This window comes from Streptomyces sp. NPDC058469, from assembly GCF_042721125.1.
In the GTDB taxonomy this organism is placed as follows: domain Bacteria; phylum Actinomycetota; class Actinomycetes; order Streptomycetales; family Streptomycetaceae; genus Streptomyces.
In genome coordinates this window covers 1-57,671 of record NZ_JBHXME010000031.1, presented here as the reverse complement: position 1 = coordinate 57,671, position 57,671 = coordinate 1, and the positions used below count along the sequence as shown (strand labels likewise).

Here is a 57,671-nt window from a genome sequence, read left to right as displayed (position 1 = left end):
GACCAGGACCTTATCCACCAAGAATGGACGGCAAAGCAGGAACAGGGCTCCGCCGGTGAGTGGCCGGACGCCTATTCCAGGCTGAAGCCGGAGGAGTTCTGGGCGCAGCTCTCGCTGGCGTACTTCAACGCCAACGCCGGCCGGGACCCCTTCAGCGGGAAGCGGCGGCGCAACGGTCCTGCGGCCGCGCTCACCCTCTCCTCGCCCGCGATGCAGGACTTGCTGCGCCGCGTCTACGGACCGCCGAACCTCGCGCCGCTCATCGGTCCCGACACGCCCAACCCGGTGCAGGACTACCGGCGTTCGGAACTCGCCCTGCGGGCGATGCGGGAGTTCACCGCAGGGGTGGACGAGAGGGGCGCCGATGTTCCGGTGCCCGCACGGCCCCCGGTCTCGTCGGTGCCGACGATCGTCGTCTCCGAGCACACCGTCTCCGGCGAGCCCGGGACCGCGACGTATCCCCGCCGGATCCAGATCGTCGGCAAGGATTCCGCGACGCCGCCGCGTCCGAAGCGTTCACTGCTGCGACCGGTCGTGGCCCCGGCCCCGGATCCCGTGCCGTTGTCGAGGGACAGTGACACCGAGTCGACGTACTCCCAGGACGAGGACGGCCCGGCGAGCCGGCACCGCTACGGTCACCCGTGGCTGGTGCCCGGTGCCCTGGGCGACATGGTGGTGGCCGCGACGAGCCCGCTCCCCGCCGAGAAGGCCCGCCTCCATGCGAGCCGGGCGGCCGACACTCTGCGGCTGCCGGCCGCCGTGGACGGCGCTCCGGCCCGGGCGGCCATGCACCAGGACATCCGGGTCGAACTCGCCCGGATGCTGAGCCAGGAGACCACGGACGGGCTCTCCGAGGTGGAGGCCGCGACGGGCGACACGGCGTACGCACGCGCCTGGGAGGACCTGCTGCTGCACGGGCACACCTTCGCGTCGCAGGGCAGACTGGTGTGGATCAAGCCGGTTCTCACCAACGTGCGCCGCGACTTCCCCGGTGTGAACAGCGAGGCGGAGCTGCACCGCGTCGGCTTCCCTAACACCGTCGGCGAGGGCGTGGGTTCGAAGGAGACGTCGGTCGACTCCGACATGACCCTGATGAACGTCGCGCTCTCGAAGGTGAGCCGGATCGGATCCTTCGTCCTCCCCGTACCCAGGGTGAGGGTCGGCGCGGAACACCAGCGCCGGAGCAAGTGGAGCCAGCTCGTCTTCGGCAGCAGCAAGCTGTACGAGGGCGACCGTGAGCCCTTCTCCTGCGAGGTGGCTTTCCGGGTCTTCGTGGACGGTGAGGAGGCTCTCTACGAGCTCCCGGCGGACCGTTCTCCCACGGGCGTACGGCAGTTGAGCAGTCGGCCGCTGGACCGCACGCCGCACGACATCAGGGTGGCGTTCCCGAGCCAGTTCGTGGACCCCGCGAGCATGACGCCGGTGGACCGCGCCGCTCCCGGCCCGGTCGCGCGCCGCCGCGCGGCCGAACTGCCGGTCGTGCTGAACGCGGTGGACATCACGGCGGCCGTGGCACGGCTGCACGCCAACCTGCGGGCCGTCCGGCTGTCGCCGCGGGCCGTCCAGGAGATCCTCGGCGAGGTCAGGGAGCAGCTGACCGAGCGCGCGGTCCGCTACCGCAGCCGGGTGATGCTGGGCGGCGGCGACGTCTCCGGCGCCATCCAGGTGCGCGGCGGGCGTACGGCGGAGGTCGAGTTCTCCGGGAACATCCACTTCCGGTTGAAGCCGGTGCCGGGAGGAACTCGTGCGGTCGACGTCGTCAAGGAGGTCAGGGTCCGGGATGACATCGGTTCCGCGCTGTCCTCCTCGACGGAGACCAAGTTCTCCGACTCGGCCCGCTTCGGCGCTGGGTTCGACCTGGCGGGCGTCAACCACGGCGAGACCGTCGCCGACGAGGACGGCCACGTCAGGTTCGTGACGACGGGGCGTCTGCCTCTGCTCGCCGTCAGCGCCCGGGCCAAGCGGACCAACGCCAAGTCGGTGCTCGCGGAGACCCACACGCACACCGTGGTGAACTCGACCGACCGGCAGGTGCGCGGCACCTCGCAGCTGGAGTTCGAGATCGCGGTCGCCTCCGCCACGCACCCCGGTATCGCCGTGGTCAAGGTCGCGGTCCCGGCCGAGGTCGGCGTCCCCGAGCGCGGCGGGCGCGGCGTGGACTTCCTGGAGTCTTGGGCGCCGCCCGCGGCCCCGATCATCGACGGAGAGCGTCCGTCGTGGGTGGCGGACACCGACGACGACGCCCGTACGCTCGCCGTCGAGACCCGGGCGCGCCAGGAGAACCCCGATGCGCCGGTGCTGCCGCCCCGGTGCGGCCGGGACCCGGAGTTCGCGGTCGCCACGGCGATGCCGGGCAGCGGTGGTGTCATCGACGGGCTGCGGCGCTCGCTGCGCCGACGCGACCAGGAGCTGCGCGCCGGTCTGGTCGAAGGCGTACGGGCGAGGATCGCCGCCACCGACTGGACGGCCGTGGAGAACGAGCTCAACTCGTTCTATTCGCGGGGTGCGTTGGAGGCGGACCTCTCCGAGGCCATGCACGGCATCGTCCGTACGGTGACGGTGGCCGGGAAGCGCTACCGGCTCGGCGCGAAGCTCTTCGTCGGGGAGACCCCCGTCGACACACAGGACTTCGACGCCACCGTCAGCCAACGCCAGCAGGCCACCCATCAGGCGTCCGGTACCGCCTCGACGGAGAACCGCGGCACGATCGGCACCGCCTTCGGACCGCGCACCGACTTCGACGACAGCCAGGGCCGGCTGCGGTTCTCCGCCCGTCTGCCCGAGTACACCCGCACCGGCAAGGCCGACGAGACCTTCGCACGGGCCGGGATCTCCTACCGTCGTACCGAGGCCGCGGGGCGGAACTCGGAGGAGTCCTACGACGCGGCCTGGCGACTCACGATCACTCCCGTCGCGGCGGACCCCACCGGCGCCGAGACCCTCTGGGTCCACGGCAACGGCGCCGTGTCCGTCCAACTGCTCACGGGCCTGGACACGCGCCCCAAGACCGGGGAGCCGGAGGTCGTGACGCGGGCGCGGGCTCTGCGGCTGCGTCGCGAGCTGAACCTGCGGCCCGGCTCGACCGGCGGTCTCTACCCCAAGTTCGCGCTCATGCCGCTGCTCGTCCACGACGTGGCGGCGGCCTTCGGCCGGCTGAACCACATGCCGGTGAACTGGCATGAGAACGAGGCTAATTGGCCCGAAGAGCTGACGGCCGCGCTCTCCCCGCGCGCTCTGGGCTCGCACTTCGGACAGCTCACCGGCACCTGGGGCAGGCTGGTCCAGCTCGCCCCCGTCGGCGAGTTCAAGCAGGCCATGCGGATCCGCGCGCGCGTCGTCGAGCGCGTCGAGGACCGTCTGGAGACCCGCAACCCCCGCGAGATCGAGCAGTACCAGTCCGGACGCACCTCGTACAACCACGTCACCGGGACGGTCGACGAGCTGGAGGGCTCGCTGACGGTCACCGGCCAGGCCCGCTCCGGGCAGGACCCCCAGGTCGACATGAAGCGCGCCGACGGCCCGCCCGACGGCGAGTCCGTCGCGAACCCCGCCACGACCACCGATTCCACCGCCGTCGGCGAGGGCGCCGACGAGGTGTGGCGTGCCGCGTTCGCCGTCCGCGGCGGCGTCGAAGTCGCCCAGGGGCAGACCGAGTCCAGGACGTCCGGCGACATCCACACCAGCCGGCTCATCCACCTCTCCGAGGCCACCGGGGCCGACGGTACCAGGACCCCCGTGCACCCCACGGTCATGCGCGGCGACGTGGTCCTCGACGTCGAGCTGATCCGCTGGACCGGCACCACCGACCCCGTCGTCGAACCCGTCACGCTCGCCTACGACAACGCCGTCGGCCTGCTCGTCCCCGACCGGGCCCTGGAGGACCTCGACGCCTCCCTGGCCCAGGAGGTCGACCACGCCGCGGCCATGGCGGCCCACGAGAACGGCGACGGCCCGCACCCCGGCACCCCGCCCGTGCCCGCGGTACCGGCCGGGTCGCGGGTACTCACCCGCGCCTACGCCGGGAGCGTCCCGCTCACGGCCCTGCACCCCGAGGCCATGGACACCGACGCCGTGTTCACCGCCCTCGTGGACCGCGCCGTACAGCTCGGCATGCTGCGTCGCGCCACCGACGGCGAGGTCGTCCCCGACGCCATGTACCAGGCGTTCCTCGCGACTTGGGGCTCGGACGCGCTGCGCGACCAGTTCCACACCGTCGTCGGCACCGGCGTCAGCGGCCTCTTTCCCGCCCCGAGCCGCTTCGGGCGCGGCCGCCGTATCCGCGTCAAGGTGCGAGCGACCAGGCTCGGCGTCCCGGTCGGGCACCGGGTGCGGCGCGACGTCAAGCTGAAGCTGCGCAGCCAGTCCGTCGACATCTTCCGGAAGGCCAAAGAGAGCCTGCGCGGTCTGTCCGGCGCGGTGAGCGCACGCGGCTACTTCGGCCTGCACCACACCCTGTACGGCGGGGGCGGCGCACAGGCTTCCGCCGAGGCACTCGACGGCTCCTCCACAGGCGTGGAGACGAAGTCGACGGACGACCACGGCGTCGAGTTCAAGGGCACGATCGAGGAGTTCGACCACCCGATCGACTACCGGATCACCTTCGCCGTGGCCGGTTTCCTGCCGGCGTTCCTCACCGCCCCGGTCGACGCGCTGCGTTCTGCGGCGGCCACCGCCGGCGGCTGGATACCCGTGCGGTGGAAGCGCACCGCCGCCCACCTCACGTACCAGGCCGCGACCTACGTCGCCGCGCTGACCTCCGCCGCCGCCCCAACCCCGACGACGCCCCCGGTGGCCGAGCCCGACCCGCTGCTCCGGCCCATCGAGGTCCGGGGCGGCCGGGTCCGGCTGCTCGTGCCCTCGCTTTTCACCGTCCCCGCCGGCGACCCGACGGCCGTGACCACCTGGGCCACCTCGGACCCGAGAACCCTGCGCGGCACGTGGACCCCGGCGACCGCGCCGCAGGAGCCCAGCGCGGAGCTGCGTGCCACCGTCGCCGAGCTGCATCCCTGGGACGTGCGGGCGGCCGCCGCGCTGAACGAGTGGGCGAAGGTCGCCGCGCTCCAGACCGCCGCGGAGCCGGACCTCACCGACGAGGCCACTCTGCGCCGCGCCGACCTGACGCCCGCCTCCGTCGAGGAGGCCGTCTACGACCACTACACGAGCCTCGGCCAGGTCCGCCCCGGCATCGAGCGGCTGCTGCTCGGCACCTACCAGGTCCCGGTGGGGGACAGGACCGTCACCGCGCGTCTGCGACTGACCAGCGCCCACCGGCATCTCCCCGACGCCGCCCCGCTCAAGACCCGTCGCTACAAGCCCACCCTGACCGCGCCGAAGAACGACACGGTCCGCGAGCGCGGCGCCGACTGGGGCCTCAGCTGGGAGATGGGCGGCAGGCACGAGACCGGCCGCACCCTGTTCGACAACCCCTGGAAGCGGGGGCGCCTGTGGAAGTCCAGGCACGCCCACGAGGTCGGCACCAACGACAAGCCGTACCGCGTCAAGAACCAGGACTACGTCACCCACCGCTTCGACGGCGTCCTGGAACTGACCCCCGACGGCGACCCCCGTCGCACCTTGTGGGTCGAGGTCCCGGACGCGCTGCTCGGCTCCCTGCCCGACAGCGGTGTCGAACGGCATTTCACCGACTTCGCTCTGTACCCCGATTTCACGGCGCCCTCTGCCGAACAGGCCTCGGAGAAGGAGGAGAAGGAGCCGTTCGACGCCGACCGGGAGTGGGACGAGACCCACCCGGTGCCCGGCGCCTTCGGTACCCCCGGCACCGACGCGGAGGTGCTGCCCACCACCGCACCGCACCTCGCGGAGGAACGTTCACCCCAGGCCCTCCCGACCCCTGCCTGGCAATGGCTCGACGGACTCCTGACCGGTTCGCCCTTCGGGACGAACAGCGCCGACGCTCGCGGCGGTGTGCTGCCGGCCCCTGTCTCCGTGCCGTTGATGGCACCCCCGGTGGCCGCCGGCGACTCCGAGTCCGCCACCCCGCGGACGAGTCCCGAGCGGCGGCGTGAGGGGGAGCAGTCGGCGCAGATGTACGACGGCCTGATCGGCGGGCTGATGGACGAGCGCCTTGAGCTGCTGACCGAACTCGCGGAACTGGACCGCACGGAAGAGGAACTGAGGGACGCCGGCCTGGCGTTGGAGTCCCTCACCGCGGCCGAGCGCAGTCGGCTCGCCGCCGCGACGGAGACGGCGAGCGGTTCCCGCGGCCCGCTGCCCGTGCCTCTCACCTTGGAGAGCGTGGCCTCCCGACGGGCCGACGCCCGCTCCCGGCTCGCCGTGGTCACGCGGGACCTCGCGGACATCGGCATCCCCGCGGCCGTCCTCAATCCGAACCCTAACGCCGCGGCGAAGTTGCCCGGCGGGGCGAAGAAAAAGAAGAAGGCCGCCAACACCCCGGTCGATCCCTCGGGTACCCCCGCCAACCTCTCCGACATTCCCGCCGGTCCCTCGGACACCACCGTCGGCCAGAGCCCGGCCGCTGCCGCCTCGGTGCCGACCGATCAAGACTTGATGGACCAGGCATGGCAGGACCTGCCCGGCTGGATCCTGAACGAGGCATCGGTCCAGGATTTCAAGCCGCTCAACGATGCTGCGGTCAGGGTGATCCTCCGGCGGCTCGACAACGCTCAGCTCCACCTGGTCGGCGAATCCCGGGAACACGTGGTGCGTGTCCTGGTGAACAACCCAGCCCAGCACGAGGAGTGGAAGGCGAACCAGGATGTCCTACGGCGCCTCGTCGAGCACCCCGAGGCTCTCGCCTCCCTGGCGAACCAGCTCTACGTCGGAGGGCTGCTGACCTCCCACCCGAAGATCATCGACCTGCTCGCCGAAGACGAGCCGTTGCGCGAGTACTTGGCCATGTACACGCGAGGAGATCAGGTCTCCACCCCGAAGTCCGCCTACACTCTGCTGTCCCGGCTCAACGAGGACGTCCCGCAGAAGGACGGCTACGCCGAGGGCCTGCGGATGCTGCTCGATCTGCCGGACTTCAACAGCGCCAGTCATTTCCCCGTGGTCAGCATCAGCCTGGTCAACACCCTCGCTCACCTGGATGCCCTCCCCGTGCTGGGGGACAGTTGGATCGAGCGTCGAGACGTCCTCCAACATGAGGTGCTGCTGCGCGCGGCCGTCGCCAGCCCGGCCTTCGGGCGACTTTTGAGGGACAGGGCGGAACTCGGACTCCATCTCACGCTCGACCGGACCATAGCCCTGGCCCTGATCGAGAAACGGGGGGCGGACCCGAATCCTCAGGATCTCGGAGCGGTGCTGGGCGACCGCGAGCGCATCACGGAACTCCAGGCGCACCCGCGATCCGTCCGTCTGCTGCTCACCACTCCGCCCCTCCTCCGTCGCTTCGCACAGGGCGACGCCGCCAAACGTGGCGAACTGCTGCGGCTCCTCGACTCCGACCCCCTGCTCACCGAGGTTCTGACCGGTGCCTTCCCGAAACTTGCCAACAATCTCGCCGTGAGCGAGAAGACGTTCGCCGCCGCCTACGGCAGGGGTGGCCTCGGGGCCGCTCTCTCTGAGGACCCCACCCTCCTGAACGACCTCATGAAGCAGGGCCTTTCGGCCCTGGACGCCGTTCTCAGGAGTACGGAGGAACTGCCTGGGCGCAAGCGCAGGACACTCGGCGAGCTGTCGCCGGAGCGGGCCGCGGCGCTCGAAGTGGCCCGGCACCTGCTCGTCCACCCGCATGAGAAGACCAGGCTTGTCAAGGACCACCCCGAATTTCTCGACGCGCTCGGCCCGGGCATGCCCTTGCGTGCCCCGGGCGTGCTGCGGGCCGTCCTCGCCAACCCCGAACTGTCCCGTACGATCCTCACCCATACCGATGCGTTGGACTTCCTGGCCCGTGACCCGGAGCTCGCCGAACTGGCGCGTGTCACACCGGCCGTGGCCGACCAGCTCCTCCACCAGCTCGACTCCCTCCAGCGCAGCCTGTCCATCCCCGGTGTGCGGGACAGCATCCGCCGTGACGAGCGCTTGCTGAACGCGCTCGTGTTTCAGTCAGTGCTGGACCTCGTGGAGAGTCACCCCCCGCTGATCCCCCTACTCCACACTGACGACAACGCGCTGCTCGACTTCTTGGTGCGCACCAATTGGATTGGTAACGCGGTGGCGCAGGACCCCGGCCGCCTCGCCCGGCTGGCCCAGCACCCCGGCTTGGTGCGCGGCCTCGCCACCGGTGACCAGGTGCACGGCCTGGTGGTTCACTGGGGTCGGTTGATCGAGAACTCGGCGCTGATGACCGCGCTCGAGAACGATGTCCCGTTGCTGGACGCCCTGGTGAAGTTCCAGCTCCTTCACAGCGTCCTCACATCACCCAAGGTCACCCGGCTCATCATTGAGGAGCCGGGCCACTTCGGCGACGTTCTGCACGACCCCGACACTCTGTGGGCCGCGATCGAGGCCGTGGGTGGTGCCACTCTCGACGGCGAGGGCTACGAGATCGATCTTCTCGGCGGAGAGGCGGCCGCCGCCGTCGCCGCCTTCATGAAGTCTCCTGGCCAAGCCGGAGTCCGGTCCCAAGAGGGCGGCCTCGCCTGGCAAAGTGCCTACCTTGCAGCCCGTGGCCTGGAAACGGGCAGTCCCGAGGCGGGCGAGGTCTCCGAACGGCTCCAGGGAATCGCGGAAGGCTTCCTGGGCAGTGACGGTCTGCGGGAGGCTTTCGAGGACGACCAGTCGCTCGTCGGGAAGATGCTCAGTAATCCAGAACTGCTGCCGGCCTTTCTCGAACGCCCCTCCCTGCTGTCCGTGCCCCTGGACTTCAACGGTCGGTATCTGTTCACCTCCGACCCCGAGCTCTGTGCCCTCCTACGTGCCGACGGCGCTTTCCTGCTGACCTTCGTTGCGAACGCGTGGATGCGCGGCTTCATACGGACCTTCCCGTATTTCCGTCGGGACGTGCTCGCGAATCCCGTACTCGGCCGCCTCCTCGTCTCCGACCCCGGCGTCGACGCGATCTACTTCCGTGTGCCGCCGATGCGACACATGCTGCACCGTTCCCACGCCGCGGTACGCTTCGCCCTCGACGACCCGACGATCCTTACGATCGCGATCCGCGGCCACCAGCGCCTCTTCGACGCGCTGGTGGCAGCTCACACCGCCACCCCCGAGGACGCCGTCGCCGCCGACCCGTCCGGGCCGGATCCCTCAGCGGCCTTCGCCGCGATCGTCGCCAACAGCGCGGTCCGCGACGCGGCCAAGGCACGGCCCGCGCTGGTGGCCCGCCTCACGGCGCACCCCGCCGTCGCCCGCGCCCTGACCGCCCACCGTGACTCCGGGGTGGACGGCGAACTGCTCGACCGGCTCCTCGACGACGAGACCCTGCTCGGTGTCCTCTCGGCCCACCCGGATCAGGCCGGGTTCTTCGTCGGGAACCGGGACCGCCTCGGCGCCGCGTTCTCGGCCTCGTCGCTCGTCCGCGCAGCGGCCGAATCGCTTCCCCTGCGGCGGCTGCTGACCCGGGTGCCCGACGTCACCCGGGTACTCGCCACGAGCCCCCGCCTTGCCGCCGCCCTGGCCGCCGACCCGGCGCTGGCACCGCTGTTGGAGCAGAACCCCGAGATCGCGTACGCGCTCGCGAGTGACCGCGGTACCCTCGTCGCCGACCCGAGCCTCACAGCAGCCCTGCGTCATCACCGGCGGCTGCGTCGGCAGCTGTTCTCCGACAGCACGATCGGCCGCGCTGTACGGTCCCGGCCCCACCTCCTCGCGTACCTGGCGGAACCGCGATCCCAGGGCGTCCTGCGCGACAGCGATGAGACCGAGGTCCTGCTCACCGCCCTCAGCCGGCACCCGGCTGCGGTCAGGTTTGACCCCGATGTCCTGCACCAGCTCTTCACCACACCTGTGCCTGTTGCCCAACTTGCCGACCGTGGGCGGCTGTTGTACCAGGCCTTCGGTGCGTCCGCGCTGCTCACCGTCCTGCTGAGTCCCGGGGGCGGGGCCGCCATCGCGGAGGCGCTGCGCCGGAACGGGTCGCTGCTGGACGGCTCCGCCTCCGCGATCGCCACGGCTGCTACCGCTCTGCTGCTTGAACAAGGGGCCCCGGCCGCCGAAACACCGGGGCACACTGAGGATTTCGAGGGGAAAATCCTGGCCCTCCTGCCCTGGCCCCGGCGGCATTCCGAACTCGCCCAGGCGATCGAGGCCGACCCCGAGGCAGCCACTGCGGTTCTCGAGCTCCGTGCCACCCCTGAACTCGCCGTGATCCTGGCCGCCGACGTGGAGACCCGCGGGGAGGTGACCCGCGAGCCCGCCCTGGCCGAGAGCCTGCATCTGGCGGACTACCTGCGTACGGAAGGACCTTTCACGGACGCGGCGTCCGCGCTCACCGCCTTCGTGGAGAGCCGTGCCCTCCGTGTCGACGGTCAGTACTACCGCTGGCTCGACGAGATGGCCCGGACGACCTTCGCCGAGCACCAGGACCGGCTGAGCGAAGAACTCGTCCGGCGCGACGAGGCGGACGCGGCCTGGTTCCGGGCCTTCAAGCCCAATGAGCCGAACACCTGGGACTTCAGCGGCACGCTGCTGCTCAGTGAGGCGTTGAGCAACGGCAGCGGCCTTCCGGACGAGGCGATGGTGGTGCTGGAGAGGCTCGCGAACGGCACCGCGCGTCCCCGCGAGACATGGGAACGCGTGCGCCCGTTCGTCGGCTACCACGCCCACGCGGGCAACGGCGGGGTCACCTTGACGTACCTGCCGAGCGCGGCAGGCATGGTCGTGTACGCCTACGCGTACAGCAGGGCCCGTCCCGACAACCAGTACCGCTGGGTCGGCTTCGGGGCGGTCCCCTTCTCCGGCGCGCTGCCCATCGAGGCGGCCGAGAAGGACGCTCCCTTCGTCAGTGCGCGCGAGCTGTTCGCGCGGCGCGGGACGGCGCTGCCGTTGGCCTCGCCGCCCACCGGTGACACCGTCGCGACGGCGTGCGCGCTCTCCGTCAGCAGTCCCGTACCCGACCGACCGCCGTCCCCCGCGCCCCAGTACACCGCCCTCCCGGAGCCGCAGGACTGGCTGCTGGACAAGGACACACTGCTCGGGATGTCCCCGCAGGAGCGCCTGGACACCTTCGGCTCCCTCACCCCGGCACAGCGGCGCTGGCGTACGACGCCGGAGGGCGAAGCCCTGCTCAGCGCACTCGCGCCGGCCGGCATCGCCGACGGCTCCGTTACGATCGCTGACCGCCCCACCCCGACCGCCCTGTCGGCGGCGGAGTTCGCGAGCGTGGTCGCGGTCCTGATCACCGAGACCTCGCCGCTGTCCGAGACGCCGGCGAGCAGCCGTGAGGCCGCCCGGGTGCTGACGGCGCGGGTGCTCGCGCATCCGGCGGCGGCGCTGCGTGTGGCGACCTCGGGTGTGGATGTACGCATCCTGGCCCCCGCCGAGCCGCTGACGGCGCTGCCCGCCTTCGCGCACCTGCGGGGTGTTCCGCTGAGCGACGGCCGGACCTGGGACACCGTGCGCGGTGCCTCCTCCGGCCCGGCCCGGCTGGTCGCCCTGGCCGAGGAGAACCTCACCGGGGGGCAGCCCGATCCAGGGACGACCGGTCAGGCACCGGCGCACGACGAGAACTACTCCTCGTCGGTGCACGAACTCCTGCACCTGCTGTACGAGTTCGGCTTCACGCCGGAGCGGCGCGCTTTCTTCGTCAGTGCCCATGCCGCCAAGCGCCGCGCCGAGGCGGACGGGACTCCTGTGGAGTGGCCGGACGGCCCGCGGATGAGCACCGACGGCGTGGAGATGGAGAACTACTCCTCGCAGCCCGACGAGTACTTCCCCCAGCTCGGCGCCGCCCAGCTCGGCGTCAACGCGGGCACGGACCGTTTCACCGGCCGGCCGCGCAACAACGGTGCCGACGCGGTCGCCCGGCACGAGACCCCCGCTGTCGCGGACGTCCTCGCCCAGTTCCTCGGTACCGACCCGCTCGTCGGCACGAACCCCCTCACCGCCACCGCGGCCTCCGAGGAAGTCCTCGCCGCCGGGCGCGACTTCGACACCCTCGTCGAGCAGGCACGGGAACTCACGGAACAGGCAGACACACAGGCAGCGTTGACGCCGAGTCGAATCTCGGCGCCTACTGCCGGCCCTTCGACCGAGACCTCCGGGCCCGCCGACGGGGCGGCACTCCTCGACGACACCAAGCTGACGGGGCAGGACGCGCGGGCCATCGCCTGGAGCGCGGTGCTCGACGTGCTCACAGCCGAAGCAGCCCAGGCCGCCGAGCGCGCCGGACTGCCCGCCGCTCCGGCTGCCGAGGCCGTACGTGACATATGGCGGGCTCGTGAGCAGACAGTACGCGAGTACACCGAGGCGACGGTCGACGCCAAGCGAGTCCGGGGGCGAGACGACATCACCGACGAGCTACGGCGGTCGCTCACCGGCACGGCTGAGCGGAAAGCGGAGGAAGCCGCCGCGGCCGTACACGAGGCCGATCGGCGGCTCGCCGGACTCGGCCTGGACCTGGGTCTCGTTGAGGAGTTGCGCGCCGAGGTCGATGCCGACCTGGCCCGGGCGTCGAGGGACGGGGGCGAGCTGCACCACCTGCCGGAGGCGGCGGGCGGGGACACGGGGACGGCCATCGCCTGGCCGGCGACGTGGCAGGCGCCGTTGGGCGCGACCATGCGGGCCAAGGTGTGGGCGTGGGGCCGCGAGCTGGACCGGGTCGCCGGGGAGCGCGGGGCCCCGGGCCGCCCGACGACTGAGCACGAGGGCACCGACTCGCCCGAAGAGGCGTGGACGCGATGGCTCGACGCCAAACGCGCGGTGCACAGCGCCCGGCAGGCGAACCAGAACCTGCGCCGGCCCGCCGCCGCGACCGGGCTGCCGGCTGTCGAGCAGCAGCAGGTCGATGCGCTGGCCGACATCGCGGAGGCGAACAGCACGCTGACGCGTGCCGAGCGGGAACTCGCGGACTGGGGCCTCGACGCGGCCGAACTGCCCGGCATTCGGGCCTCGTTCGAGTCCCGCTGGGTCCGCGGCGAGATCCAGCGCGAGGAGCTGGCGCTGACCGAGCCCGGCGAGGCACCCCCGGCGCCGCTGCCGGACGCCGGGGTGTTCATGGCGGACCTCGCACCGGTGACCGTGCGCGTCACCCCGCGCGGCGTCGTGGCCGGCGAGGCGGCGGAGACCGAACTCACCTATGCGGCACGGCAGTTCACGAACGCGATCGCCAACTGGCGCGGTCAGGGCGCGGAGGTCCTGCCGACGATCCGCGTCTTTGGCGACGGCCGCGGCGGGCGTGACCGTGCGGAGGCGATCGCCAAGCAACTGCGCCGCCGCGTACGGGCCCGGCTGGACCGGCTGTGGGGCGAGGGCGTCGAGGCCGACGCTCTCGTGGTCGTCGACGACCAGGTGCCGACGCCTGCTGTCGCCACGCCGGTCCGTCCGGCGGGCAGCAGCGTCACCCTCGTCCTCGATGAGCGCGCCGCTCTCGATGCCGCCCGCGCCGATCTCCCCGCCCTGCGCGCCCGCGCGATGACGTATCCGATGGTCGCGCCGCAGAACCCGGCGGCGCTGCGGGACGAGCTTCTGCCGCTGTCCGCCGGGCAGTTGGCACGGGCGCTGGCCGAACTGCCCGCGCCACAGCGCAGATGGCTGGCCCAGAACCCCGACTTCACGGGCCGCCTCGCCGTACGGCTGAGCCCCGCCGAGTTCGCCGGCATCGCCGCCGTACTCCTCGTCGACGTTCCCCGGGGCGTCCAGGCCCCGGTCAGCGCGCGCCACGAGGCGGAGCGGATCACCGCCGCGATGCTGCACAACATGGCGATGACACTCGAACTGCTGGCCAGCGGTACCCGGTTGGTCGTCGTTCCGGCGGAGATGGACGATTCGAGCGGGATGCGCCCGATGAGGCGGGCGTCCAAGGACAGGCCCATGCGTGCGGCCGCCCACCTTCCCCATCCGACCGCGGCGGTGTTCGGTGAGGACAACCTGCGGGGGACACCGGGCCCCGGCAGCAGCCAAGCCTTGTACGCGGACGGAGCGTCCGTCCCGGTGCACGAGATCACGCACGTGGTCCACCAGAAGATGCGCGAACAGCACCGGAACGCCATCAACCTCGCGTACCTCAAGAACCTTGTCGCGGACCGCGTCGAGGAGAAGTTCAAGGGAACCCCGCTCACGTCCCGTTGGCCCAATGGCCCCCGCTACGGGCAGCGCCACGGGGTGCGCACCAAGGAGAACTACTCCGCCGCCAACGTGCAGGAGTTCCTTGGCGAGCTTGTCCGCGCCTGGGAGGGCGTCAACGTCGGTTTCGACGGGATCACCGGGCTTTCGCGCAACAACGGCAACGTCTGGGTGCGTGCCCAGTACCCCGACCTCGTGCCGATCCTGGAGGAGTACTTCGGTCCCGGTCACCCGGACGCGTCGGCGCTCGCCGCCAACCCGGTGCGGGCGGCCGAGGCCGAGGAGCAGGTCTTCGTCGGTCTCCGTGCGCTCTTCGTCACGGCCGAGACCGAGCATCGGTCCGCCGAGGGCCGGGGGATGGACCCCGACGTCGAGCAACTGTGGCGCTCGCGGCTGACCGGACTCGCCACCGCCGTACCGCCGGTCGCGCGGCTCCAGAAGGAGGGCTTCCCCCGCACGCTGTGGAACGCGTGGACGCTCGCGGAGGCCTCGCACTCCGAGGTGCTCGACGCGCGGGCGAAGCTGGGCGACTTCGACCGCCGGACGGTCCTCCACGACGACCCGGTGTCGCGCGCCCTGCTCGTGGACCGGCTGCGCGACGCCGAACTCGCGCTCGCCGAGGCGGCGGTCCCCCTCTCCGCGTGGGGCGTCGACGTGGAGACGGCGGCGGCCGGGTTCGCCCGGACCCGCGAGGAGGTGACGGCGACCCGCCGCGCCGCCCGTCGCGCCCGTACGGCGACCGCTCCCACCACCGGTGCCGTGGAGACGGCGCGGCGGGGCTCCGTGGACACCCCGCCCGTCGACGTCCTCGTGGGTTCCCCGGAGCAGGAGAGCGCCGTCACGCGGGCACTGGAGGCGCTGGCTCCCGCCCCCGGGACGGCTCCCAGCCGCCCGGTGACCATGCCGCCCCGGGCCGACGGGCTGCTGAACACCTTGGTGGGCCAGCCCGCTGCCGAGCGCGAGTCGCAGATCGCCACACTCGCGGCCCAACACCGGCGTTGGCTCGCCCAGGACGCGCCGTTCGTCGAGCGGCTCGCCGGGAAGCTCCCCGCCGAGGACTTCGCCCGTACGGCGGCCCGCCTGCTGGTGGACACCGAGGGCGACTGGAGTACGGCGGCTGCGCCGGTCCGGGGCCGCGAGGTACTGGAGAGCGCGGTGACGACCGCCGCGACCGAACTGACCGATCCCGCGCTGACGACCCGTCTGCTCCTCAGCGGCGCACGGCTCACCGTGGTCCCCGACGCCGGGCGGCACGGCTGGACGGTCGAGGCCGACGCGGTCGTCGAGGTCGTACGCGCCCGGCAGGACGGCGCCGAGGGGATGCCGGAGGTGAGCGGGCCGACCGCCGTGTCCATCGCGCTCGCCGCGCTCACCCGGCAGCACACCGGGGCCGCGGGCTCCCGTGCCCTTCCGCGGACCATGGACGGCGCCGGGCCCGACGGACGGCTGCGCAGGCCTGGTGCGACGGAGAAGCACGAGGCGTGGCTGTCGGCGCTGGCGGCACTCGGCGCCTCCGACCGTATGTCCGAGGGTGCCGATGAGGAACAGGTAGTCGCCTCCGACCAGGCGTGGAACGCGCTGCTGAAGGCCGAATCGGACGTGGCCCGGGCGCGTTCCGCCATCACCGCCGGGACGGGCGAGGACGGCGCCGGCGTATCGCGCGGTGCGGGCACCATGGTCGGACCGGCCCGCGACCTGGAGGCGGCGCACCGGAACCGTCAGCTGGCACAGGACTCCCTGCGGCGCCTCGGTCATGACCCGGCGCTCGTGGCCGAACTCGGCGCGGCGTTCGAGAAGAACTGGGCGCAGCGCAACGGCGGTGTCCCGGCCGGTATGCCCCAGGCGGCCGGATCCGAGTCCGAGAACATCGGCATGTCCGGTACGCCCGCTGACCCTGGGTCCCAGGACGCGCGGCGGCGTCGCGGTCCGGCCGGCACCTACACGGCGGCCATGCTGCCCCTGCCGCTGCGTTTCTCCGCCGGCTCCGCGAAGCTGAGGCCTGCCGCGCATGACGCGATCCAGCCCTTCGCGGAGCGGTTGGCCTCGGCCGTCGCCAACTGGCGTGCCCAGGGCGCGAGCACTCTGCCGTCGATCACCGTCGAGGCCTGGGGCGATGCGAGAACGGCCGGGCGGCGCGCGGCGGCTGTCGCCGGGTACCTGCGGGCGACGCTGGCCGAGTCGTTCGGGCGCAAGCGCATCGACGACGTGGAGACCGACGCGCTGGTCGTGGAACGAGTCCCCTCGTCGCCCCCGCCGTGGGGACTGATGCCCGGGGAGCAGCAGGACACCGGCGGTCTCCTCGTGGTCTCCCTGGACGAGAGCGCCTCGGTCCAGGAGGCGCTCACCGACCCGGAGGGCGTCCACGAGCGTTCACATACCTATCCGGCACGCATGCCCGCGGATGTACGACACCTGCGCGAGACTCTGCCGTCCGCCGATGGGGCCGTACGCCTCCAGACCCTGCACATGCTGCCTCCCGAGCACCGTCGTTGGCTCGCCACCGACCCCGACTTCGTCGGCGCGCTCGCCGCGGAACTGTCCGAGGCCGACTTCGCCGCGACAGCCGCCGTGCTGCTCGTCGACGTTCCGAGGGGGGCCGAGGCGCCGCTGAGCGCCCGCTACGAGATGGAGCGTCTCACCGCGCTCGTCCTGCGCCGGACCCCGATGGCGATGGAGGCACTTCTCTCGGGCACCCGGATCGTCGTCGTCCCGCGTTTCCGCGAGACGCGCAGCCTGCGGCACGCGGCAGGCAAGCACGTTGCCGAGGCCGCCCTGCGTGACGCCTTCGCAGGCGACCATCCCGCAGTCCTGTGGACAGGCGAGGAGGGACTGCTCGGCGAGCAGTCCGGACCTCCAGGGTTCCTCGTGCACGGGGACAACCGCTCCACGGCCGTGCACGAACTCTTCCATCTCGCCCACCGGTTCATGACCGTCGAGCAGAACGCGCAGATTTACGCCGCCTTCGCACAGGCGTTGGCGGCGGACAGTTCCTATATGGCCAGGCGGAACGCCCGGAACCTGAGTGAGGGGTTCCTTCCTTCGGTCGCCGACATGGAGTCGCGCTGGCCCGGCGGTCCCCGCTACGCGGATGCCCCGAGGCCGGACGGTCTGTCCGACGAGAACTACTCGTCCTCCAAGTTCCCGGAGTTCTTCGCCGAGGCGGGGTCCGCCCATTTCGGCACCCATGCCGGCATCGACTACCTCACTTCCCTTCCGGTCAACAACGGCCCCGCATGGATGTGGGCGTACTTCCCCATGCTCATGCCGCTGATGGAGTCGCAGTTCGGCCCTGGTCACCAGCCCGGTGAGATCGGCGCGAACCCACGGAACAAGCAGGCGCAGTACTCCTACCTCACCGACTTCACCAACCTGGTGGAGCGTCGGCGCCACACTGAGGAGGCTCTGGTCGAAGCGGCCCGCAAGCCGGCCGTGATCGACGCCCCCCGCCTCGACGTGATCGGCGAGGAGGACGAGGACGAGGTCGTCGCCCTGCCGTCGCGTGGCCCGGGCCGCTTCGGGGCCATCGGTCGGCCCTCGCCGTGGACGAGCGGCTCGCGCACGGGCGTGCCGTTGGCGGCCCCGCCCGCCGACGGACCCGTGGGGGACCAGTTCCACGCGTCGGCCCCGCTCGTCCCCACCGTGACGGACCCGCACCAGCCGACGGCCGTCTCACGGCTGCTGGCCGCCGTGGCGGACTTCTCGGCGGTGCCGCTGACCGAGACCCAGCGCGCACACCTCACCGTGCTGGCCGGCGTCAACACGGCCTACGTGGACGATCTCGCACAACGCCCGCAGCTGATGCTCCGCCTGCTCGGGGACCTCTCCCTGGTACGGGACCTGTCGGTGCACGTGGACGCCGCCCGCCTGCTGGTCTCCCACCCGTCTCTCGGCGACGCCCTGTTGGAGCACCCGGTGTTCCGCGCGACAGTGCTGCACGGCCCGGACGGCGACGGCACGTTCCCCGAGTTCACGCTTACGGTTCTCGCCGGCCGTATCGCCGACGGGCACGACACGGCGAACGCGGCAGTGAGTTCCGGTTTCGCCCGGCTCCTCGACGACCGCGACCCCGGCACCGGACGACGCGTCCTCGACGACTGGGAGCGGTCGCCCGCGCTGCTCCAACAGGTCCTGGCCAGGCCGCAGTTGCTGGAGCACTTCCGCAACCGGGTGTCCGAGCTGACCTCGCTCCTGGAGCACGGCGCGCTCGCCCGCGCGGCCTCCGTGTCACCGGCGCTCGCCCGCGCCCTGCACGCTTCACCTGGTGCGATCCACCGGCTCGCTCTCGACTACGGTCTCGCCACGACCGCGTACGACCACCCCGGCGCCCTCACCGACGAGGCGGACCTGGCCCGCCTGCTCGCCTCGCCGGAACTCCTCGCGGTCCTGGCGCAGGACCCGGCGGTCACCGCGACGATCCTGCGCAGCCCCGCCCTGCTCCGCGGAATCCTCGAAGACCCGGCGAGGGCAGGCGAGTTGGTCGCCCTGCTGGCCACCGACCCCCTGCTCACCGAGGTCCTGCCGCACAGTCCCCGTCTCCTCGAAACCCTGGCCGCCGACCCGGAGCTGCTCGCCGTCGCCTTCGCGAACACGGGCGTCGCCCCGACCCTCTCGGAGGACCCGGCCGCGTTCGACGAGCACCTCGATGACCGGACGCGCCTCGACGAGGTACTCCGTGGGCAGACCGCCCCGGTGGCGCGCCCTCTGCGGACCGCGGGGGCGACCGCGGAGCCGTTCGCCAGGCTGCTCGGTCACCCCGTCGCCGGTCCCGCCGTGGCCGGTGAGCAGGGGCTGTGGAACCAGACCGACCGGATGCGTCTCCTCGCCGACGCGCTCGCGGCGGGCCCCGACCTGTTCAGCCACCCGCACGAGGCCCGCGTCCTGCTGCGCGACCGGCCGAACCTGCTGGCCCGCTTGCGGCCCGGTTCACCGCTGACGCAACCCGGCGTGCTGAGGTCCCTGATCCCACACCCCGGTATCGAAGAGCAGCTCGGTTCGCCCGCCGGTGACCAGCTGCTCGCCACCGTGACCGAGGCGATCGCGTACGACCCGACGCTCGCGGACTCGCTGCGCCGGCATCCGCAACTCGCGATGGTGCTGGTGACGGAGCCCGGCCGGTTCTCCCGAGCGGTACGGGTGCCGGGGCTGCTGGAGACCCTGGAGCGTGACGGCCGGCTGCTCGCCGCCGTCGGACGCAGTGACGCGGTCCTGGACGCACTGGACTCCGCCGACGTCTCCACCGTCTCCATGGACGAACTCCTGCGCGGCGACGCGGCGTTGCTGCGCCTCCTCGTCACCGACACGCAGGCGGCGACGGCGCTGGTCGGCAGCCCGGACCTGCTGCGAGCCGCCACCACTCGGCCGGCGCTGGTGACCGAACTCGCCGTACGGGAACGCAACGGCCTGGGCCCGGCATACTTGCGGGCGCTGCTCGGCGACGACTCGCTGAGCGCCCGTTTCGAGACGCGGGAGGGCCTGACGGTCCTGCGTGCACTGCTGGACCAGAACCTGCTCGTCGCCGCCCTCGCCCGCCCCGGTTTCGTCGAGGCCTTCCGGACCGACCCCGCCCCCTTCCTGCGGGCCGCCGAGTCCGGCGAGGCCGCCCTGGCGGAGGCGCTTGCCCAGTCCGGCCCGCCCACGATGGACGCCACGGGCCGCCCGGTCGGCCCGGACGACGGCCCGCTCGCGAACGTGCTGCTCGACGCCCTGGACAGCGGCGCCCTGGACCATCACTCGGCACGTGACGCACAGCCCGTCGGCGAGTACGCGGCCTGGCTCACCCCGCTGCGCACTGCACCGAGCGGCACGGGCGCGGACCCGCGCACCGGCCATCTGCTCGATGCCGCGACCGAGATCGCCGAGCTGCTGGGCGACGGCTTCGAACTCCGTACCGCGCTGCGCGATGCCCCCGAGCTGGTGGCCTCCACCCTGCTGCACGGCCGGGAACTGCGCACCACCCTGCGCACTCGCCCCGAACTCGGCGCCCTGCTGACCCGGCCGGGCGTCGCGGAACTCCTCGTCAACCAGCCCGCTCTCACCGTCGCGCTGCGCGAACACGGCGGATTCCACCTGGAGTTCATGGGCAACCCGAGGCTGCGCGCCGAACTGCGTGATCACCCGGGCTTCGCGCAGCGCGTCGCGGCCGACCCGGACCTGGCCCGCGCCGTCGGCAGCGACGACCGCGTCCACGAGGGCTATTGGCTGGAGCCGGCCCTGCGCCGCGTCCTGCACACCGTGCCGGGAGCCGTCGCGGCCGCTGCTCGCCACACGGCCGGCTTCGCCGATCTGCGACAGCGCCGACCCCTGCTGGACGCCTTGGACCGGGCTGCGGCGGACATCCAGGCGTATGCCGGGGGCGGGGATCGTGCGGCCCGCCTCAACGCCCACGCCGCGCTGTTCGAGGCCGTACTTGCCCACACCGAGGTCCGCGACACCTTCGCCGCCCAACCCGCCCTCCTCGCCGGGCTGTTGCTGGCTCCGGCCGCCGCGTCGGCGGTCGCCGGACACGTGTCCCGGCTGCTGGGTGGTGGACGCCTGCGCAAGCTGCTGCGCGATCAGGAGCTGATCGAGGCGCTGGAGCGGTACCCGGCGCAGGCGTCCCTGTTCCTCGGGGAGCCGGTCAGGCTGCGTGCCGCTCTGGCCGCACCCGCCCTCGTGGAAGCGGCGGATGCGGACCCGAGCCTGCATCGGCTGCTGGCCGGCAGTCCCGGCACCGCCTTCGCCATCGGCGTGGAGCCCGCCGCCGGGCGCGCCCTGGCCGCCACTCCCGGACTCGCGGTCCTGCTCTCGGCCCAACCCGCGCTCCAGCGGGCCGCGCAGCGCGACCGCGTCCTGATCGCGACCCTCGCCCGGCGTCCCGGCCTGGTCTCGGCGCTGCGTCAGGACCGCGGGCTCGCGGCGGAACTGGCCAAGGACAGCACGCTCGGGCGCGCGCTGCTCACCGTGCCGGGGCTCGACGCGGCCCTGTCGGGACCGGACCGTCGCGGTGTCGCCGCCACCCTCCGCGGTAGCACCGCGATCGCCGACACCCTGGCGGACACCCTCGCACCGGATCTCACCGCCGAAGAGTGGACGGCGCTGCTCACCTCCCCGGAATTCGCACCGCTCGCCGCGTCCCACCCGGCGCTGCTGCGCGGGGTGCTGACCGATCCCGCCCTGCGTGAGGCCGCGCTGTCCCCGCACTTCGAGGCGGCGGCCACCCGTGTACGGCAACTGCGCGGCGACGCTGCCTTCGACAGCGAACCGGCCCAGCTGACCGCGCTGTTCGCACCCTTGCTCGCCGATGCGGAGCGGGCCGCGGAGCAGGCGGCGGCGATGAGCACGACCGCCGCCTCCGCCCATGACCTTCTCTCCGGTCTGTCGTCCTCCCCGTCGCCCGCGGTTCCCACCACCCCTGGCGAGGAGACCTCCTCGGGACGCGGTGGGACGAAGAGCGCTGGCGCCGGCCCGAAGCGGCGGCGCCGCAAGGGCCGCGGCCCGAGCGGCCGGGGCACCGCCGTGCCCGCTCCCTCCGCCGAGCCGCTGCGTGACCTGCTCGCGCGCCGTCACCCGGACCTGTTCGCCGCGATCACTGCCGTGGACGGTCTCGTCGAGACCATGGAGACCGAGACCCTCGCCCCCGTGCTGCGGGAGGACCCGGGCCTGGCGGTACTGCTCGCCGCCCAGGACGGCCTGGCGGGCCAACTCGCCACCGGAGCCGACGAGATCACCCGGCACCGCTTCGTCGACCACGTGACCCGCGAGGGCCTCGGCGAGGACGCCGACAGCGACATCGCCGCGTTCCTGCACAGCGTCGACCTGACCCTCGCCGATCCGTACCGCCCGTGGTTCGCCGCCATCGCCCGCGAGCAGCGGGAGACGCTGGTGCGCCGCCGCGCCGAACAGGACCTCGCCACCCGTGCGGGGGACGCGGCGCGCCTCGCCGGATTCCCGGTGACGCAGCCGCAGTTGTGGGTCCACAGCGGTACGTACGCCTTCGCCGGGAGCACGGTGCGGGAGAGCGACCTGCTGCCGGAGGAGATGGACGTCGTACACCGTCTCGCCGTGTCCCACGACGGCACCGGTGACGACGTCCTGCGGATCAACGCCCCGCTGCGCGCCCACCTTCCGGGCGGCAGGGAACTGGCCTACTTCCGCGCGCTGCGGGCGGACGGCACCCTTCTCCCGGTCGTCTACGGCATCACCGACCCGCACGGCACCGACCGGTGGACCGGTCACGGTGGTCACCACCGGGGTGGGCTGCCGCTCGTCACCATCGAGGGCGAGCCGCTGCTCGTCCGGTCCCGGGCACGGCTGGCCGCGCTGACCGAGGACCGGGTGGGGGTCCCGCCGGTCGGACGGGGTCTCGCCGCGGCCGGCTTCGGGCCCGCCGGTCAGGGGTATCCGGGCCATGCGGCCGGATTCTCGGACGCGTATCTGGACACCCTGCCCGCACCCGCCGAGCCCCTCGTCACCGCGAACTGGGGCCTGGACGCACAGGAGTTGGCGCAGGCGCCGCAGCAGGACCGCCTGACCGCCCTCGGTGACCTGACGGCCGCTCAGCGGGCCTGGCGGGCCACCGGCGAGGGCCACGCCCTGCTCACCGCGCTCGCCGCCTCGCCCCGGATTACCGGCCGTGAGTTCGCCCAGCTCGCCGCCGTACTCCTGGTCGAGGACCCGAAGCCGTCGCCCGCCCGGGACGAGCATGGGCTCCGGGGTATCGCTGCGGAACTGCTCCAGGTACGGGAGGTGGCCCTGCGGGTGCTGGGCAGCGGTGCCACGGTGCGGGTCCTCGGCCGCGATGAACTCCTCACCGACCTACGGGACTTCGCCCACCTGCGTGCCGTTCCGCTGCCCGACGAGACCCGCACCTGGGACGACGTGCGCGGCGGCACCTCCGCGGACGGGCTCGTCGTCGCCGTTGACATCACGGCCGTCGGGGATCCGTCGGACCCCGTCGAGCGCGTGCGTCCGCTCGCAGAGGTCATCGCGGCGTACGGCCTGACGGCGGAGCAGCGACGCGTGGTGCGGCGCTCGTGGGACGACCTCATGACCAGGCCCCGCGAGGAGAAAGCCCTGCCCGACGGGCCCCGCGTCGGCCTCGACGGCGAGCCCGCCGACCCCTATGCGGCCGGCAGCCCGGACACGTACTACGCGCAGCTCACCGCGGCCCTGTTCGGGGCGAACACCGGCGCGGACCCGTTCACGGGGCAGCCGCGCAACAACGGTTCCGCCTGGGTGTCCCGGCACGAGTCCGCCGAGATGCTGCGGCTGCTGGAACAGGTCCACGGCGCCGAGGCGTTGCTCGCCGGACGGCGGGAGGTCGATGGCGACCCGGTCGCCGGTCCCGGCACCCCGGTGGCCGACATCGCGCAGGACGCGGCGGCGGAGGCCCGGTACGAGGCCGCCTTCGTCACCTACACCGCATGGCTCGACTCGGTGCGCCCGCGCGCCACCATCGTCGGTGGTGTGGAGACCATCAGTGGCGCGGGTGCCCACGGTCCGGCGGAGAAGGAAGCTGCCTGGTGGAATCTGCTGGCCGCCGCCGCCGATCCCGCCATGGCCGAAACCGCGCCCGCTTCGGATGCGGTGCCGCCCACACGTGAGCGGGCATGGGGCGCCTGGGAGCGTTCCGGTGCCGCCCTCGCCGCCGCGCACGCCCGCCTCGCCCGCGCCGACACGCAGGACCGGCACACCTCCACGGGCGCGTCCCCGCGGGAGCGGGAAGCCGCCCACGCAGAGGTCGTGCGCGCGGCCGCCGTCCACCGTGCCGCCGCCGACGGGCTCCGTACCTGGGGCAACGACCCTGAGCGGGCGGCGGAGTTGAGGGAGCGCTTCGACGCCGAGTGGATCGCCCGCGTCGGGGGCGCACCCGGCGGCGGCAAGAAAAAGAAGAAGACGACCGACACCCAAGCCGGTACCAGTACCAGCGCCGATACCGGCACAGGTCCCGCGGCCGCCTCCTCCAGCGTCGTGCGGACCCCGACCTCCACCCCGGCCGACACCCTCCGCAACGCCGTGTCCGCCGCCGCGAGGCGAGTGCCGCCCGGTCACCTCAGCGCCACGGCCGCCCTCCTCGCGTCGAAGCGGACCATGGAGATCATCGGCATCTACGAGCAGAGCACCGGAGTCGCCCTGGCCCCGGACGTCCTCGACAGTCTGGCCGAGTACCTGCTGCGCAACACGGACGCCGTCCGGGTCGCGCGTACTGAACCGGCCGAGTTCGCCGGGTTCCTGGACCGACTCCTCGCCGCGCCCGAGGTTCTTCGGAACCTCAACCGGATGACGGAGATCCACGCCTTCGTCGCCGCACGCCCCGGGATCGTGACCGTGATGGCGGCCCTTCCCGCGCTCGGCGACCGCCTCACCCAGGTCCGGGCCGACGGCAACCCCGTCGCCTGGAACCTGAAGTCGCTGAGCGACCGCGTGAGCCGCAAGGTCGACCCGTACGCCGAGGCCGCCAGGGGCCTGGACGGCATCTTCGACGACCTGGGCCTGCTGGTACTCCTTGAGAGCGACGGAGAGATGACGGAGTGGCTGCTGTCCGCTCCGCAGATCTACCGCTGGTTCCGCGGAGACCGAACGGCCCTGAGGGAATTGTTCCAGGCAGTGGTGCTGCGTAACGTGATCAACAATGTGCCCGAGCTGGGCCGCGCCGCAGGTGCCTCCGAGAACAGCGTCTACCGGTTCGCGCTTGCGTCCACGGTGCTCTCCGAGTTGAACGAATTCCGGTATGCCGCCTTTGGGCGTCAGGAGGAACTGAAAGAGTTCGTCAAGGACATTCGGCGTATCGACGGCGTCAGCCGTCACCCCCGCCAGATTCGGTTGCTGTTCGCCGTCCCGGAGTTCTTTGACGCCTACATGGAGGCGACCGCGGCTGATGGCGAGGCCATGCTCACTGCCATGGACGTGCAGCCCATGCTTTCGGAGGTCTTGCCGAACAGCTCGGCGCTGGGTGCTCTCCTCGCCGAAAACCCGGCCCTACGGCAGGCTGCCTACGCCAACCCGGACGTGTCTCTGGTGCTTTCCGCGCGTCCCACCCACTTCGACATACACCTGGGGGACCGGGCCGCGATGCTCACCGCGCTCACCGAGGCCACCGCGCCGACGCCGCAGGCTGTCGGGGGCACCTCGGGTCCGGCCTTCGTGCGCATCATGAACCACCCCGTTCTCGGACCGGTGATCCGTGAGCCAGGGCTGGGCCGGGTCCTCGCCGGGGACCCGGAGGCGACCCAGCAGATCGCCGACCACTCCGAACTGTTGGCATACCCGCACGAGTTCCGGGCGCTGCTGAACGACCACGCCCCCCTGTTGCGCTACCTGCGGCCAGGCTCGCCGCTGCTGCGACCGGGGGTACTCAGCGCGGTACTGGCACAACCGGCGCTCATCCCCCACCTCCAGACCCATGACGGGACCCCCGGCCCGGTGCTGAGCGCGCTCGACGAGCTCACGACCGATCCGGGCTTCGCCGCCTACCTGCGTGTCTCGCGTCGTCTGACCGACATGATCGTGCTCGGACCGTACTTCGCTGCCCGGATACAGAAGATTCCCGGCGTCATGGAATCCGTGGAGAGCGGCGATCGCCTCATCTCCGGTCTCATGGCCGCCAACTGGGTGATCGAGGACTTGGAGGAAGAATATGTGACGGTCGATCAGGTGATGCGGGCCGACGGTGCCCTGATGCGTCTATTCATAGACAACGTCGCGCTCCTCAGCGTGATGCACGGGTTCCCCGAACGGTTCCGCGCCCTGTTGGCGCACCCGGATCTTGTCGATCTGATGCATGAAACCCGGATGCGGGGCGTCCCCTCCGAGCACTTGGCGCGGTTGCTCGACAGCTCCGCCGTCCTCGACGCCCTCAGCACCGAGGACGGACTCGTGCTCTTTCGGGCCCTGCTCCGGACGCCCGAACTCCTGACGCGGGCTCTCTCCCGGCCCGGGTTCTTGGCCGCCGTGGTCGAGCGACCAGGCCGGTACGGCGACGCGCTGGGGCACGACGAGCTGTCCGTGGCCCAGGAGGAGTTCCCGGAAGACCTGGACCACACGGGTCGGCGGGTCGACGCCGACGCAGGCGACCTGCATGTGGCGCTGACCGCGTTCCTCGAACTGCCTGCCGCCACGCGGATCGACCGGCTGGAGGCCGACGACCGCACCTGGCAGCAGCCCTATCTCGACCGGCACGGCCAAGGGCTGGACGACACCGAAGCGGCCGCACTCTCGGACCGACTGCAGGACTTGATGCGAGGCATCCGGGAGACCCGGGGACTCAGCGTCGCCATCCGTGGCGACGCCGCCCTCGCGGGCCGCCTGCTGCACAGCCCCGAGCTACTGGCGACACTGCGCCACCGGCCCGCTCTCCTTGAGCACCTCGGTAACACGACGGCCCGCACAGTGCTGTTCGGGCAGCCGGGACTGGTCCGCGTGCTGCGTACCAGCGCGTCCTTCTACCTGGAATTCACCGCCGGTAACGAGAAACTGCTCGCACGACTGATCGCTGCCCCCTACCTGGCCCGCCGGGTCGAAGAGAACCCCGAGTTGGTTCGCGTACTCGCCGATACGTCGCTTTTCGTCGCCTATACCCAAGAACCGTCTTTCCGGCGCCTGTTCCACATCGGTCCCAAGGCTGTCGTGGCGGCCGTGAACGGGTCCGAAACCGTCCGTGACATCTGGCGCTCGCGCGCCCTATTGAGCGCCCTCGACACCCTGGCCCGCGACGCCCACCCCGGCACCCAGGTCATCTTCGAGGCTGTGCTGGCGCACGGCGGACTGCGCGCCCTGCTCATTCAGGATCCGTCCGTCGTGTCGGTACTCGCCGAGCGGAACGCGCTGGCCGTGACCCTCGCCCGACACCCTGACCTCGCCGTCAGTACCGCCGACCTGCGACACCTGCTGGAGCACCCCACGCTGGCCGACGACCTGGTGGCGCACGGACACCTCGCGGTCCCGGTGCTGCGCAGCCGTACGCTCACCGTCACCGCGCTCGCCGTACCCGGTCTGGTTCCGGCGTTCGCGGCCCACCCGCAGCTGCTCACGCTGGTCACCCAGGCGCCGCTGGCCCAAGGACTGCTGCGCCGCGACCCCACTCTGCTCGGCGCGTTGAGCCAGGCGCCGGACCTGGTCACCCTGCTGCGCACGCAGCCGGCCCTGGTGTCCGCCGCCCAGAGCCGGCCCGAGATCCTCCAAGCGCTGTCCGCCTCGCCCGAGTTGGTCGAGGCGTTCCTCGCCAACCGCCTGCTGGGTGAGCGGGTCCAGCAAAACGCGGGACTCGGCCAGGCCCTGCTCGCGCTCCCCGGCCTCGCCGCCCTGCTGTCCGGGCGGCGCGGGCGGAGGCTGCTGCGCATGCTCGACGACCGTCCCGCACTGGCCGCGGCACTCGCCGAGCCGACCTCCGGCGGCTTCGACGTGGAAACCCTGCGTCCCCTGATCAGCACCCGTGCCGTCGCCGACCTCCTCGAACTGCATTCTCGGCTGCTGGCGCAGGCCGTTGCCGACCCGCAGGTGCGCGAGCTGCTGCTCGTCCCGCGCGTCGCCCCCTTCGCGGCCACCGCGCTCACCGCCGAACCGGAGATCCTCACCGATCCCGCGCGGCTCCTGGAGCGGCTCACCACCCTGGCCCAGCCGGGGCGCGCCGAGACCGAGACCGCGCGGCCCGTGGCGGAGGACCCGGCGGACACCGGGGCCGTAGAACGCCGGACGGACACCCAAGTCCCGGCTCCGGAGGGGCAGCCGACGGCTCCCACCGCCGTGGACCCGGTGCGCGTAGCGCTCGGGGACGGGCTGGCCGGTCTGTTGCGCGCCCACCGCGAGGTCGCCGAGAACATCGCCGCCGACTCCGAACTCACCGCGCTGATCCTCGCCGAGCCGCTGCTGAGCGCCGTACGGGAGGAGGCGGCTCTCGCGCAGTTGCTCGCCGTCGTGCCCGATCTCGCCGAGCGGCTCAGCGCGAATCCGGGGGATCTCGCCCGGTACTCCTTCGCGGCCCACTTGAGCTCCCTGCCGGTCACCGGCCAGTACGTCGAGACCGTCGCGGAGTTCCTCGCCGACCGGGAGCTGTACCTGGACCGGGAGAGCCAGGCCCGCTACCTCGACGCGGCACGGGACGTCTGGACCCGGGCCCAGGCGGGCCTGCTGGCGCGGAACGCCGAGCGCTGGCGTGCGGCCCGGGCCCGGGCCGCCGCCGTCGACCCGCTCGACCCGGCCACCTGGGTCCTGAACGAACTCCCGCTCTACGACGGGGCGTTCGGCTACCTGGAGGACGGAACCCTCCCCGAGGGTGACCTGGGCACCGTGCTGCGCAACGTCGCCACCGGGGCGCTCGCGCCGCGCGACGGCTACAGCCGGCTGGAAACCGCCCAGCATGTGCACCGCAAAACCGCCGGCGGCGTCACCTTCGCCCGCGTACTGGTCGGGGAGGAGCCCCGGAGCAGGCCCGACGGCTTCCTCGAAGGCGATCCGGACCGCTACGGCACGGTGTCGACGATCTTCTACGGCATCGCCGACCGGCGCGGCGCGGGCAACGAGAACGCCTATGTGTGGCGGGGCTACGGCCGCCAGGACATCAACGGCGCGCTGCCGCTGGCCGTCATCGAGAACCACCCGGCGCTCAAGCGCTCGCGCGACCTGCGGGCCGAGATCGCCGCGGACGACCGTGCGAGGGCTCCTCAGCGACGTCCGCTGGCGGCACCGCCGGTCCTCGGCGGGACCGTCCCCGCCACCTCGGCGCCGACCCCGCCGCCGGCCACCCCCACCGGCACCGGCCCGGATGCCGGCGAACCGGTCACCGACGTGGCCGCGTGGGTGGCGATGCCGCAGGGCGAGCGGCTGAACACGCTGGAGTTCCTGGCCGACGGCCGGGCCTGGCGGGCGAGCGAGCAGGGCCGTGCGGTGCTGGCGGCGCTCGCGGCCTCGCCGGAGGTCCCGGCCCGTGACTTCGCGCAGTTGGCCGCGGTGCTGCTGGTGGAGGCGTCGCCGCGGTCGGGTGCTCCGGCGTCGGGGCGCCACGAGGCGCGCGGGCTGCTCGCCCGGGTGCTGGGTGTGCCCGCGGTCGCGCTGAGCGTGCTGAACAGTGGGATACGGGTGCGGGTGCTGGCCCGTGACGAGCGGCTGACGGAACTGCCGGAGTTCGCGGAGCTGGCCGGCGTGGAGCTGGAGGACGGCTCCGGGCGCACGTGGGACGTGGTGCGGGGCACGAGCCATGCCGCGAACGGCATGGTGGTTCTGCCGGAGGAGAACCTGTTCGGCGACACGACCTCGGTGGGTGACGGCACGCGCCAGCACGAGGCGTACTCCTCGAATCTGCACGAGACCATGCACCTGGTGTGGAGCGTGGGCATGACCAGCGACCAGCGTGCCGTGGCGGTCGCGTCCTACTCTGAGCTGCTCCACGAGTCACCGGAGCGGCCGGTGTGGCCGGACGGGCCGCGCGTGTCGCTGGACGGCCGGACGGTCGAGAACTACTCCTCCGGCAGCCCCGAGGAGTACTGGGCGCAGCTCGGCAACGCTCTCCACGGCGGCAACGCCGGTGTCGATCCGTTCACGGGCCGGCCGCGCAACAACGGGCCCGCCTGGGTGCTCGGCCACGAGTCGCCTGCGATGATCCGCCTCCTCGGGGATGTCTACGGAGCCGACGCGTTCACCGTGCCGACCGGTCCCGACCGGCCCGCCGCCCTCAACCCGGTCACCGAGTTCGGCCGTCGCGAGGAGGAGCTGACCGCGTTCCGTCAGTTCTCGGAGCTGGTCGACGTCCGGCCCACCAAGGCGTTCGGGAAGCGTGCCGACGCCGACAGCACGGCCGGGGTACGGATCGAGGGGCTCGGGGCCCAGGCGCTGACGGAGTTCGGCGAGACCGTCGCGGACCGGGTGGCGGGTCTCATGGGTCTGCGGGCCGGCGCGCTGGAGCGACTGGCCGAGCTGGAGCAGGACCTGGAGCACCAGGAGGACGCCGTCGACGCGGGAGCCCTCCGCGCCGGGTTCTCGAAGCGCGCCGCCGCGGACCCGTCGCTGCCGGCGCTCGCGGTGGCCCACCTGGAGGCCGACGTGGCCTGGCTGGAGCAGGGCCTCCAGGCGCTCGGCGAGGACCCGGAGCGGTTCGACGCCAGGACGCCCGGCGCCCGGCTGCCCGGCGGCGCCAAGAAGAAGAAGGCGAAGAAGACCGCCGCAGCACCGCAGACCGGAGACACCTCACCAGCGGGCACCAGCACGGCCGCCTCCACCCAGCAGCAGCTCACCGACACCGCGGTCATCCGGGCCATCGCCGGCCGTGTCGTTCCGGCCGGTTTCCTCGCGACGGCCCAGAACCGGAGCTCCTTGGACACCACGCTCACGCGGGTCGCCCAACTCGGCTCCGCCTATGAGCAGCACCGCGGACAGAGGCTTTCGGAGACCGGTCTCGAATTCGTCCTGGCCCATCTGCTGCGCAACCCCGAGGTCGCGCGCGGCCTGCCCGACGACTTCGCCCACCTCGACCGGCTCATCGGGTACCCACAGGTCCTGCGGGACGTCAACAGGCTCGTGAGTGTGTCCGCCGTGCTGATTTCTCACCCCGAGGCCATTCCCCTGATGGCCCGCTTCCCGGTGCTGAGGGAGCACCTGACACGGCCTGCGGTGGCCGACCAGCTCACCCCCAACCTCGACTGGCTGACCCACCTCACGTCGCGCGATCCGCAGGGCCCCGCGGCCCGCGGCCTGACCGAGCTGCTCCGCTCCACTGACTACCTCGAAGACCTGGAGCGCGACCCGGACCTCCTGGACTGGTTGCTCACCCGTCCCCAGACCGCCCATCACTTCGCCGGCAACTGGACCGCGTTCGACGACGCGCGGTCGCACCCCGGCCTGTACGAGGCGATGTCGAACGGGAGGATCCTGGAGGCCGTCGGCGCGACCGGCGTGGGGCACACCGCGCAACGGCTGGCGCTCAGCGAGCCGCTGCTGCTGGAACTTCGCCGGTACGCCGACGACCGCTACTCCGTCGACGTACTCGCACGTCTCTTCAAGGACAGCTCGTTGATCGGGCCCCTGGAGAGAAACCCCCGGCATCTGAGCGCCATTGCCGCACACCCTGAACTCCTCGCCGCGTACGTGGCGCAGCGCGACCGCGCCGTCCAGGACACGGAGCGCATGCTGGACGTGATGGACCAGCAGCCGACGCTCTCCGAGCTGCTGGTCACGGTGCCGGGCCTGGCCCGGGCGCTGGCATCCGACGAGACACTGCTCGTGGACGCCTACGGCAACCCCGGGCTCGCGCAGGCGCTTTCGCAGCGGCCGACGCTCCTGGACGGGTTGCTCGGCGACGGCGGTCATGGTCCCGCCGGTCCGGATCCGCAGGCTCTGAGGGAGGCACTCAGGACCGCCGCTCCCGTGCCGGCCCCGGTGGTCCCCGCGCCTGCCGAGGGCGCCCTACCGATTATGCGCCTGGCCGCACATCCTGTCCTGGGCCCGGTGCTGCGCGAACGCGTCGCCGCGCCGGCTCCCGCGGCGGGCGCTGCCCCGGCCGGCGGGCGGTCCGCGGCCACGGTGCCGCTCTCCGCCGCCCTGCTGCGGGACCCGGGCGCGATGGCGGCCCTTGTGGACCACCCGGACCTGCTCGTCCACCCGCACGAGTACCGGGCCCTGTTGCGCGACCCCGCGCTGCTCGCTCTCCTGCGCCTTGCGGACGGTCAGCCGTCGACGCTGCTGCTGCCGGGGGTGCTGCGCGCCGTCGTCGCCCAGCCTCGCCTCGCCTCGGAGCTGGTCGACTCGCGGACGACGGAGCGCCTTCTGGCTGAGCTCCGTACCGCCTCCGCCGACGCGCGTATCGTCGAGTGGCTGCGTAGTTCGCGCTACTTCGCCGAGTTCTTCGTCGGCCATCCCCAGTATCTGTCGCGGGTGATGCGGGTGCCCGGACTGGTCGAGTCGTCGGCGGTCGACGAGCGCGCGCTGGTCGGTGCCCTGCGGCTGCCCCAGCTGATGGAGTCGCTGGAGGACGGCGACATCACGGTGGCCGACCTCATCGGCCACGATGGGGCGCTGTTGCGGGTGTTCCTCGAAAACCCGAGGGCTGCCGACGCCGTCTACGGCCACCCGGAGCGGCTCACCCATCTGATCGCGCACGTCGGACTCGTCGAGATTCTGGGAGATGCCCCGAAACTTCCTCTCAGCACCCGTCACTGGGTACGGCTGCTCGACGATGAGAGCCTGCTGGCCATGCTCGACGCGGACGCGAACATGGATCTCGCCGCTGCGTTGATCATCGAGGACGGAGACCGCCTCGCGGACCTGTTGGCCCGCCCTGACCTCCTGAAGGAGCTGAGGGAGGATCCCGACCAACTCGACATGATCATGGAGGCCGTCGACGACGACGTAGACGACCCAGGCGCGTTCGCCGCGTACTTCACCGCTTTCGGCGAACCGGACATCGACGAGGACGGCATCCGCGGCGACACTGCCTCCAATCGCCTCGGCAGCCAGATCGGCGAGGTCCTGAGGCTGGCGCAGACCGAGATCGACGAACTGCTGGCCACGGACGACCGCACTTGGCAGGAGCCGGATACCCCCGAGCAGTCCGACCGGCTACAGGCGGCGCTGCGGGGCATCCTGTCGGTGCGCGGCCTGCGGGCCGCTGTGGAGGACGACCCGGGACTGGCGCGCCACCTGCTCTACAACCGGGAACTGCTGCCCACGCTGCGCGCGCGCACTGATCTCGTGGACCTGCTGGACCTCCAGGTATACCCGTCCTCCGGACGGCTCCTGCGGGAGAGCCCTGGTGTCGTCAGGGCGCTGCGCACGCACGGCAACTTCTACCTGGAGTTCCGCGCGGCGCTGGATCACCTCTCGGTGCTGCTGGTCGACATCCCGTATCTCGCGGAACGGGTGGCGGAGAACCCGGAGCTGGGACGTCTCCTCGCCGACGGGCACCTGGCCGGCGTCTATCTCGGAGAACCCGCACTTCGGCAGGTCATCCGTACGGCGCCCGCCGTCGCGGCCATCGTCGCCGCCGACCCGGGACTGATCGCCCAGTTCCAGTTCGCGCGGCCGCTGCTGAACGAGTTCAGCCGCCTCGCCCGGGAGGAGGCTCCCGGCGCCGCCGACCTCTTCGAAGCGGCTTTCGCCCAGCCGCAGTTGCGCTCACTGCTGACCGCGGAGCCCGCGCTCGCCGCGACGGTCGCCGGCCGTCCCACGCTGGCCAGGGCGCTGCGTGCCCAGCCCCGTATCGACGACCACGACCTGCTGCGGTCGCTGATCACCGACGAAGACTTCGTCCAGGCTCTGGAGGCGCACCCCGGCGCCGCGGAGTACCTCTTCGTCGGCACCAACCACCTCGTCACCGCGCTGTCCGTGCCCCGACTCGTGCCCGCGCTCGCGCACGACGTGGCCCTGCGGGCCCTGCTGGACGCCACGCTCGTGGCCCATGTGCTGCTACGGCGGAGTCCCGAGGTCGCGGACGCACTGATCGGGCAGCCCGAGCTGAGCACCGTGCTGCGCACCCAGCCCGGGGTCCTGGACTCCCTGGAGTCGGACACCGCCGAGTCGGCGCAGGGGCGTGCGGGCAACGGGCTCCTGGACCGGCTGGTGGACCGCCCCGAGCTGGTGACGGCGCTGCACAGCGCTCCGCACCTGGGGGAGTGGCTGGTCGAGGACTCGGACCTCGGACGCGCGGTCCGCGCGGTGCCGTCGCTCGCGCCGCTGCTTGCCTCGACCGGCAGCCGTGCCGTGCTGGCCACGCTGCGCCGCAACCCCGCCCTGCTCGGGGTCCTCGCGGAGAGCACCGGTCTCACCGTCACCCGCGAGGACCTCGCCGCCGTACTGCGCTCTCGTGCGCTGGCCGGTCTCCTCGAAGCCCAACCCGCGCTCACCGCAAGGGTGTTGACGGACGGGGAACTGCGCGCGCTGCTGCTGACGGACGGTGCCGCGACGGCGCTGCGGCAGCTCGCCGTGGACGATGCCGCGGTGCTGTCGCTGGACACCGCGTCTCTCGCGGCACGCGTGGCCGCGGAGTCGCCGGAGGCGGCACGCCGTGCGGCGCCGGTCGTGCGGGCGGCGTCGAGTGCCGCTGCGGAGCCGGAGGCGGCGGGCGGCGAGGAGGGGCCTCGGCGTGCCACCCGGGTCGACCCCACGGGGCCGGCGCCGGGGACCGTGGCCGCGCTGCTGCACCGGCGCAACCCCGCGTTCGCGCTCGCCGTGGCGGCGGAGCCCGGGCTGGCGGAGCTGCTGGAGCAGTCCGTGCTGGCGGAAGCGGTGAAGGAGCACGAGGAGCTGGCGGTGCTGCTGGCGGCCGTGCCGAGCCTGGCCGAGCGGCTGATCGCGGATCCCACCGTGATCGAGCGGTTCACGCTGACGCGGTACCTGCGCGACGCGGGCCGCACCACGCACGACATCACCGATGTGAACGAGTTCCTGGAGACGCGCGGCCTGTTGGTGCAGGGGGCGTACTACGACTGGTACGTCCAGGCCGCGCGCGTGTCCTGGCGCCGTTCCCAGGAGGAGTTCGCCCGCGCCCAGGCGGTGCGGGAGGAGCAGGCCCGAGAGCGTATCGAGAGGTTCGACCCGATCAACCCGAGCACATGGGTGCACGTCGACACCGACACCGAGGGCTTCGACGAGGCGGTGGTCTTCGGCGGCGACCTGACCGGGACGACCCTGGAAAGCCTGGACGGCAACCTGGCCCAGGTCGTCAAGGCGCTGGCGTCGGGGCGACGCCGTCCGGAGGACCAGGCGCACTGGGCGAACGTGGCGCTCCACGCCCATGTCGCCAAGGGCAGCCACGGGGTGTCGTTCGTGACCCTGCTGACCGCGAGCGGCCGGGTCGCGATCTACGCCTACGCGGTGGCCCATGGCCGTGCCAGTGGCAGCAAGGACTACGCCTGGGTGGGCCACGGCCGTCCCCACCCCGGCCCCCTGCCGCTGGCGGCCATCGAGCAGACGGACGGCCGGGAAGTACCCGAACTGCGCCTGTCGCGTGCCCTCGTCGAACAGGGCCGGGCCCTGCGCGAACAGCGTCGCGCCCAGCCCGTCCGCCCCCTCGCGGCACCCCAGGCATCGGCGGAGACACGGGAGGCCAGGCGGTTCGGCAAGCTCGCAGACCGTACGCCGCCGCTGCTGGGCCGGCCGGACCCCGCCGTCGGCCCCGAGGCGCTGACGGATCCCTACGACACGGCAGGCGACCGGGCGGCCACGCTGATGGGCCTGCGGGCCGCGACGCTGGAGCGACTGGCCGAACTGGAGGACCTGGAGGACCTGGAGGACCAAGCCGGCTCACAGGACCGGGTCGCGGATTCCACGCGCCGTCAGGCGCTGAACCGGCCGACGCTCGAACTGCTCGTGGACCATGCCGAAGCGGACGTCGAGTGGCTGGAGCGGGGCATCCGTGCCTTGGGCGAGGCCCCGGAGAGGTTCGACACCAAGGAGCCCGACGGCCGAATGCCCGGCGGGGGAAAGAAGAAGAAGGCGCCCAAAAAGAAGCCCGCCGGTGAGGGCGACGGGAACGCGAGCGGTGCCGAGGAGGCGCCCGAGACCGCCGCCGGGCCGAGCCGCGGCGATCAACTCCCCGTGACTATGGGGTCGTTCACTGACAACGCGGTCCTGCGCGAGATCGCCGGCCGCGTCATTCCGCCTGACCTTCCGCTGGGGAACCAGACGGTCACCGTGGCGCGCGTCGCCCAGACGGCCTCGCTGTACGAGCGCCACCGCGGCGGCGGCCTGCCGAAGGCCGACCTCGAACTCGTCGCCCTGCATCTGCTGCGCAACCCCGGCGCCAGGCAGCAGGCCGACCGTGCGAACTGGTCCTACTTCGACCGCCTGACCGAGCACCCCGAGGTCATGCGTGTCGTCAACCAGTTCAACCAGACGAGCGCGCTCCTCGTCTCCCACCCCGAACTCGTCCCGGCGATGGCGGAGTTCCCGGCGCTGCTGCGTCAGCTGGGGCGGGCGGCCTCGGAAGGCGGCGACCCGGTCCACAACCTGGACGCACTCGGCACCGTCGTCCGGTCGAATCCGCAGGGTCCTGCCGCCACAGGCCTGCGCATGCTGCTCGCCGACCACGGTCAGCTCCAGGTTCTCGAACGCGACGCCACCATGCTGGCGTGGTACGTCGGTCATCCCGAGGCCGCCTACTACTTCAGCGGCGACTGGTCCGCCGTAGAGAGGATCCGACAACACGGACATCTGTTCGACGCGATGTCGAACGTCCCGAGGATCATGTCGATCGTCGGCTCCATACCGGACTCTCTGACCGCGCACCGGCTGGCTCTCGGCGATTCCTTCGTGATGGAACTGCACAACCACGCCGATGCTCTGAACGACCCCGGGATCGTCGCGCGACTGCTGAGGAGCGCGGGACACCTGGAGGCGCTGGAGCGTCACCCGCTCCACACGCGCGTTTTCGCCAGGCACGCGGAGTTCCGTGCCGCCTATGTGAACCTCGGGGTGGGGGACAGCACCCAGGCCGAGGACATGCTTCGGCTCATGGACAGGCAACCGCTGCTGTCCGAGGTCATCGTCGACCTCCCGCGCGTCGCCCGGGCGCTCGCCGCCGATCCGGCGCTGCTCGCCGCGGCCTACGGGAATCCCGCGCTCGCATTCGCGCTCTCCGCGGACCCGACGCTGCTGGACGGCCTGATCGGCGACGGAAGCGACGGCCCGACGGGTTCGGACCCGACGGCCCTCAAGGACGCCGTAAGCGGCGTCGCGGCCGTACCGGCACCCGAGGCCGTACCGCCGGCACCCGGTGCCAAGCCCATGGTCAGGCTCAACGCCCACCCGGTGCTCGGCCCGATGCTGCGGGAAACGATCCCCGCGGGCGGTCGACACCCCGCCGGTACCCGGCTCATCGGACCGCTGCTCAAAGACCCGGCCGCGACGGCCGTCCTCGCGGACCACCCGGACCTGCTGACGTATCCGCACGAGTACCGCAGACTCCTGCGGGACGAGCCCTGGCTGCTCGCATACCTGCTGCCGACGGCCGACGGCACGCCCTCAGCGCTGCTGGAGCCCGGTGTGCTGAGCGCCGTCCTCGCCCAGCCGCGCCTTTACAGGACGCTGCAGCACGCGGAACGCGGGCCGTCACTGAAGATGATCCTCGGCCGTGTGTCCACGGACACGCGGATCGTGGAGCGGCTGCGGAGTTCGCGTTTCCTCGCCGAGACGTTCGTGAACAACGAGGAGCACATCGAGCGCGTCATACGGATCCCCGGTCTGCTCGAGTCGCTGATGAACGACGAGCGGGGGCTCATCGGAGCCATGCGGCTGCCGCAGCTGATGGAAGCGATGGAAGAGGGCGAGATCACGCCCCAGGACCTGGCAGGCGGGGACGGCGCCGCGCTGCGGGTGTTCCTCGGCAACCCGCGTGCCGCTGACGCCGTCTACGGCTACCCGAAGCGGTTGGCCAACCTGTTGGCCAACCTCCCCTTCACCATCGGCCTGGGCAAGTCCCCGTACCTGCCGCTGAGCACCCGGCACTGGGCCCGCCTGCTCGACGACCAGGCCCTGCTGGGCGCACTGGCCGGCGACCCCGAGGGCCCGCTCGCGAAGGCACTCCTCGCCGACGGGAACCTCCTCGCGGACCTGCTGGCCCGCCCGGCCCTGGTGGCGGCCCTGGCCGATCCCGGCGAGTTCCGGCTGCTCGACGAACTCGTCGCGGACCACCCCGGGGACACCGGTCCCGTCGGGGAACACATCCTCAGCTCCGGCCATCCGGACATGGACGAGAAGGGCCGGAGCTTCGACATCCATGCCGTGGATCTCAATCTCGCGCTCGGCTCGGTGCTGTCGAGGCCGCAGAGTGCCGTCGACGAGGTACTGGACCTGAACGACCGGGCCTGGCAGCAGGGCTATCTCCAGGCAGTCGCCCCGACCTCCACGGCCGACGCGCCGCAGCAGGAGCGGGAACTCTCCGACCGCCTGCAGTGGGTGCTGCGGGGCATCGTCTCGGTTCGCGGTCTGCGGGCGGCAGTCGAGGAGGACACCGGGCTCGCGAGCCGGCTGCTGCACAACCGGGAACTGCTGCCCGCGCTACGGGTGCGTACCGACCTCGTGGACATGCTGAACGACCTCGACCACCCGGACGCGGGCCGGGTGCTGCGCGAGAATCCCGGTGTCGCCAGGGCCCTGCGGACGAACGCAAGGTTCTACCTGGAGTTCAAGGCGGAACCGGACCACCTGCCGAGGCTGCTCGCGGACACCCCTTACCTGGCGGAGCGGGTCGAGAAGAACCCCGAGCTCGGCCGGCTGCTCGCCACCCCCGCCCTGGCCCACATCTACCGTGCCGAGCCGGTGCTGCGGCAGATCATCCGCGTCGCCCCGGACGTCGCGGGCATCATCGCCGCCCGGCCCGAACTCGCGATGCGCCTGATGTATCTGCGGTCGGCGGTCGCGGAGGTGGGCCGCCACATCAAGCACCCCGGCGCCGGCCACCTCGTCCGCGCGCTGTTCACCCACAACTGGCTCCCGCTGGCCGCCAACACCCACCCGGAGCTCATCGCTCTCCTGGCCGAGCGCCCCACCCTGGCCCGCGCCCTGAAGGCCCACCCGACGATCGGTGGTCTCAACGAGGTCACAGGCATGATCACTGATCAGGCGTTCACGGAGGCCCTTGAACAGAATCCGGGCGCCGCCGACTTCGCGTTCGGTGCCCTCGACCGTCTCAACACGGTTCTGTACGCCCCGGAACTGCTGTTCGGGCTTGCCCGTGACGAAGCGCTCCAGTCGCTGCTGACCACGGTGCCCCTGGCGCACCCGCTCCTGCGCAAGCACCCCGAGCTGGCGGGAACGCTGATCCGGACACCGGAGCTCAGCACGATCCTGCGCACTCAGCCCATGCTGCTGGAGGCGTTGCACCGTGAGGTCGAGAAACTGACGGAGCATGACGCCGGCCGGGGCCTGATCGAGATCCTGCAGAACCGTCCCGAACTGGTCCATGCCCTGCATCGCACGCCCCGGCTCGGGGAGTTGCTGGTGCAGGACGACGATCTCGGCCGTGCTCTGCGCGCCGTTCCGGCCCTGGCGCCACTGCTCGCCGAGCCGGGCAGCCGTACGGTGTTCGGGGTCCTGGAACGCAACCCGGCACTGACGGGCGCGCTGGCCGCGAGCGAGGGCGCCACGCTCACGCGCGACGAGTTCCGGGCGGTGCTGCGCCGGCGACCGCTGGTCGCCTTGCTCGACGCCCACCCGTCCCTGACGGAGCGGGTGTTGAAGCTGGCCCAACTGCGTGCCCTGCTGCTCAGGGAGGGGGCCGCCGACGCGCTCAAGAACCTCGCCGACCGTGACCCGGAGGTGGTGCGGGCGGACACCAACGCCTTGTCCGCGCGGGTGGACGCGGAGTTGGCGGAGTTGGAGGCGGCCTCGGCGCGACGTGCAGAGCGGGCTCCGCACCGCTCCGGCACCAGTGACTCACAGGGACCGTCGGCACCCGCGGACCCGGCGGGCCCCGTGGCGACGCTGCTGCGGCAGCGCGATCCGGCGCTCGCGGCGGCCGTGGCCGCCGAACCTGGCCTGCCGGAACTCCTGGAGACCGAGGTACTCGCCGACGCGGTGCGTGAGCACGGGGAACTGGCGGCGCTGCTCGCGGGGCTGCCCGGTCTGGCCGAGCAGCTGATCGCCGACCCCTCGCTGGTGCCGCGGTACACCCTGGCGCACTATCTGCGTGGCGTGGGCCGGGTCTCGCAGGACATCACCGACGTCAACGCGTTCCTCACCGAGCGCGGTCTGGAGCTGGTGGCCCCCTACTACGACTGGTATCTGCGAGACGCCCGTTCCGCATGGCGCCGCTCGCAGGTGGAGTTCGCGGCTGCTGAGGCGGCCCGTGAGACGGAGGCGTCCGACCTGATCCGCCGGTTCGAGCCGACGAAGCCCGAGACCTGGACGTACTTCGACACGGACACCGAGGGCTTCGACGAGGCGATCGTCCTCGGCGGCGACCTGAGCAAGCAGAACCTGGACACGCTGCCGGGCGATCTGCCCCGGGTCTTGAAGTCATTGGCCTCGGGGACGGTACGCCCTGAGGACCAGGTGTACTGGGCGAACACCGCGCTGCACGCGCATGTGGCCGGCGGCAGTCACGGAGTGTCCTTCGCCGCGGTGCTCACCGCTCGCGGCCGGGTGGCGATCTACGCCTACGCGGTGGCCTACGACCGCGGTGGCTCCCGGGGCAACGACTACACGTGGGAGGGTCATGGCGGCCGGGCCAGCAAGGGCGCCCTGTCGCTGACGGCCTTGGAGGACGAGTACGGCCAGGAACCCGCCGAGCTGAGGCGCTCGCGTGAACTCGTCGCCCAGGGGCGCGTGTTGCGCGAGCGGCGCGCCGCGCAGCCGGTTTCCCGCCCGCTCGCCGCACCCATGCCGGCACTCGTCGCGCCCGCCACAGGCATCGTGCAGCCGACTCCGGTCGCGCAGACCGCCGTAGCGACGCCCGGCCCGGTGACGGACCGGGCCCAGACATGGCGGCAGGCGCTGGAGAACGACGCGGTGCCCGGATACCCGCTGCACGGGCAGCCGTTGCCCGAGGGTGCCGACACCCGGCAGGCCGCTTGGCTGAAATGGACGGACGCGACCCTGCGTCACGACACGGCCCGCGCCGCTGTCTCCCAGTTGGAGCACGACCGGCGTGACGCGCCGGTTCCGCCGACCGCGGCGCAGTGGCGGGCGGCCCTCGTCGAGGCCCGTGCCGCGATCACCGAATTGCGGGTGTCCGAGCGCCGAATGCGTGCTTGGGGCCACCAGGACCTGCCGCGACTGCACCGCGTCCGCCAGGATTTCGTCCGCACCTGGGACGGACCGCAGGCCGTCTCCGCCGAGACCCCGCTGCCCTCCTACGCAGCCCAGGGCACGTTCGAGATGGCGTTGCCGACGACCGTCCTGTGGGCGAACTCAGGCGAGTACGACCTCGATGCCGGCGCAGACGCCGAACTTCAGGACACCGCCCGCCGGATCGCCCGTGCCTACGCCGCCTGGCGGACCCAGGGGGCCACGGACTTCCCGACTGTCGATGTGCGCGGCTGGGGCGACGACGGTCTTGCGGGAGTGCGCGCCCGGAACGTGGTCAACAGCCTGGTCCCGATGGTCATGTCGGAATTGAGGCAGATGACGATCGCCGACTTCGGCGTCCGTTGGCTCTTCAAGAGCGCGGAGGCACCGCGAGACGTGCCCAGCCCGGATCCCGCAGAGGCGAGCTCCCTCTCCTCCCCGGTCGCGGTCACCGTCAGCCTTGACGAGGGCTACGTTCGGCTGTGGCAGGAATTCAACCCTTCGGAGATGTACGCCCGATCCCTGTCCTACCCGGTGGCCCGGCCGGTGCTGTCCACCTGGCTCAAGGCCGAGTTGCTGGCCGCCGATCCCGACGAGCGTCTCGCGATGCTCACCTACCTGGAGCCCGCACACCGGCGCTGGCTGGCCCTGGACGAGGAGTTCACCGCCGAACTCGCGGTCTCCCTCGGCCACATGGACTTCGTCCGGGTCACCGCGAAGCTGCTCGTCGACGTTCCCGACGGCGCCGCGATCGCCACGGAGGGTCTCCACGCCCCGGTGACCGCACGGCGTGAGGTGGAACGGCACCTGGCCAACGTGCTCGCCAATCGTGCTGTGACGCTGCAGCTCCTGAACACCGGTCAGCGGATCATCGTGGTCCCCAGGGACAAGCGCACTCTCGATCTGCGCCCGTCGCGCTATCGAAGGGAGCCCGACCAGGACACCCGTCACGTGTACTTCGTTCGGCATCCCCAGGTTGTCGTCGTCGCAGAGGAGACCCTGCGTGGTGCGATGCCCATGGTCACACGCGAGATCTTCTTCAAGACCTCAGTCGTTGTCACCCATGAGTTCACGCACATGGTCCACCCCCTCATGACCGCGCGGGAGCGTGCCCTTGTCGCGGCGGCTTACGAGCGGTCCTGGCGCGAGGACGCGGCGGTGCTGGCACCGTTCGTCGGCGATCCGGTCGCTCTCGCCGCTGCCGCTCGGACTCTGCCGCGCAGATGGCCGGGCGGACGCTACGTGGTGCCCGACGCCAATAGCCCGTCGGGGGTCAGCAAGCCCAACTACTCGGCCGGCAACGACAAGGAGTTCTGGGCAGAGATCGTCGCGGCCGCGAAGGGGCACGCGGTCGGCCCTGATCCCCACACCGAGGAGATCAAGAACAACGGTGCGGCCTGGGTGCGTCGCAACTACCCCGAACTGGTGCCGATCGTGAAGCGCTACTTCGGCCCCCTCCGTGAGTTCGGATACACCGTCGGCAACCCTCTCTCCGCCGCCGCCCTTGAAGAGCAGTCGCTCGACGGCGCCCGCCAGATGTTCACCCGGGCCGAAGACGAGTTCGAGGAAGCGGAGTTGGTCCGCCCGGCGGAGTTCGAGATCTTCGGTGAGTTCGACGAGTGGGAGCCCGCGGGGAACACGACCCGCCACGACGAGGACGACGACTCCGACGACTCCGGTCCGGAGGCCCTCGCCGCCGCCCCGCCTGCCACGCGGGTCGTCGGTGCGCTGCCGTTCGGCGCGATCCCCCACACACTGCCCGCCCCCGCAGCCCCCGCCGCCCCCACCGACGCCGCTCCCATCAGGTGGGGCCTGGACGTGGACCTGCTGGTCCGGTCAACACGGCAGGAACGCCTGAACGCCTTCGGGGCGTTGGCGGACTCTCAGCGGGCGGCCTGGCGTGCCGGTGCCGAGGGGCGGGCGACCCTCGCGGCCCTGGCCCAGGAAGTGACCCCCGCGGAATTCGCCGAGCTGGCCGCCTTCCTCCTGGTGGACCACGGCACCCGGGCCGCCGAACCGCTCCAGGCCGTCCACCAAGTACGCCTTCTCGCGGCGCAGTTGCTCGGCGTGCCGGCCACCGCACGACGCGTACTGGCCTCGGGCATGCGGGTCCGGGTCCTGGGCGCCGACCAGCGTCTCACCGACCTGCCGGAGTTCGGGCACTTGGCCGGGGTGGCGCTCGACGACGGATCTGGGCGCACCTGGGACAGCGTGCGCGGCGCGCTGCTGGCCTCGGCGGGCATCGTGGTGGTCGCCGAGGAGAACCTCTCAGGTGGCCGTACGGCCGTGGGTGACGGCGAGCACCAGGACGACGGCTACTCAGCCGTCCTCCACGAACTCGCCCACCTGATCGTCGAGTTCGGTATGAAGGGGAGTCAACGGAAGTTCTTCCGGCGGGAGTTCGACCGGCTGAGCGCGCTGGGCAAGGACGCGGTCTGGCCCGACGGCCCGGCCGTGGACCTGAACGGCAACCCGGCCCGCCCCTACGCCGGGTTCAGCGTCGCGGAGTTGGGCGCGCAAGTGCTCGTCGCCCACCTGGCTGCCAACGCTGGCACCGACCCCTACACCGGCCAGCCGCGCGTCAACGGCAGCGAAGCGCTGGCCAATGTCGTCTCCACCGCCACCGCGGAGGTGCTGAAGAGTGTCGTCGGTGCCGGGCTGTCCGCGCAGACCGGCCCCAAGAACCAGCGGCCCAACCCGGTCGCGGCGTATGAGCGCGAACAGGATGCCTATGAAGGCCTGGGGGCCTTCTGGGAGCGCGAGGACGCGATCGCACGACCCCTGCCGCGCACGTCCCGTGCGGGGAAGGGCCGCACCGTCGAGGCGGAGCAGGCCCTCACCGCCAGGCAGCAGCGTGCTGCCGAGAGTCTCCTCGCACAGGACCCGTTGGCGCCCGTCTTCGACCCGGCCTCCGACCGGGACACCGTCGTCCAGGCCCTGTTGAAGCACAGCCGCCTACTGGAGGCGGACCTCGCCGGGCTGGAGGAGACAGCGCCTGGCGTCCCGGCTCCGGGGAAGCGGCTCGCCGGTGCGTCCACCGCCCCGCGGTCGAGGCCCGTGCTCCCGCCGCGCACGAGCGCTTCCGTACGCCGCGGCCTGGAGGCACAACAGCGCTGGACCGACGCTCTGTTGAACCAGTCGGGCGTCGACCTCGCATCCCTGGACGCCGCGCCTCTGGCCCTGCGCCTGCCCGGCGGAGGAAAAAAGAAGAAGGCCAATAAGGCCCCCGTGAGCAGTACGGCGGCCTCGGCGTCGGCCACCCCCGGCACCTCGACTCCCGGGGCCTCCACCTCCCAGGCGCCGATCGCCCCACCGCCCGACTACGCCGCATCGCCGCCCGGCTACGACGCGTCCGCCTTCACTGGGCTGATACCCTTGTCGGCCGTCGCCGCCGCCGCTCAGCTGCGCCTGCCCGAGCACCTCAAGTTCGGTATGGGCAGGCCTCAGTTGGCTGCTGCCGCCCGTCTCGCGGGCGCGGGCCTCGACGCCTACGAACGGACCACCGGATCCCCGCTGAGCACACGGGACGCCAACCTCGCGGCCGACTACCTGGCACGCAACCCCGCCGTGGCCACGGAACTGATCGAGAATCGTTTCGAACACCTGCGTTCGCTCCTCGCCGCCCCGGAGGTGCTGGAGCGGCTGAACGGGCTGGGCGAGGTCTCCCCCGTACTTCTGGACCATCCGGCACTGGTCTCCGAGATGGCGTCCCGCCCGGAGGTGCTGACTCTGCTCACCGCCGCCCGCGCGGACGACGGTGCCGCCGAAGGGTCACTGGAGTGGCTCGTTGATCGCTTCGACGGCGAGGAACGGGGCGGGCCGGTCTCCCAGGGCCTGAAGCGGATGCTGGAGACCCCGGAGCTGCTGGACTGGCTGGAGGGTCAACCCAAGGAACTGAAGGCGCTGTTCACCAGCCCCCAGCTCGTCGAGTACTTCGACGCGGACATGACGGAGATCGTGGAGCTGCTCCAGGGGCCGGTCCTGCTGCGCCCGGCCCAGCGCTCGGACGTGGTGGCCAAGTCCCTGCGCAGTGCCGAGGGCTCGCTGCGCCGCCTCGCGATCAGCGAGGCCGTCGGCGAGGCCCTCAGCGTGCACGGGCACAGCCTCGCCGATGTCGACGTCCTCGCCGGCCTGTTCCTGGACCCGGACCGCATCACCGGGCTGGAGCGGCACTTCCGACTGGCGGGGCCGGTCATCGGCACACCGGCTCTGCTTCGGGCCTACGTCCACGGGCCCGACCCCGAGGAACTGCTCGGCCTCCTGTCCTCCCAGCCGCTGCTCGCCGAGGTCCTGCCCGGTGTCCCCGAACTCGCCGCCGTCCTCGCCGACGACCGTGAACTGCTGCGGACCGCTGCGGCCAACCCGGCCGTCGGCGTCGCGCTGTCCACCGACCCCACCGCCCTCGACCGGTACCTCGGCGCCGTGGCGGACCGCGACGGGCTGCTGACGGCGCTCAACGGACTGACCCCGCCCCCGGCGCCGCCGGCCGCCGGCCGCGCCGCCGCCACTGCCGCGGCCCGGCTGGCCGCGCACCCTGTCGTGGGCCCGCTGCTGGCCGCGAACCCGCCGTACGACAGGCCGGTGCTCGCGGCGCTCGACGCGGCGCTGCGCTTGAACCCCGACCTGTTGCCCCACCCGCACGAGTACCGGGACCTGATCGAACGCCACCCGGAGCTGCTGGAACTGCTCACCACGCCCGCCGGGGCCCCGTTGCTGGCACCCGGCGTCCTGACCGTCGTCCTGCACGACGAACGGCTGCTCGACGACCTGCTCTCCACCACTGAGGGAACACGGGTCCTGCGGAACCTGGAGCGCCTCCTCGCCCGTGACCCGGAACTCGCCGCGGCCGCCCGACGCAACCCGGCACTGGTGCAGCAGGTCCGCGCCCACCCGGCCGGAGTCACCCGGCTGCGCCGTGTGCCCGGCTACCTGGAGGCCGTCGCCCACGGCGAGTGGACCGACACCACCGGTATGTACAAGTCCGTCCTCATCGACCTCATCGAGGAGTCCGGGCTCGACCTCGGCCTGCTGCGCGCCGCCGACGGCGCGGGTGTCCGCGCCGTGCACCTCAACTCGGTCCTCGGATCGATGGCGCAGGCCACCCCGGAGCGTTTCCAGCGGCTGTTCTCGCGCCCCGAACTGCTCGAACTGCTCCAGCAGTTCGCCGACATCGACGGCACCGTCGTGCACTGGGCGCGGCTGCTCGACGATCCGGAACTCCTCGCCGCGCTGGCCACCCCCGACGGTCTCGCCGTGGCCCAGACACTCCTTGAGAGCGATCGGCTCGCGGACGCGGTCGCCCGGCCCGGGTTCCGCAACCTTCTGGTCGCCGATCCGGCCGCGGTCGCCGGCCTCGCGGAGGAACCTCGGGGCCTCCGACACCTCGTCGAGGCGTATCCCGCGGCGCTCGACGCCGACGGCATGGCCGTTCACCCCGGCGACGACGACCTCCAGGCGACCCTGATCGCCGCCCTCGACGCCGGTCCCGCCGCCTTCGACACCGCCTCGCCCGACCCGCGATTCCAGGACGCCTTGCGACTCGCCACCGCGAACCCCGCCGTGGCGACCCTGGTGCGCGAGGACCGGCGTTTCGCGGCGGCCCTCGTCCACAACACCGAACTCGTCCCGACCCTGCGCCGCAGGCCTGCCCTCGCGAACCTGCTCGGCCCCGCGAACGTGCTGCTGCTCGTTACCCAGAACCAGGACGTCACCCGGGCTCTGCGCACCGACGGCGTGTTCTTCCTGGAGTTCTCACTCGGCTCCGAGCTCCTCTCCAGGATCATGCTGCAAATGCCCTCCTTCCAGGGCAAGTTCATCGACAAACCGCAGCTGATGCAGGCCGTGGGCAGTCTGCACATGCTGGCCGCCTACATGCAGGAACCGGCCCTGCGGCGCATGTTCGACACCGGTGCCGGCGTCGGGGTGGCCGCGGCCGAGAACCCCGCCGCCGTCACCACCCTGCGGCTGGCTCGTCCGCTCTTCGACGCGCTCGACGAGTACACCGGGCGCCCAGGAACGCGCGGCGACAAGGCGGCGGTCCTCACGGCTCTGCTCGCCCACCGGGCACTGCGCGAGACCCTCGTCGCGGAGTCCGAACTGCTCGGCCGGATCACCCGCACCCCCGCCCTGGCCCGGGCGTTCAACGCGCACCCCGGCACCCTGTCCGACGCGGCGGCCGTACGGTCCCTGCTCACCGACGAGGTTTTCCTGGACGCCCTCGCCGCTCACCCGAAGCAGGCCGAGCGGCTCTTCGCCGACCCCGCCCTGCTCGCCACGGCCCGCCAGGTCCCCGCCCTGATCGCGGCCCTCACCGCCGCTCCCGCCCTGGGGGACCTGCTGGCGAACCCCGACGTCCACGACCTGCTCCGCAACCACCCCGGCCTGGTCGGCGCGTTCGCGGCCCAGCCCGACCTCGTGGCGTTGCTGCGCACCCAGCCCGCCGTGGTAAACCGCATGACCCGCTCCGACACCCTGCGCACCGCCCTCGTCCAGCGGCCGGAACTCGTCGCCGCGATGCGGAGCAGCCGGGCCGTCAGCACCGAGATCAACGACGACACGGAGACCGGCAGGGCGTTGCTGTCCGTGCCGCGCCTCGTGGACGTCATGCTGCTCCCCGGCTCCCGGACGGTCCGAAACGCCCTGGAACGCCGTCCCTCGGTCGCCGAGGAACTCGCGCGGCCGGGCGCCGTGCCGACGGACACGACCGCGGCCGAACTGCGCTCCCTGCTGGCCAACGGCAACACCATGTCCCTCCTTGACGAGACACCGGGTCTACTGGGCACGATCCTGGGTGAACCCGGCCTGCGCAGCGTGGCCGACGAGCGCGAATTCCCCCATCAGCTACGGCAGTTGTTCACCGCCGATCCGGCACTGCCCGTAGCCGGGGCACCGGCGCTGGCCGCGGCGCTCGCCGGCCTGCGCGCCACCACGTCCACGCGTCCCGCCCCGCAGGCCACACCGGCCGGGGTGACACCGGACACCGAGGACCCCGGCGCGGGCGTCACGGCTCCCGAGGCCCCGACGGCACCGGCTGCCGCCGAGACCCCGGAGCCCGACAGCGCCGTACGGTCGCTGCTGCGCGCCCGTCGGCCCGGCCTGCTCGCCGCCATCGACGCCGAGCCCGGCCTGCTCGAACTGCTGGAGCAGCCGGTGCTCGCCGCAGCCCTCACCGAGCACCCCGAACTGGCCGTACTGCTCGCCGCCAACAGCGGGCTCGCCGAGGAGCTGCTGGCCGCGCCCGACCGCGTCGTGGAGCACACCTTCACGTCGTACCTCGCGCAGCACCAGGGGCAGCACCCCCGGGAGGATCTCGCCGCCTGGCAGACCCTGCGCGACATTCACCTCGACTCGCCCTACTACACGTGGCTGGAACAGGCCGCGCTGGAGGTCTGGGACCGTGCCGCCGACCGCCGCATCGCGCGGTACGAGACCGAGGCTCAGGCCGTGCGCGAGCGCAAGGCGGCGTTCAACCCGCTGGACCCGAAAACCTGGGTGCACAGCGGGCGCCTGTACCTCGCGGGCTCGCTCGGCCACACCGATCCCTCCGGTGACCTGCTCGCGGTCCTGCGCCGGCTCGCCGACGGCACCTCCGGACCGCGCGAGCGCGGCTACGCCGTCAACACCGCCGTGCACCAGCACGTGGACGGTGGCACCTCCGGGCTCTCCGGCACCTGGGTGCTGGCCGATGACGGCATGGTCGACTTCGTCGGCTACGCCGAGTCGCTGTCCCGTCCACGCAACAGCAACGACTACGTGTGGCGCGGGCATGTCGGCGACCCGAGGCCGGGCCCGCTCGGCATCGAGGCCGTCGAGGACCTTCCGCTGCTGGTCGACTCCGTCCGGCAGGTGGCCGAGGCGCGCGCGCTCCGCCAGGCGGCCGCGGGCACCCCGCTCGCCGCCCCCACGGCGAAGCGGGTGCTCCGCCGCCCCTGGGAGACCCTCAACGGCCGCCTCCTGAACGCCGTCGCCGAGGAGAGCGAGATCGAGGAGGTCGCGGGCGAGCAGGACCCCACGGCGGAGTTCGTCCCCGACGGCATCCACGAGGCCGCCCAAACGCTGTTCGCGGGCATGGCGGCCTCTCCGGAGCGCACCACTGCGGCCCTGGCACAGGACGACGACGGCAGCTGGGCGGACAGCTTCCTGGACGCTTACGGGTCGGGGGACGCCGCACAGTCCGACGCCGAGCACGCGATGCTGCGTTCGGTTCTGGACGCGCTCGTCAACCAGCCCGCCCTGGCGCAGGCCTGGACGAACGACCACGCCCAGCCCGCCTCACTCCTCCTCGTCCCCGGCCTGCTCGACCTGCTGCAGAGTGACGACACGACCTTCTACGACCTCTACACGAGCGACGAGGCGTTGCGCCGCCGCCTCGACACGCACCCCGACGAGCTGGCGGAAACCCACGCCCGCCTGACCGGAACCTCCCCCACGCCGTCGGGTGCCGTACTGGTGCCCCCGGCCGCCGCCGCACCTCTCCCCGAGGCCGAACCCGCGCCCGTGGAGCGGGTCGTGGGCCCGCGACCCGGGATGAACGTCAGCAGCCTCATCCGCTGGTTTGAGAAGCTGGCGGCAGCAGGCGCACAGCCGGACCGGTCGTCCACCGCCGGAGCCGCCCCGCGCACCGCAAGGCAGCTCGCCCAGACCACCCCGGTCGACGTCGACACGGACTCGGCGGCGCGACGCATCGTCGCGGCGATGCGCGTCTGGCCGACCGGCGCAGCCGACTCCGTGGCGGCGCTGGAGCAGCAGTTGCGCACCTCAGGCCCCGGCTCCTGGTCCCTGGTCCTGGCCGAGGACGCGCCTACGGGTGATGGCGTTCCGCGCCGCCCCATGTCGCTGTACGCGGTGAACGTCGCCGGCCGGGTCCGATGGCTGGACCGGCTCAGTGGCGACATGACCCTGCCGCCGGCGCCCGGTGACGTCCTCGCCTCGATCGACGCGGACCGGGACAGCCGACTCATCACGCCCTCCGCGCCCGATGAGGCCGGGGAGCGGACTGAATCCGCCCGCTACGTCGGCGAGTTGCGCCCGGCGATCCTGGACACGCCGTCCCGGCCGCCGACCGGCACTGACCTGCTGGCCCAGCTGGAGAGCCCGGCCCAGCCTCGGGGCTGGGCGCAGGTGCTGGAGGAAGAAGCCGCGGACATCGAGCCGCCGCGCACGGACATCTCGGGCAGGCCCACCACCCGGGCTGTCGCCTGGTCGCGCTTCCACGCCTCCTACCTGCACCATCAGCGTCTGGCCGCCCAGGTGACGGAGGAGCACGAACGCGCAGACATGTTCGGCTCGGCAGCCCCGACCCCGCTGTCGTCCTCTGTGGTCCGGGTGAGTGCCGCGAAGGCCCGCCTGGACCAGGACCGCCGTATCTTGCAGGACTGGGTCCGCATCGAACCGGACGCACTGATGGCACGGTTCGAGTCGATGCTCGCGGAGGAGCGGGCCGCGGCCCAGCAGTCCGCCGCCTCACCGCGCCCGGACGAGCCATCGATGGCGGATCGCGCCGGCCTGGAACCCGCTCTGGTCGACGACCTCATCAACGGCGTCCGCCTGGCGAGAGACGACCAGGGCCGGGTCACGGCCATGTGGCTGCCCGAGTCCGACGACGCCTACGCGCCCCTGTCGGACGAAGGCGCCCTCGCTCTGCCCGCCCACCTGCCCGAGAACACCGTGGCGGTGTTCGGCGCGGTCGCGGGCCGGGGCCTTGTCCACCGCGGCCGGTGGGTGTCACCGGCCGCCCTGGCCTCGGTCCTCGTCAACCACGCCCCGGAGCGGATCCCGGTGCTGACCATGGCCCAGGCCGCGCCCGTCGCCCAGGCATTGGCCGTCGAGTGGGGGCAGCCGGTGATCGCCACCGTCGGCGAGCCGGCGCACGACGAGGAGAGCGGGACCTTCCGTGACGGCACGGATGACATCCGCCTGCACCTCTACGCGGGCGACGACACGGACACCGTGCACATGCTGGTCCGGCGCCCCACGACGCCCACCACGGCGAGCCCCGACGGCCTCGGGGAGGACGAGAACGAGGACGAGGTCGAGAACGGGGACACCGCCGCTGACCTGACCCGGACATCCCGGGTCCGTAGGCAGACCGGACCCCGGGCCTCCGCGCCCCGCTCGCAGGCTCCTTCGCGCCCCCTGCGCCCGCTGACCCCGGTCAAGGTCGACCCGATGGTGCGCAGCGTCGGCGTACCGCGCTCCGGCCTGCCACACCTCGGCCAGCTCATCGCGGACCTGCGGGTGCTGACCGCCAACGCCGGCCACGACGTCCCCGAGTCGACGTGGGACCGTCTGCCGCAGTCCCTGGTCGCCAACTACCGCTATCTGGTGCCCGGCGACGACCCTGAAGAGACGACGGGGCTGCTGGTGGGCTTCGGGCGCGGCCTGGAGATGCTGCTCACCCTGGACCCGCGGAACCCGCACCGCCTGACGAACGCCGAGGGCTCCTACGACCGGCCCGCGCCGATCTCACGCGGCCCCGCCCTCCCGACCATCGCCGAGGACAACGACACCGAGGACGTGGCTGATCTCCGGCGCGAGCGTTCCCAGCGACGTGACCGCCTCGCGCCCGTCCCCCTCGTCTCCCCGCTTCCGCCCGGCCCGTCCGTGGACCCGACCGTGCCGATGGACCCGGCCGATCCGGCCCTGCTGGTTCCGGCCAGCCCCGACGAGTTCCGGGCCACGGCCACGATCAACGCCGCCTACATGACCGGTGCCCACGCCCGCACCCACTCCGGCTCCACCTCGGCGTTCCGGATGCCGTTCGGCATCAACTTCGGCTTCGGTATCGGCGTCGGGCCCGTCGTGCCCGTGCTGCGCCTTGGCGCCTCCGTCTCCGGCCGCGTCGGCATCGACCGCTCCACGACGACTGTCGAGGACGCCGAGGGCGGTCATGTCGAGGACAACCGTTCGCCGCACGACCTGCTCTCCTACACCGCCGACTGGTCCGTGCGCCTGCGCACCGGCACCGACCAGTCGTGGGACACCATCACCCCGCACACGGTGTCCGGCGATCCGGCGCAGCGGCTCATCCTCCAGGTGCCCGAGGCGTATCTGGACACGGCCCCGCAGCAGGTCGTACGGGACGGCGAGGGCGGGATCACGATCCCCGACACCTTCTTCGCCTCGGGCCTGACCAACCTCCCGGTCCTGCTGGACAACGTCCTCGCCGAACTCTCCGCCGAGGGACTGGACCTGGCGCTGGGCTCCGCCCCGTACAACGAGCTCGTGCACAAGCTCTGGGACCTCGACACGCACCTCGACGAGGCCGTCAACAACATCAAGGGCTACCCCCTGGGCCTGCACGACGCCCACGGGCGGACCGTCGCACAGATCAACCTCCACTCACTTCACGTCGGCGGCGTGCCCGCGCGCGTCGGGGCGACCAGCGAGACCGCCCACATCGAGAACGTTCGCACCGGCGTGCGTGGCACCGGTGGCAGCCAGACCATGACCAACTCCAGTACGGTCACGCCCATCCAGGCCCAGTTCGACGTGCTGCCGCTGCCCTTCTCGAACCCGGCCGCCGGTCTCGCCGTCCAGCTGACCGCCGGCATGACCTGGTCGACGAGCGACACCGACAGCGCCGGCCGCACCGGTCTGTGGGTGATCGTGCCGCGCACCGACAACCACACCAACGGCTACCACATGAACTTCCTCCACCACGCGAGCGTCTCCGTCCTCGGGAGGGGGGTCCGCACGACGACCGGGGTGCCCGGCCGGGCGCTGCTGCGGGCCGAGGAGCGGGCGGCGTTCGACCACGGCCTGCCCGTGGACCAGGCGGCCGTGGTCCCCCCGTCGGCCACCGTCTCCAGCCCGGTTGTCCTCAGCCCGACCGTCTCCAGCCCGAGCACCCCCACCCCTGGTCCGAGCACCGAGGCCGCCGACTCCGACGCATACCCGGCCGCCGCCGACCTGGAGCGGGCGCGCAGTATCGCCGACCGCCGCGCCAAGCTGGAGAACGCCAGGCCCCTGCCGCCCGGAACGCCACGGCCCAACAGCATGCTGGTGACGCCCGTCGGCCCGCCCGTCGTCGTTCCGCACGCCACCACGACCCTCCGTAACGGCCTCACCCAGCCGGCCCCCGGGACCCCGACCCCCACAGCCCCCGACTACGTCGCCGCGGGCAAGGGCGTCGGCATGGGCCTGGTCGAGATATCCGAGACCGCCGTACGGGAACTGCGTGAGCGGATCGCCGCCGAACTGCGCACCCGCGGCTTCCTGCCTCCGTCGGACGTCAGTCCGCTCGCCCATCGGCGCTGGTGGTCGCACGCCGCCAAGCGGGAGAGCCAGCTGGAGAACGAGGAACTGCTAGACAAGTTCATCTCCCGCCGCGGCCTGGAGACCCACTACGACGAGATCCACCAGGACGGCATGACGCTCAAGCTGTACCTGCGCCGTGGCTTCCTCGGCATGGATCTCGACGAGGACGAGGTCACCATCGACCTGCGCGGTTCACGGGCCACGACCGACCCGCTCGAATTCCAGGGTCACGCCGACGACTACCACACCGTCAACCTGTCCATGGGCGTGGACACCGCGGGCCGCGCGACCTCCGGCAAGCGTGAACTCGCTCTGAGCCTGCGCTTCAAGGCGCTCTTCCACCAGCTGCGCGCCAGCGCGCTCGGCGTCGACCTCAGGCGCTCTGTCGGCGGTTCGCAGAGCGTCACCGGGATCACCAACACGCCCTCCCTGATGGAGCACCCGGGCAGCGTCGACGCCTTCGACATCCAGAGTGATCTCACAGCGCGTGTCTCCTACCAGCACTCCGGGCTGCAGGGCAGGATCCGCAAGGGGATCCGCGACCTGCGTGAGCCGATCAGGGTGCGGCAGGCCGCCCGCGCCTATCTGATGCCACTGGGCCGGATCAAGCACAGCGACCCGACGACCGACCGGACCACCCCCTCGGCGATCCTCTCCAACGGCGTGGTGTTCTACCTGGACACCACCGGCCTGCGCGGCGCTGCGCGCACCGCCCTGCGCGACCTGGTCGGCCCGCAGGGCGGCGCGGACCAGGAGATCAGCACCTTCACCGGCACGACCTCGGTGCGTTCCCACTTCAAGGAGATCACCAGGAACACCTACTCCAGCGACCAGTTCTTCGACCCGGGACTGGTCCACGACACCACGGGTGCTCTCGACGTCCGTGCGGAGATGGGCCCCAGCCACTACGCCGGCTCCACCGACGACAACTTCGTCCTGGGCCTGGTGAAGCTGTGGCTGACCACCGCCGGGACCAGCGACACCCGTACCAACGGCCTCGGTTGGGCGCAGGCCGACGTCACGGTCGGCGCCCAGCCCGACGCCAACCGGGCGACCTACGTGCAGGGAGAGGTGGCCGGCACCCGCCGCTGGGCCTGGAGCCGGACCCGCACCAGCACCCGCACCGGCGGAATCGAGCGCGTCCAGATCTCCTACGATCACGCCTACGCCTTCCGGACCACCGCCGACTTCCAGGTACGGGGCCGCCAGGAGAAGCGCGGCAAGTTCATGGGGTCGGCGGTCCGCCGCCCCGCGGCCCGGCCCGTGACCGGCCGGGACATGGTCTACCTCCTCCCGGAGCCGGTGGCGCTGCACCAGTACGCCGCAGGCGCCGTACCCGTCCCCGACGAGCAGCTTCTCGACGCCATGTCCCGCTGGGAGCAGGGCAAGCTGCACCTCGACGGCGACACCCTCGCCGGGGTGCTGCGCCGATGGAGCCGGAACGCGGCCACCGCCCAGCAGCACAGGCCCGAGATCGCACGCCTCGCCCAGCTCCTCGCGACCTTCCACGGCAATGGCGGCCTGCCCGTCCGCGAGGCCGCCCACCGCGCCGACCTCCTCGCCGAGTTCGGGCTGACCCTGTCCGACCCCGAACCCCGCGACCCCGGCCGGGCCCCGCTGCCCGAGTACCTGCGCCGCCGCGACCACGGCGGCAGCATCCTCGGGCACAGCGGCATCGAGGCCATCACCTACGACCAGCCGGACGACGATCCCGCCTCCGGTCCCCGGCCCCCCGTCACCACCTTCCAGCTCGTGCGGGACCAGATCGAGGCCGCCGCCCCCGGACTGCTCGCCGCCGAGCCCGAGCTGTGGACCTCCGACGGCCGCAGGATCGGCCGCCTCCAGGGCGGAGTCGACGCGCTGCAGGCCATGTTCGCCGAGGGCCGCGACCACGCCGTCTGGGACGAGGTGCTGACGCCCGGCGGCTTCCGGTTCACCCTCACCAACCCCGTCGGCTGGCTCCTCGGCGATCACGTCGACGTCAGCATCGCCTCCGAGTTCACCGGCCCGCCCGAGGTCGGCGACTTCATACCCAACAACGGCTTGGAGAACTACGGCCACGGCGCCTCGCAGATGTCGCGCGGCAAGCTCCGTGCCACCGGGCAGAGCCTCAACGCCGGACAGCTGGCCGTCGGCGGTCAGGACGTCGTCGGCGCGGGCGGCCCGGGAGTCGCGCAGGGCGAGAGCCGCGGTGTCGCCCAGGTCCACGAGATCACCGCCGAGCAGACCGTCTACGACAACAACGGCCACTACCGCACCGAGATCCCCCAGCACGTCACCGTCACCGTCAACCGCGAGGACACGGCCGGCCGTCCCCTGAACAACTTCCTCATGGGCCTGTACCGCTCCATGGACCCGGCCCGCTCCCAGACACACGTGGGCGAGGCGACAGGCACCCTGGTCCTCCAGGTGCCCAAGGGCCTGGCCGAGTCGCAGCCACTCGAGTCGAACCCCGAGCGTGACCTGAGGCCCCTGCCCGCGCTGCCCGGCGACTCCTACATCGCGGGCACGCTCCTCGACAGCGCCCAGCCCGTCGCCAGGCGCCTGTTCGGGCGGGTATTCGGCGAGAACGCCGACCGGGCGCGCACCCGCGGCAGCCTCGCCCTGTCCACCCTGGTGTCCCGCACCCACCTCACCAACCACCTCCGCGAGGCCACCGGCGGCCGGCGCTACCAGCTCTCCGAGGGCCTGTTCGTCCCCGGCCACTCCTCGACCCGCGCGAGGCTGTGGCTCAAGGGCGACCTCTACGACCTCCAGGTGCTCGGTGCGGTGGCGGGCTCCGGCACCGGCCGCTACGCCAAGGACGCCCGCGGCACCACAGTCACCCACGGCTCCGACCGACTGCGGCCCTCCGCCAACGTCGGCCTGTTCGGCTACGGGCCCCTGGCCGACCACAACCCCGCCCAGGACAGCCAGGGCAACACCATCCCGCCGTACGTCATCAAGGACGCCGGCGGTGCCCACGGCCGTATCACCGCGGCCGGCCTCGTCGGCCAGGGGACCGAGGAACACCGCCGCGAGCAGCACGTCAAGCAGCAGGGCCCCATGTATCTCGTGCGCATGCGCGGCAGGTTCCGCCTGGAGGCCGAGAAGTACGTACGCAACCTCTTCCTGTCCGACGGCGAACGGGGCACCTTCCACAGCGACCCGATCACCGGCGACGTCTACGCCGAGATGTACAAGGCCGAGGTCGACGAACTCCTCGCCCGGGTGGCCGCCACCCGCGCCGAGCCCGATGTCCACCGCGACCGCTGGAGTCACCTCGCCACCGCTCCTGTCCTCGACCTCACCGACATCGTCACCGAGGCCTCCCAGCGACCCGGCTTCCAGCCCTGGCGCCTCTACCAGGAGGTCGCGAAGGACGTCGTAGCGGCCCGTACCGACTCCCGAGGCCGGGCCCCCGAAGCGGTGGCCCTCACCATCGACCGCGACGCCGCCACGGCCCAGGCCCACCGCGCCTGGCTGGAGTGGGCCGAGACCCACCTCGCCCAGGGCCTCGCCCACACCACCCGGTGGAGCGACGGCACCCCGACCGTCCAGGACGCCCGCCGTGCCCTCGACGAGGTCCAGGCGTCACTCGACGGCGAGGCCGGCCCCCTGGACCCGGCCGAGTACGAACGCCTCGTCCGCGACTTCCGCGACTCCGTGCACGCCCACCTGGACCGGCTGCTCCCCGGCGCGGAGCCGCCGGCCGACCCGGACACGACGGTCGGCCTGCTTCAGCCGCTGGACCTGCTCGCCCGCGACCTGGCCCACGACACGGACGCCACCGTTCGCGTCGACGTACTCGACGGCGACGGTGCGCCGGTCCAGCAGGTGTGGGCCGAACCCAACGGACGGGTGCACTTCTTCGACCCGCTGACCCTCGACCCGAAGACCTCCGCCCCGCCCGACCTCACCGTGGAAGCGGCCGCGGCGGCCGGCGCGCTGAGCCCGGAGACCGCTGTTCTCGCGGGCCGATTCGGCCTGACCCCGGCCGAGATGGCGCCCCTGTACCGCAACTCCTGGGCCCGGTCCCGCAGTTTCGACGCGGCGGTCCGCGAGGAGACCGAGTACCGCGAGGCCCGGCTCGCCGACCAGGACGCCATGCTGCCCGAACTGCTGGTCCTCGCCGACGAGTTGGAGCATGCCTGGTACGACGCTGTGCACCGGCTGCGCGGGGAGATCGACGGACTGATGCTCGGGATCTCCCAGCAGCGACACGACACCACCTCCGTGCGACGCGAGGAGGTCCGGCTGCGGAGCCTCACCGCCAGGCTCGACCGGGCCGTGGACCGCTGGAGCGAGGCCGACCGAGAGTTGGAGACCCTGCGCGTCCTCGCGGCCGACGGCAACGCGGTCCTCGCGCCCGACGCTGCCGACACGTTCGCCCAGGGAACCGCACAGACCCTGGCCCGACTTGAGGCACAGGCGGACGTATGGGAGAACTCCACCGACGACGCCCATGCCGTGCTCTTCGACGGCGCGCCCGGGGTGGCCGGAGTGGGGGAGACCTCGGGCGGGTCGCAGGCATTCGATCCCTTCGCGTTGCGGCCGGGGGACGGGGCGCTGGAGTTGGTGGGTTCGCTGGTGGAGAT

The 57,671-nt window shown here is 72.2% G+C and carries 1 protein-coding gene (running past one end of the window); it reads left to right on the top strand.

The genetic code is table 11. From position 1 onward, the window contains the following. Positions 1-57,671: part of a hypothetical protein coding region (locus ACFWP5_RS16575; RefSeq protein WP_384156048.1), annotated on the top strand (this coding region is incomplete at its 3' end). 3,597 nt of the annotated region lie to the left of the window's left edge; the window shows 57,671 of its 61,268 annotated nt.